Raw genomic sequence first — 57,671 nt, 5'->3', positions numbered from 1 at the left:
TACTTTACGAATCGCATACATTGGTAATAGACATAAGATCGCAGCAACTAACGGACCGCTAAGGGCATCAATGATTCCAAGAATACTTGGATTTGCATAAGCAACATACCAACATGTTAATACGACAAAAGCAAGGATCATTGTCTTAACTGTTTTTTCTTCGATAGCTTTTCCGCGTGTTTTACCAAACTTCATAATCATGTCACGCATTACCTCATATGCTCCTATATAATGGCCAAGGAAAGACTTTGTTATAGCCACAAAAGCAATGATAGGAGCTACAATAGTGATTACAGGTGAATTAAGCTCATTAGCAAGATATGATAGGATTGATAAGTTTTGTTCTTTAGCCATCATAAGATCTTTTGGAGTTAAACTCAGTGCACTGCTCCAAACAAAGAACATAACAACGACGAATGTCATAATATAACAAACTTTTTGTATTTGAGCACATTTGGCATCAGTAGCTTCTATTCCATAGGTAGCTCTCTGTTTTATAACAAATGACGAAATCAGAGGAGAATGATTAAATGAGAATACTATGATTGGTAGTATCATCAATATCACTCCAAAATACCCTGTTCCTGTTGAAGCAGTAGAAACACTTGAAAAACTAAGCATTGACGTATTCCATTGTGGAATTAAAGATATTGAGATAAAAAGTAAAGAAGCTATGAAAGGATATACTAGCATGCTCATTACCTTTACAATGATATCTTGACCAAAGTTTAGTATAGCGATAAGACCGAGCACTAATACAAGAGATAAAATGGCCCTTGGAGGCTCCGGCATGTGCAATTGATGCACGATAAAACTACTTGCAGTATTTGTAAGTGCAACCGAATACATCAGTACAATCGTATAAATTGAGACGAAATATACTATGTTAAAAATTATACTTGCCTTATTGCCGAAATACTCTCTTATTGTGCCTGTAATCCCCTCATCAGCAGAATTAGAAGCGTATATCATTTTAGCAAGCGCCCTATGTGAGTAATACATAACAGGAAATGCAAGTATCGTAATTAACAGTAATGATAATAAACCACCTGAACCTGCATTAATAGGTAAAAAGAGTACTCCTGCTCCAATTGCTGTTCCAAAAAGGCTCAATGCCCAGGTAGTATCTTGTTTATGCCACTTTTTAGGATCTAGATATTTCTCATTTTTCACTGCAGTATTTTCAGCTTGAAATTCTATTTTTTTTGCAGTATTCCCATTCATATAATAAATCCCCCTTGTATCCTATTCTTACGTCTCTTTTTAGGCTTAAGAATGTAGACCATTCTTAAAAATGAATCGCTTACTTGATGCACCATATTGTAAACGATTCCACCTAAAGCTGTCTCTCTTAATGTGCGAGGCATTTATCCTCCAACCCTATACTTCGTCAGCATTGATGATATTGTTTACACCAGCTAATCCGATGTCCGCTGCTACTAAACTATTTTGAAGAAATTCCCCTTCTGGTCACACACCTTTCTGCAATTAATCGTTTTAGTCTGTCCAACTTTAAAATGTTTGATATTTTCTTCGTAGGTAATCGGTTACCTCTCGACGCCCTCATTATAACGTTTATATTTGCGAGTCTAATTTTTTTTTATTTTTAGAAAGACAGAATAAACAGAATTATGAATAGATAATAAATTACAATTGGTATGTAGCGATTGTGTCTATTTTTTGAAGCTGTATTAGTTAGCAAAAAGGAGAAAATAATACAGATATCCTTTTTATTAACACGTTGACTATATTGGGAACTCATTATAAAGATAGTTATATTCCCCTTTGCTGAAATATCTTATTTTAGACGTGAAAACTGTTACAATAAATAATCATTGTAGATATAAAGGAATAAATTAAGAAAACATAAAATCATCTAAATGAATAATTATAAACAATATAGAATCAACATTCATTTTTCAGAAAAAAGGAACTTCTCTCACTTAGTGCCATCACACCTTCTATTATGTTTGACACGTTACGCCTGTTAAAAGAATAACACCACAAGTTTCCATTTACTATATGTAATATTTATTAAGTGTAGTTTTTTCTAAAAATGCATAATTGCATATTTAGAAAAAGAGAGTATATTTTCGTACTGTGTAATAAAGATATAGCCCACCTACGGAAATAGGTGGGCTTTTCATGTATAAAAATTGCATTTATTATATGGCAATTATAATTGAGTTCAAAATATTATCTCTTCCCCTTTAACTCTCTCAGTCTGCTTTTTCTCAACGTCTGAACCCACTTACGTACCAACCGCATAACCAGTAAGAATACTAACAATTATAGAAATAACTAAGATCAATATGATTTAAATCCACTTTCCCATATATATATTATTCCAGAAGATTTAGTTGCCATAGTACACCGAACTGGTGGTGTTACCCTAACTGACTTTTAAATGCTTTACCGGCGAAGAAGTAAGCGATAACCATGATGCCAACGCACCAAGCAAGTGCGATCCAAATATCGTTGCCAACAGTCCCTTCATATAAGAGGGCACGAATCGCATTCACGATTGAAGTCACAGGCTGGTTCTCAGCGAAAGCACGAACAATTTTTGGCATCGTTTCGGTAGGAACAAAGGCCGAACTAATAAAGGGCAGAAAAATTAGTGGGTATGAGTAGGCTGTCGCCCCTTCCATAGACTTCGCTGTCAACCCAGGAATGATAGCCAGCCATGTCAGCGCCAGCGTAAACATCCCAAGTATTCCAGCTACCGCGAGCCAATCCAGAATATTAGCACTGGAACGGAAGCCCATTAAGAGCGCAACAAGGATAACCACCACGATAGTAAGCACATTAGCAACAAGTGAGGTTAATACGTGAGCCCATAATACCGATGAACGCTTAATAGGCATAGTAATGAAACGTGCCATCAGCCCACTCTTCACATCCGTAAACAACCGCACGGATGTGTACGCGACACCAGATGCGATAGCCATCAGCAAAATTCCCGGCAATAAATAATTGACGTAGTTATCCGTTCCTGTCTTTATGGCACCGCCAAATACGTAGACAAACAACAGCATCATCATAATCGGTGTAATCGCTACCGTAATAATTGTATCCGGACTGCGCATAATGTTGCGCATTAAACGCCCTAACAATACCCCTGTTTTGCTCTTCATTTACATCTCCTCCTTTTTGCCGATGATCGCAAGGAAAATTTCTTCCAATGTCGGCTGCTTCTCGATATACTCCACTTTTGCTGGTGGGAACATCTCTTTAAGTTCAGTAAGAGTACCAGTCTTAATAATTTTTCCGCCATGCAAGATAGCGATACGGTCCGCCAGTTGTTCCGCTTCCTCCAAGTACTGGGTTGTCAGCAAGATCGTTGTGCCGCCGCCGGCAAGTTCCTTGACGGTATCCCACACTTCAATCCTCGCTTCGGGATCAAGCCCTGTCGTCGGTTCGTCGAGAAAAATGACTGCTGGCGTTCCGATCAAACTCATCGCGATGTCCAGCCGGCGCTTCATCCCACCTGAATACTGATCTGCCCTCTGGTTGGCTGCATCGGTCAGGCTAAATCTTGCAAGCAAATTGTCAGCGACTTGAGCGGGACTAGAAACTCCACGCAACTTGGCGATCATTATTAAGTTTTCTCTCCCCGTGAGCATACCGTCTAATGCTGCGAACTGCCCTGTCAGACTGATGCTTTGACGAACATGATCCGATTGACGCTGGACGTCAAAACCGCAAACACCTACTTCGCCGCCATCTTGCTTCATCAGCGTCGAAAGGATATTGACTATCGTCGTCTTACCCGCTCCATTTGAGCCCAGCAGTGCGAAAATTTCGCCACGCTGCACTTCAAAATCCACCCCTTTTAACACTTCCTTATCTTTAAAGGATTTTTTTAACCCTTTTACAGAAATCGCTGTATTGCTCATGATTTTTTCCTCCTTAAAAAATGTTTTGTAAAGCTAGACTGCCTACACCCCTCTATTTAGTATTACTGATAATCTGTATTACTTAGTACTGATTTAAAAATATAACTGAATAGCGATGGTGGCAATTCACATTTGTAACCAGCTAATCAGTCGGTATTACCTATTGCATTTATTTTTTTCTCAATTGCTTCATGATACTTTCATTCAAATCTTCACGATACTTGGAGACATAAGTTTTAGCGTTCGCCACTAGTTCGTCAGCAAAAGACGCCACGTCCTCCCCAGTGATTTCCAGCACTTGTCTGCCTTCCGCCGCACCGGCTTCAAACAAATCGATTAATTCATACTGTATGTGTAGCATATCCATCCCGTTGCCCGCTGAAAAATTCCACATGTAGTTTTGAATTTTCTTAAATACAAACTGGTAGTCCTCTGGCAGAGCCCCAACCCGTGCCATCATCATTTTGTACTCTTTTTTATCACCAATTAATTTTTTGAACATTTCCAACATATTATTTTTCCTCCTTTTTTATAAAGCAGAACAAGAAACTCCCAAAATATCGGCCGAATGTTTTATCTTATGAGGCTAGTTTGACTTCAAGACGTTAATTTTTGATGATACAAAATCCCATTTTCTCCAAAACAATTCAAGCTCCTGACGGCCATCCTCATTTAGTGAATAAAACTTTCGAGGTGGCCCCATATCTGACGGTTTCTTTTCAATATTCACAAGTTTTTTCTTCTCTAATCGCACAAGGATGGTATAGACCGTTCCTTCCACGACTTCAGTAAACCCAAGATCATTCAGGTGGCGGGTAATCTCATAGCCATACGTTTCACGGCGGCTGATTATCTCTAGCACACAACCTTCCAGCGAACCCTTCAGCATTTCAGTTAAATTTTCCATATTCTGATCCTCCTCTCCCCCCTATTCTGTCTGACTTATATTCAGTATCACAGAGTACTAAGGCTAATTTTTACTGAATAGCTTTTGAGAAGCCTCACTATTCAGTACTACTTATTACTTCTACATTGTATGACTAAGTAGATGTAATGTCAACTCGATTTTTAAATTTTTTCTTAAATCCGCTTTTGCCTATTGGCTACTGAATATATTTTTAAAAACTACGCTATTCAGTATTACTCATTACCACTACATTGTATGACTGTGTAGATGGAATGTCAACTCGATTTTTAAATTTTTTCTTAAATCCGCTATTATCTATTGGATACTGCCTATTTTCTTCTTAAGAAATCTCACCACATACCTATCCAGCTAAGAAAAGGAAATACCCCAAAACAAAAATTCCGCATTTTCGTTTTGGGCGTTATAATATTCCGAAGTTAATGAATGTGGCTAGCTCTCCTTATTAAGAAGACAGATTATTTTTTTGTTCTTCTACTAATGCACCTGTGCATCTAATACATGAGCTTGCGAATACATACAAATTCTGTATAAAGCCAACTCTACATATAGGACATCCTTTTTGTTACGATAACATCATTTTCATATCTTCTGCGGCAGTTGTAATCAGTTTTAAAGCAAATGTTTCTTGTAATACATCAAGCACGCCAGGTGAAATAAATTCAGGTGCCTTTGGACCAATACGAATATCTTGAATACCAAGACTAAATAGCCCAAGTAAAATGGCAACCGCTTTTTGTTCAAACCATGATAGGACAATACTCACTGGCAATTCATTTACTTCACATTGAAAAGCATCTGCTAAAGCGGCCGCTATTTTCACTGTAGAAATTGAGTTATTACATTGCCCTAAGTCAATGTAACGCGGAATCTCCGTACCAGGCACAACACCATAACTTACATCATTAAAGCGGAATTTCCCACAAGAAGTTGTTAAAATAACCGTTTCTGGCGGAAGTGACGTTGCTAATTCACGATAGTATTCCCCGCCTTTTCCTGGTGCATCACAACCTGCGATAACAAAGAAACGCTTTATTTTCCCTTCCTTTACTGCCTCAATAATTTCTGGAGCTAATGATAATACCGTATTATGGTGAAACCCTGTTACTAACTGTTCATCCGACTCCATATGTACTTCTGGAAGTTCTAGCGCTTTTTGAATCAATGGTGCAAAATCATCATTTTCAATTTTCCGTACACCTTCTAGACCTGCAATATCATACGAAAAGAAGCGATCAGAGTATGATCCTTTAATTGGCATAACACAGTTCGTTGTAGCTAATATAGCACCAGTAAATTTTTCGAAAAGGCGTCGTTGATCGTACCATGCCTTACCAATGTTTCCTTTTAAATGTTTATATTTTTTCAACTTTGGATATCCGTGTGCTGGTAACATTTCAGAATGCGTATAAATATTAATTTCTTTTCCTTCTGTTTGCTTTAATAATTCCTCTAATGCAAATAAATTATGACCAGTAACTACAATTGCCTTACCTTCTACATGATTTTGTGTAATTTGGACAGGCTCGGGAACACCAAAATGATTCGTATGTGCCTCATCTAATAACTCCATCACTCGTAAAGCTGATTTCCCGACTTTCATAGCCATATCAATATGTTCTTGTTCATTAAAATTAGAATTTGTTAATGTCATATATAACGCTTCTTGAGTTGTAGCATCTACAAATGCATCTGTATACCCTAGCTGAGCAGCATGAGTACGATAAGCAGCAATTCCTTTTAATCCAAACACAATCGTATCTTGTAAACTTGCAATGGTTTCATTCTTACCGCAAACACCCATCACTTTACATCCACCTGTTGGCGTTTGTTCACATTGATAACAAAACATATCATCCCACCCTCTCCCAATCATTCCTTACAAACTAAGCATAATACCCATTGAGAAAAAGGGATGTGATGTGAATCACAATAATATATGAAAATTTGTGACAGTTCATATTGTTGACATAATATTTTTATTGACACCAAAAAAACATTACATAATCATGTTGTTAATGTTTTCAAATAGCTAGACTATTGCTGAATTAAATATTTTACTTACTAGTTCATAGTACGAAATGAAGATTTCGTACTATATTTTAAATCTCTTAAGCAAACATAAATAGGCATACAAAAACGCTATTCTTTCTATCATTCAACAGAAAGAATAGCGTTTTTTCATTTTGAAAAACTATCAATTTTTTGATTAAAGATTATATGAGAAATCACTTTTTTAACAATACATTTACATTATCTTAACATTGTTTACATTATTTATATGATATATTTATATAGAAACTACTTAAGAAATTTCATGTAAATTGTTATCTTTATAATCTCTTAACTGTTTGATAAGAGATTATGTTATATTTTCATACCAGGGGTGAATTAGGATGACTGAAACTTTAAAGACACTTATAATGCTTGATGTTACTTACGTTGTTATAGCAATTATGACGGTACTGGTATTTGTATACTTGGAATTAAAATCTCAGTAACATATGCAGGCGTAATTGATAGCTCCGCATTTAAATATAGCTAGAAGAAAGCGAGGAGGAAATTGTTTCTCCTCGCTTTTATATTCCCTCAGTTTCTTATTTCAACAAATCAAGTGTATGTAAAAGCAATCCTTTGCCACCTACATCACCATGACCAGGTACTACTGAATTTATATTTCCATATCGGTTCAACACATTTCCAATCGATATGGGCCATTCATTTACATACGCATCAGCAACGTTTCCTAAATCTTTTGCTTCCGCAGATTTCACTAAACAGCCTCCAGCTAAAATTTTGTATTGCGGTAACCATACGACAATATTATCTTCTGTATGTCCTTTCCCTGGATAGAACGTTTCTACTTTTATATTTCCAAATTTCATATTCGTAAGTTTTTGTAAGTCTCCAAGCGGCTCCTCATATCCATTTTTCTTTGCTAGTTCCGCAGTTAATGCTGTACTATGCGCTTTAATGCCTCTTTCTTTCAACGTTTTAATTCCGCCAATTCGATCAGCGTGCGCATGTGTAATAATGACATCAGTTACGCACTTCTGAAATTTCTTTTCTACCATCTCTATTAGTTCCTTCGTTAACTTATCATCCCAAGAAGAATCGATAAGTACTAACCCTTTAGAAGTATTTAGAACTAGACCGTTCGAAGGAACTGCTTCCCCGTTAAAATAACCTAACTCCGTATGAACCCATACATTTTTATTTAACTGAGAAATTGAAATGGTTCCTGTCTCATTCTTAATTACTTTTTGCTCTACCTTTTGTTCTGCTTGTACAGAAGAAATTGTACTAACAAATTGAATTGCTCCTAGTAAACTTACACATAACCCTAATTTTAATAGCGTATTCTTTTTCATTTTTATCAATCCTTTCTTTCAAACTAAATAGTTATTACCTATAATAGACAATTCATCTCAAAAGTTTGTTCCATCTTTTTTTACATATTTTTCATGCAATTAATAAAAAAGCATACAAAATTCTGTACGCCTTAAAACTTAAAATTACAATTGCATTTTGTTAAATTATTACATTCATATTATAATTTATTTATAGTTTATTAATGGAGGTGTTTTCAATGACTCTCTTCGCTTCTCCATCATTATTTATACTAGCCATCATTTCATTTGCACTGGCTTATTTTATTGGGGTAAGACAGTACACTTGGCTCTTATCAGGATTCAATGAACGACGTGTGTCTGATAAAATAAAGTTATCAAAAATTGTTGGCCTTTATAATTTAAGTGCTGGTGTTATCGCCACAATTGGTAGTGTCTTCACTACTCCTAATGTCAAAATCGTTATTCCTATCATTGTAATTGGACACGTCATAATAGCCGCATATGTAAATACACGTATGGTTCAGTAAAAAAGATCATCCAAATGGATGATCTTTTTCATAATTTATCGACATATTGCTTTGCTTCTAACAATGAAAATCCAAAAGCCTCTCTTACTCTCTTAACTGCTGTAATCGTTTTTCCATCTTCCACAAGCTGACGCAATTCTTTATTAATCTCAGGTTCTCTATCTACAATTCCCATTTCATTCGTAATTGATTGTAATCTATCTTCAATCCGCTTTAAACGCGCATCCGTTTTCTTTTCGATTTTATTTATTTTTTCAGCAATATAAATAAACCCGAAGACCGCTATCGGTATGATCATCCAAAATTCCATGACTATTCCTCCTCATTAGCTTTCATTTGTTTTATTTCACAAACTTATGTAAATTTTACCACCAAACACATTTAATGTATAATAGTAATATACAACACTGTTGATAAAACCTTTTATTTTAGGGGGACACTTTATGAAAAGATTTTTTAAGACGTTACTACAATTTGTAGTTCTTTCATTTGCACTACATTTATTATTTGATATCGTTGGCTGGCTTGCTTTCAATGCGCCAATTAAAAACAAACAAAGTATTATTTCCTTACTAACAGCCTCATGGCTTATGTACATGTACCGAGATAAATTTTTTAAAGCATTCACTTCGAATTAACTTAAAATACGAAACACTTCATCGGCAAAAGATGAAGTGTTTTCTTTTACTCTCCTTCTATCTATTTACTAATGTATAATAAAATTAATATTCTGTTTTTAAAGAAAGGAGGCACTATGAACTTAAAAAGTGAAAATATATACGAGAAAATGAACCAATATTCCGTTGCAGGGTTAAGCCTTGCCGTTATACGTGATGGCAAACTAGACGAAGTGACTGCCTTCGGAACACTTGAATTTGGAACAACTAAAACTGTCACTACGAATTCCATATTCAATTCTTGTTCAATTAGTAAATTCATCACTACAATGCTCGTACTAACGTTATCAGATCAAGAAATCGTACATTTAGATGAAGACGTAAATGATAAACTCACATCTTGGAACATACCTACCAATCTATTTACCTCACATAAAAAAGTCACATTGCGAAATTTATTAAGTCACCAATCTGGAATCATTGATCCTCCTAATAGTTTTGAACATTATAAGCTAGCGCAAGGAATGCCTAAAATCCCTGAACTCCTTGCTGGTAAAACATCATATTGCCCAGTACCTATAGAAGTGAATTATGAACCAGAAAGTGAATTTCACTACTCTGACGCAAACTTTTGTATAATCGAACAACTACTAGAAGATATTACAGGGAAATCATTTAGTCGGTTACTAGAAGAACTTATCTTCCAGCCACTACAAATGAAAAATAGTATACTCTTCTCTCCCGAAGACATAGATAAAACCGGCACTTTTGCTTGCGGGCATAATAAAGATGGAACTTTAACAAATGAGAAGTATCCATTTTATCCATTCGCAGCTGCTTCAGGCATTTGGACAACACCAACTGACTTATCTACTTTAATTATTGAAATCATTCATTCCTTACAGGGAAATGGCACACTAGAACTTTCTCAAAAAACAGTACAAGATATGATTTCTCCTCAAGGATGCTCAAAATGGACTGGGTTAGGTGTTTTTCTAGAGTATTCTAATGAAGAATTACAAATTTACTCACTTGGATGGGGTGTTGGATTTCAATGTATGATGGTATGTAATCCATACCGAGGTAATGGCGCTGTTATTATGACGAACTCGGATTTAGGTGTTCATCAAAAGGAAGGGATTATTGGTGAGATTTTAAAAATGTTATCCTTATAATTAACGCAGTAAAACAAAGAAAGAAGCTGATTCTCCCAGCTTCTTTCTTTATATAACATTTTTCACCACAATTTTAATATGTTCCGGTGCGATAATTTCCGTTATACTTTCTTGGAAATCTTCATGCAGCAGTTCTTCAATATGCTCTAACTGCACTTCGACATGTGTGCATTCTAAATTATGTATGTTTAATAGTGCATAATGATCTTTCTTCTTAATTACTAAATATTGATTTTCTTCTGTTATGAGTACAGAACCTAATCGTATTCCTAGTAGACGTTGATCATCAAACTTCACAATCTGTTCCCCTTCCCAACTGTGAATGTAATTACTATACAAAAAACCTAATTTAAGGAAATGAATCTTATATAGACTATATCATACTTTACTAAAATATAAAGTGAAACTTTAATCAGAGGGGCTTTTACGGGCAGCCCGACTCCCACCTAACTTCCTCCCATGTGCCGAATTTTGAGATGGGGGGTCTTACTGCCCGTTAATGCGGGATAAATATCATATTTTCTTTCAATGAAAGTCCCCATTTTTTTATATATTTCGATACAAAAAACTTTCTCAACAAAAAAATGAGAATTTTCAGTTTTTTATTTCGTGAAAATCTATTATAATAAAGCTAATAAACGTTTGAAATGTTTGACCTCTCCTAATTCATGTACATATGGATGATCAGTAGCTGTTGCTGTTGCTACTGATCTATTTTTTGCTACACAATATATCTCCAAAATATAAAAGAGTAGTTCTTTATTTTATTCGCCACGTCCTTAACTCAACTTTCCAATCTAATAAAGGATTTTTTAGTACTTCTAATCCTAAACCCGTTCCTCATAAAATATTATTCTATTTAAAAATGGATCAATCACAGTTAATTCAATTGTATCCCAAGGTGTTCTCTCTATATCAGGTTTTGAATAAGCATATTCTTTACTTGATAAAATAGCATAATAACTTTTTAAATCCTCTATTTTCACACGAATTGCACCGCCTGGTGAAGCATCCCCATGATGTTCAGATAAATGTATCACAGCACCCTTTAACGAAATTTGCATATATAATGGCATATTTTCCTCATACCTATGCTCCCAATCCAGTTTAAATCCTAAAAAATTAAAGTAAAACAACTGAGCCTTTTCAATATCAAAAATTCTAAATATAGGTGTAATCATTTATAATACCCTCCTATTTATAAACATCCGCCGCCAATTCCCGCAAAACATCTACATTCATCACTTCAAAGCAACCATTATTTTTCTTTATAATCTCTTTATCACAAAAAACATTTAATGTGCGTAATAGATGCCGATAACTCGTCCCTAACAATTCAGCTATTTCCGTTAAATTCCCACTAAACACAATTCTATTTCCGTGCTGAACCGCCCGTTCCCCTGCTGCTAACATGTAACTCGCAAGTCGATTTTCAAGCGGATACAGTAAATTAATTGTACTATTTTTTGAAAGTCGATTTAATTTATGGGCTAAAGAACCGCAAATGCATCTTAAAAATTTCGCATCATGAAATAATTGGTTTCTCACTTTCCCTAAAGGTAGGCCAACACAATATGAGTCTGCCATAACTTGTACGTTTGAAGTGATTCTTTGAGAGTGAATTAACTCTACATCTCCTAGCAACTGCAAACTGTCATAAAAACATAATAATACAGATTTCCCGTTACTTAATGTGTTAAACGCTTTCGCTTTTCCTTCAACAAAGAAATATAAATAATCTATCTCTTCGTTTTCTCTGCAAATGAACTCATTCTTTTTAAAAAATATAAGTTCCATATATGGTTTCATATCACTACTAAAAAATGAATCAATATTATTTTGTTTCATATACTCTGCTAATTTATTAGAATTACATACTTTCTTCATAGTCCCCCACCTTTACAACTCATCCCAATTGTAAACAAAATTTTCTTCTTTCACTATGACATATGTCATAGTAATACACAATTTCAGCATGATACAGTCATTACAAATATGAAATATAAAAAGGGGATATTACATTGTATAACTTTCTTTCTGTCTTTATTGGTGTGCTTATTGCCATTATGCTCCCATTGAATGGGATTTTATCTGAAATAATCGGTAATTATACAGCGAGTGTTGTCATTCATCTTGTCGGTTTAATAGCAGTTATTTTCGTTTTAATCCTTAACAAAAATAAAATCCATTTTGATAAAGGTATTCCACTTTTTTTATATAGCGCTGGAGCGATTGGGGTATTCACTGTTCTTTTTAATAATATAAGCTTCTCCGCCCTTGGTGCCTCTATTACGATTGCATTAAGCTTACTTGGTCAATCCATCGCTTCCATAGTTATTGATCATTTCGGTTTATTAGGAATGAAAGTTTCAAAGTTTGATAAGAAAAAATTAATTGGATTATTATTCATCTCTTCTGGAATTATAGTCATGACAATTTATTAATGGAGGTAAGAAAATGTTATATATTTGTATCGCTATTTTAGCTGGTGTTTCTATCGTTGTTGCTAGAATTATTAACGCGAATTTAGCAAAGGAAATTGGAAATTGGGAAGGCACATTTTTCAATTATATTACTGGATTATTTTTCTCCATGTTATTTTTAATTTTCAGTTCAGATTCGTTGTATATTTCTAGTCATACGTTACAATCCATACCTATCGCTGTATACTTAGGCGGATTAGTAGGCGTTATCGTCATCTCATTATCAAACTATATTACTCCTAAAATATCAGCATTTTATTTAACGTTACTCATCTTTATCGGACAATTGTTTACGGGGACTATCATCGATTTCTTCCTGTCACACGAACTATCAACCGGAAAAATTATCGGTGGAATTCTCGTATTAATAGGGCTTACTTACAATTTACTCGTTGATCGCCCTATAAAAACCGTGAAGCATAACCACGTTCAACTATAATACTTTACGCTTACCTATCATATATTAATAGAAAAGCTCTTCACATGAAGCCATAGAGAGGAGAATATTCTATTAAGAAAATCATTTTACTGCTAGGTAGCGCATTGATTGTTTTTGGAACCGTATGGTTTTTAAACTCTGGAAAATCTATTCAAGATCTCTATACAGCAAGTAAACCAAAGAAGAAAGCTACTATTATTTCAACTCAAAGAGACCCAGATGCACCTCCTGTTTTTTTAGGAAAACAGGAAATAAAAGATATACATGTAGAGTCGCTTAAGACAAAAAAATCTATCTTCCTTACAAAAACAGATGAATTAAAAACATTCATTAACAGTATGGATACAGCAAAAAAAGGCGATTTAACGCTAGATGAAGAAGGTTCTGATTTAGTAGATTGTAACATGTGGATTACTTTCCAAGATGGAACTTATAAACAATATTTAATTTGGATAGTAGATAACAACAGTAGTGAAGTTATGATTGCCCATCAAAACACTCCTGATGACGTAGACCTTACTTATTATCAATTAAATGAAGGTAATTCGAAAAAAGTATATAACTTATTTAAAAAGGTTATTTAATAGAAAAAGTCATGAGCTACTAGGCCCATGACTTTTTCTATTTATATATATTCAGGGAACACTTTACAGCTCTTTTCCTGCTCTATATCATGTCCAAAGAAAACAATTGGGTTCTCTTTCCTAACAACTTCTTTTAAACGTTTAATTGAAGATAAAGCTAATTCCGAATCAAATCCAGCGAACGGCACTTCATCTTCAAAATTTTCTTTCGTATACGATGCATCGATCGTTAATAACACTGGGCCAGAGTTCTCTGTCTCAATGAATAGTGACTGATGCCCCGGAGTATGTCCTGGTGTATACAATAATTGAACTCCTGGTACGACTTCATAATCCCCTTCAATGATCTTGTATTTCAAATTTGGCAAGATACATTCTTTCATATATTCTTCACTATGTTGTGCCGCCTCGTATTCAGCACGCTGCACAATAATCGGTGTATTTCTAAAAGCACCATTTCCTCCTGCATGATCAAAATGTAAGTGAGAACTAATAATATAAAGAAGGTCTTCCGGCTCATAACCAACACGTTTTAAAATATTCACGATTCTATCTTCTTCAGTCATTTTCGGTAAAATCTGTCCTTCAACAAATGTACCGTTAAAAAGGCCTTCATTATTAATCGCACTTTCTGGCATACCTGTATCTACTAAAATAGGTCCTTCTTCAGTCTCCAAAAGATAACACCAAACCGGTAAGTCTAATAATTTTCCTGGTGTTAATGTACTGTTAACAGACGAATGATCCAACATACAACGACCTGCTGGGACGAAATAAAGCTTCTTTACTGTCATTATGTATCCACCTTTACAAATAATTTAGGATAAAACAATACTATATTTCGCTTATGAGAAATAAACTCCTTCTCACCTTTCATTATTTCAACTATTATCTTTTCAATTGTTCACAACTTTTCATTCCAAATCCAGTGATACTGGAAAGCCTATGCAGAAATCCAATCCTCCTTTAAGTATATAAGATAAAAGTATCACTTTTTCTTATAATAACACTACCGTTCTCTGAAAACAGAATACATTTGATATTTTCAGAGAAATGATTGAGTCGTCGAAACCAAGACGTTAAAACGAATTTTGGACATAAAATAACCGACTACCTACATGTTTTAAAAAAGGAGTCGGCTATTTTGCTTATTTATTATTGATTTGCATGCTCTTTATATGTGATGAGCGAAAATTTTCAAGAGTAATATGCTACTTTAGTTTCCATGCTTTTTCACTGAAATACTTCCGTTATGTGTGTTTAATTTAATTTGATTTTCTCCCTTCCCAATAACGGTATTTCCATTATATTTATTCAGGATATTCGCTTTTCCATTGTCGACAGAGACATTAAATTGAACATTAGTTGGTTCTTTTTCAGTTTCAATATTAATCTTGCCATTGTGAGTCGTAAAATTGAGATTTCGATCAAGTTCATTTGTTTTAAGAGAAAGACTTCCGTTTTTAGATTGCCCTTCTAGTTCACCTTCAACATGATCTAGCATTATTCGTCCATTATTCGATTTCACATGAATATTTTGCGCCGTTATATCTTTAAAGTCCATACTTCCATTATTTGTTTCCGCATTAATTTTTTGCGAATTGATCTCTCTTAATTCAACACGCCCATTGCTTGTATTGATATCAAAATGCGTTGTATTTTGTTGTTTTGCAGAAACGTAACCATTGTTATTGGAAATTTTTAATGAATCATATTGTTTTTCAGGCAGATAGACATTTAATGTTAATGGGACCAATACTTCAGAAATGTTGAAGTTGAACCAACTCTGTTGTTTTTCTTTGTAAGAAATGAGAAGCGTTGAATCTTTTTCATCCGTAGCTAATGTTCTTTTTATGTTAGGATTTACTTCCCCATCTAATGTTACTTTCATGTTACTTTCTTTTGTAGGATTGATGTTAACACGCACGTTATTCGTATCGATAATGACGCTTGACACATTATTATTGTTAATGACCTTTTCTTCTGAAATTGGTACTGTGGCAATTGAACGATAAGTGAATAGACTTCCTACAATCCCAATAATGAAAATAATACCTGCAATGATTGAAAGTTTCTTTTTATTTATCATGCTTAAAACCACCTTTTACTAGTGCTATATTGAACTTTAAATAACGAACAAATCCATTCTTTGCTAGCTTCGTTAAAGATAACATAGCGATTACAATGAAATATCCAAGTCCACAAAGTGCTAAAGAAACGAAAAGGTTAAAAAGTAAGAATGTATTTGGATGCACAATGGTATCAACAATAACAAGCAGTGGTAAACACAAAAATGAGATTCCTAGAGCCCACCCCGAAAAAATCAATGCGGCTACTGCAATTGCAGGTCCAAGCACGATTACTAAATTGAAAAATCCTAATCCAATTACTGCCCAAATTGCCCGAAAAACATTTCCTGTTGTTGCACTCGCTGTTACTTTCTCAATATGATAACCTGCTAATAACTCTTTGGCGATTTGAGCGGGAGAACCTAATGAAGCTGTAATTTCTTCTTCGGTTTTTCCTTCCTCTAACCCGAAAGTAAAATGTTCTTCATAATCTTTTAAAATATCTGCACGTTCTTTTTCAGATAATCTTTTTAGAGATACGTTTAATTGTTGTAAAAATTTATCTTTCGTCATTACGTACACCTTCTTTAATTAATTGATTGACACCCTGTGAGAACTCATTCCATTCATCCAAAAGTTGGTACAAATACGTTCTACCTTTATCTGTCAGTTTATAATACTTCCTTGAAGGCCCTTCTGAAGACTCCTGTAAATACGTTGTAAAATATTCTTCTTTGGTTAATCTACGAAGTAGAGGATAAACAGACCCTTCTGATATTTCAATTTGATTGGAAATACTTCGAACTAATTCATAACCATAACGGTCTTGCTTATCAAGTAAGACAAGAACACAAAGTTCTAAAACTCCTTTTTTAAATTGTACATTCAATGTTCATTCACCCTATTCTAATTGGCATCTACTACTATTTATTGTTTAGTACTGTTTTATACTAAGTAACTACAAGTATAATATAACACTTGGTATTGTTCATTGCAAGGTACACTAGAAAAATAAGGATAATTTTCATCCGATGCTTATAAAATCAAAACGATGGCTCCTCTCCAGTTACAAAGTTCTAAATGAGGCTGAAACAAGCCTTTAACAAAATGGAAAGGACTCAACTTTTTTACATAATGACACTTTACCTACTATAATAAAAGAGAAAAAGACTCTTACTTTAATGGAGGGAATAAAAATGAAAGCAATTGGTTTACATGAATACTTACCTATTGAAGAAGAAAACAGTTTAATTGATATTGAAGTTGAAAGACCTGTTGCCACAGGAAGAGATATACTTGTTAAAATTAACGCTATTTCCGTTAATCCAGTTGATACAAAAGTTCGCTCTCCGAAAGATAAAAAAGAAGATGTAGCGAAAATACTTGGCTGGGATGCTTGTGGTGTTGTCATACAAACTGGCGAAGGTTGTACGTTATTTAAAGAAGGCGATGAAGTGTTTTACGCTGGAAGCATTACGAGACAAGGTACATATAGTGAATACCATCTAGTTGATGAAAGGATTGTCGGTAAAAAACCAAAAACGTTGAGTGATGCTGAATCTGCAGCACTTCCTTTAACAGCCATTACAGCGTGGGAAGGTTTGTTTGAACGTTTAGGGATTGATTATAATAAGAAAGATGAAAATTCATTTAAAAACATTTTAATTATCGGCGGAGCTGGTGGTGTTGGCTCGATTGCTATTCAGTTAGCTAAATGGGCTGGACTAAACGTAATCGCAACCGCATCCCGCAACGAAACCATACACTGGGTTGAAAAATTCGGTGCCGATTATATAGTTAATCATCACCAACCTTTAAAAGATCAAATGTTAGAATTTGGGCTAAAAAATGTAGATTATATCTTCTGCTTAAACAATACTGATCAGCATTGGCACGCGATGAGTGACATCATTAAACCACAAGGGAAAATTTGCTCTATCGTAGAAAATGAACACCCTCTTGAGATGGGGATTTTAAAAAGTAAAAGTGCTACATTCGTTTGGGAGTTTATGTTCACAAAAGCGATGTATGAAACTGGTGATATGAGTACACAGCACGAACTATTAAATAAAGTAAGCGAGCTATTAGATGAAGGTATTCTTCAAACTACTTTAAATGATACGTTAACACCAATTAATGCAGAAAATCTTAAAAAGGCACATGCATTGCTTGAGAGTGGACGTACAATTGGAAAGATTGTAGTAGAAAAGTTTTAATAACAAAAGTCCGATTTCTAAATAAGAAATCGGACTTTTTTATTACCTTTATTTACTTGAAATCCCTTGATCATTTTGAACGTCTAACGGAGCTCGCTTCCCTATTCCGAAAGCATAGAAACTAATTGTTACGATAGCTAAGAAAACAATACCTACAATTAGTGAAATACGAGTATCATCGTTAAACCACATACCGATTAATACCATAATTAAAAAGGCAATCGTTAAATAGTTTGTAACAGGAGCAAATGGCATTTTGAATGGATGATCTTTCATCTCTGCTCCCTTTTCTTTTCTAAAACGAATTTGACTAATTAAAATGACAAACCATGGCACCATACCAGGAAGTACACTCGCACTATATACATATACGAATAAGTTTTTCGGTGCAATATAACTTAAAACAACACCAACCGCTAAACCGATAATTACACCAACTGTACCGAATAAAGGTACACCGTTACTAGAAATCTTCGCAAAGTATTTCGGTGCTTGCCCATTTACACCTAATGTATAAAGCATACGTCCAGCACTATAAATACCACTGTTACAACCAGACATTGCTGCTGTAATAACAACGAAGTTAATAAGTCCCGCAGCTGCCGTAATACCAACTTTCGCAAAAGTTGCTACGAACGGACTACCAATTGAACTTAATTGATCCCAAGGATAAACAGTTACAATAACGAAAATAGCACCAATATAGAAAATTAGAATACGCCAAATTGTACTTTGAATTGCTCTCGTAAGTGTCTTCTTCGGATTTTTCGCTTCACCAGCAGTAATCCCGATTAATTCCACACCTTGATATGCCCCAACTACAAGTGATAGCGCAAAGAAGAATCCTGAAAAACCACCTGTGAAGAAACCGCCGTTTGCCCAAAGATTAGATATGCCGATTGCTTCTCCTCCGTTCCCAATTCCGAAGAAAATGAGACCGAATCCGGCAATAATCATTAATAAAATCGTAACGATTTTAATCATTGCAAACCAAAATTCAAATTCACCAAATGACTTAACCGAAATTAAGTTAGCAGCACCAAGAATGACCATTGCGATAACACCTGGTATCCAAGCTGGTAAATCCGGGAACCAATATTTCATATACGCTCCAACTGCGATAATCTCTGACATCCCAACGATAACCCACTGGAACCAGTTACTCCACGCTGTCATATAACCAGCTAGCGGATGAATATACTTGTGGCCAAATGTCGCAAATGAACCTGTGCTTGGCTCCATATACAACATTTCTCCCATGGCACGCATAATGAAGAAGATGAAAATACCTGCGATTGCATATGCAAGCATTACTGACGGACCTGTCCATTTAATCGTGCTGGCTGACCCCATAAACAAACCAACACCAATTGTTCCGCCTAAAGCAATCATTTGAATATGACGTGCTTCTAAACCTCGTTTCAATTCTTTGTTTGCCACTTCACTTCCCCCTCTTAGATGATTCATTGCCGTGATTTCAAGCTATACCCTAATTCTTTTCAGGTATGAAAATGATGAAGCAAGTATTATGTTGAAACAAACTTAAAAATTGTTTTGCATCTCTTATTAAGTCGTTTAACCCTCTTCATCTTCCTCACCTTGTGCAATTGTAAAATTGCTTATTTTATAATAATTCATTTATCTGAAAAATACAATTACTTTTTCTGGTAGATCGTTATATGCTAATCGAATACAACCCATTACTATACTAATAACTTTATTCCTGTACGTTGTTTTTCTTTAATCATTTCTCAAAGGACCTACTCATTCATCATTAAAAATGCATAAAGTAATGTAAACCCGTTAAAACAAAAGAGTGACACAATGTTTTCCCCTCTTACGTAAAGGAGGAAGTATTATGGGATATGGTGGTAGTTACGGTGGAGGCTGTGGTTTTGGTGGCGGATTCGCCTTACTAGTTGTGCTCTTTATCTTATTAATCATAGTTGGAGCTAGCTGTAGCGGATTTGGCTGCTAAAAAAGACACTCTTAAGAGTGTCTTTTTTTATGAATTCATTTTAAATTGTAATAACACTCCTATTTTTTTAGGTATTACTGTCCTGGGTTTCGCTACATATCCATCAGGCTAACAAATAACCCAATACGAAATGAACTGTACCCCATAAAATGGATAGTTTAATAAAAAGGCCTTTGTATAACAAGAACGATATAAACTATTCCTTTTAGTTATTATTGATTTATTAAAATAAAAATTGAGACCCAAAAGACAAGAAAGGTTGGCATTTTGCCAGCCTTTCTTGTTTACTACTTAATTCATTTTACAAATGAAAATTTTATTTTGGGATACTTAAAAATCCTCGCTTAATGAGCATGGAGTCAGGTTGAAAAAATATAGAATACCGTATAAAATTCAGAATTTTATACGGTATTCATGCAAGACTTTTGTAACATTTATGAAAGAAATTTGAAAGGTGTTTATACTAAGATAAACTTCGGAACGTTAAATGCAGTTTAACAAATAGAAAAAATAAGGTAGCACAAAGTGAGGAGCACAATTATGAATGGAAATGCAAAAAAAAGTATGCGAAAAGTCCTTCCTGTAGGGATTGCAATGGGGATTTTATTCAGCGCCAGCCCCGTAACAGAATATAAAGTGAAAGCAGATGTTGATACATTCGCAACGATTGTTACAACATTTGGAAATGTATATGACACGTTTCTTAAAGAGCCATTTGGGAAATGGTTAGAAGAACAAGATGCAAAAAACAGTTATGCATCTCGTTTAGAAAATGTTGCTTATAAAGCTCCTACTTTTAACAAAGGGGAATTTGGTATTAGTGTGTTTGATTATTATAAAGATCAGAATTTTAGCAAGAAAATTAAAATTGCTTATACCAATGGGAAAGTTGAATATAAAACAATCAAGCATGGAGAACAAATTCGTATTAAGGGCGCTGGTACAATAGTAGACTTAACTCCTGATGAACCAGAACTATCTAAACATGATATTTTGTATATTACACAAAAACAATTAGATGAAGGAAATACGGGTGTTTCACTTACGAATTTCAAAACCTATTATCTAAAAAGTGAAAATAGCGGTGGTAAAAATGTTTTAGCAGCTGAATTTGAACGTCAAGAATTCCCAGGATATTTTCTTACTAATGGCTCTGGTTTACGTGATATTCGTTATGTTAATGAAGATCTTTTTAGTAAACTACCAGAAGGAAAACGAATATTAGCAACAATTACTTCACAGCCAGTAGGCAAAGATGTTCTTTCTAATTATGTTACGAATAACTCCGAAGCTCTTGCAGATTTTAATAATCGGTTACCTGATATATTGGCAGATCGTACTAGCATCCTAGAGACACCTATCGCACTACCATTTACTACACTAAATGATGGTAAACCTTATCAAATTATCCCCTATAAAAAAGGGACGAATAAAGTATTGGTAAAAACAGGTTCAAAATATCTTTCAGGGAAAGAAGGAAATGCACTTCAATATTCCGATTCAATTGGTGATGATGAAGTGTTTGAACTTGTCCAGATTGATCAAAAATCTTTTTACAATAATGTTCAGTTCCATTTGAAAAACAAGAATGGAGTAAGTTTGGCTGGTAATCAAAACATTCATGGATTCGCTACTGATTGGAGTTTCAAATCCGAAATTCGTTTCACTGCAAAAAGCAACAATGAAATTCATAACTGGCTAAGAGAGTGGTATCCAGGTAAAGAAAATGAGAAACAGAAGTATGACGGAATACAGATAATAGCTGATGAAAAGGATCCTACTAAACAGATTGCAAAAGATTCTTCTGGAACCGTAATAAAGAACAGTTGGGTAAACCGAGATGGCAATCAGTATTATGCAGGCTCTGATGGAATTCTCTTGATAGGTTGGCATGAAGTTGAGGGAAAGACATATTATTTTGGCTTGTATGAAGGATTAATCAATACAAATGGATTCGAGAATGATGGGAAGTACTACAACTTCAATGACGATGGTTCTGTGCTACGATCAGCATGGAAGGAAGATCAAAATGGTCTACACTATTCTGATGCTTCTGGAGCAATTATTAAAGAAGGTTTGCGGGAAATTGATGGTAAAATTTATTATTTCCAAAATTACAAGGCAACTACAAATGAAATACGTGTAGAAGATGAAAATAGAATTCTTCACTTTTCTGACAAAGGCGTACTTGAGAGAGCTTCTAAGTTCAATGGAGAAGCGCTAGATAATAATTGGGAGACTGTTATTTTTAATGACAAAGTGTTAGTATTCGGAAAAGATGGTTCTATTAGAAAAAATGAGGTTTCTAAAATTTCTTTACCTGGATGGGATGGAAAAGAGAAGCCTACACTGGTATATTACAGCTTAGAAGAAGGGCCTAACTATACTGGTTGGAAGGAAGTTAATGGTAAAAAATATCATTTCGAAGATGGTAAAAACAGTAATTTAGATAGTTATAAAACCATTGAGGAAAAAAGATATTATTTTAATCATGACGGAGAAGCTAAACTAACAGGATTTGATAAAGTTGATGGTAAGATATACTATTATAACGATAAAGGCGAAATGCAAAAGGGTTGGCAACAAATCGATGGTAAATGGTATTATTTCGATGATTCTGGAGCAGCTAAGATAGGATGGTTCCAAGGTCCTTACGAAACCACTACCCATGGTTATGGATACTTTTCATATTATGCTAAAGCGGACGGTTCAATTTATCAAGACGTCACTGTTGAAATTAATGGCAGGAGTTATAAATTTGACAGTCATGGACACAAACGATAAATGATACAAAAAGTCTATTTTTTATAAATTATAGACGAGTGTCGTTCACGACTATAACAACAACTAAAAAATGATTGAGAAAAATTCAACATATACATAATAAGCGGAGGCAAATATAGTGGCTTTAAAAGTAGTACTTATCGTTATTGGTGTAGCATTAATTTTATCGGGTGTATATAAAATGAAGAAGTATGATGCATTCGTAGGAAAAACTCAAACCAGAAAAAATCTTTTCAACTTGTTAATTAATGGACAGAGTTCTGGAATAGGACAATTATTAAGTGGGATTGTGTGTATCGTTTTAGCGATCGTAGCCTTTATAATTAAATAATTTGCCAATAAGGGAGCTAAGATATAGAACTTAGCTCCTTTTATGATGATAAAGTCTTTAGGCAAAACAAAGATTTTTTCTAAAAATGTACATAGTCTATAGAAGTATAGATGGCACTCGTTATGAATAATTTTCTTAATAACCATTTCGCTTTAATATGCGATAGATAGTGGTTCTATCAGCATTTAAAAGATACATGGTTGGATTTTCTTCAGATAAATCCAACCATGTATCTTTTAATGAGTTTAAGTTAGCTTTTTTATTTTTTGTAATCAACTAATTCAAATAAATCCCTCGTGCTACGAGTAATCCGAGTTAAATCTGTTACATAAATTGTATCGCCTTCCCTAAAATCATTTAACCTGTTTTGAAGTTCAGCTCTGTCTTGGATAGCACCTGACACCTTTCTTCCTATTAAATATAGCCAGGGGGAATATTTAATAGGAATAGAAATACTTATTTTATCACTTGAAGTAAACAAATAATTGTAACAAGGGAAACCCCCCTCATTTTTTGAGGGGGGTTCCATCACTTCGCTTTTCTTGTCCACTTACTGTTGACATATATCGCAATATGTCTCCTAATTAATTTTGTGATCTTGGTAATGTTTGCGTAGGGTCTTTTACAATCCAAGGAGCTGAAACAGCTGAACCGTCTGTTCTCTTCAACGTATATTTTGTTACCAGTTGATATTCTGTAAACCCTGTGTCTTTACCATCTTTACTTATAGCATTCTTTTCAATTATTTTTTCCTCTGATTTCGTATCAGTTGTACTAATTTCTGTTTGTAATGTTTTTGAAATACTCGATTTAAGTGCTAGAGATTAGTCTCCAAATTTTAATCCTAAGTCTACTCCAAAGCTCATACCAACCGTTTCAGTCATCTTTTGTTGATCTGTACTACTTACATCTGTTTTAAGTGTATACTTACGACTGCCACCAGCATGAATAATGTCTGAATATGCTTTCTCCCAATATTCTTCTTTTACTAAAGTATAATATGGTGAATTGTGTATTTTTGTTTTATCACTCGCACTATTATCCTTTACCATAATAGATGGTATTAAAGATGCCCCAACAACAACAGACTCTGAAGTTTGAGGTAATTGTTTATCAATAGGATCACTTTCCTTATAATTTGGAGCATTTGGTCTAGTTCCTACAGCTGGTAAGTTTGGTAATGAAAAAGTACTGAGAGCAGCTGGAATGTGAAATAGCCTATCATTATCAGAAGGATTCGAATCATCCAAATCTACATAATCCCGAGAATGTGCCCCACTTATCCCATTCCACGCCCAAGATGCGACTTTCCCATTTCCTTGGTTCACAATTTCATAATTATTATTTCCCTTGTCTCGTAAATACCATTGTTCAGAAGCGGCACCAGTCCAAGTAGTTTGTCGCAATCCCTGATCATTGCCAGAAAAAGCATCACGAACACCATCAATCCAAATGTAAGCATTACCAAGTCCTACAGGTTTTCCAGTATTGTTGTTTACAATTGCATATGCTCCTCCATCAAGTGGGAAAAATACAAATTGTTCATTTTCACCACGGTCTCCATTATATAGAATAACCACTTGGGGTCCTGTCGCATGCCCAGCAACCTAATAAATAAAATTTCTTATACTCCAAATAAATTAATGACAAACGAAAAATTATGGTTCTGCTGTAAAAACTTTGAAGTATATGAAAATGGTCTATCAAACTTGGACATATTGATAGTACTACTCTATAAAAGGTGTGTGATCAGTATGGAAAAGGAGAATATATTTAAGTGGAAACATTATCAACCAATTGTTTGGATTAACTGCTTAACAGGTGATTCTGTTAGGAATCCTTGATTCTTTTTTATTTATCATCTTTTTGCACCAGAACTGATATTTTTATAGCAAAAAAAGAACCAAGAAAAATTTAAACAAGAGGTTGTAGATGCTATTGGAAACCTCAGCTTAGGTTTTTTAAAATTTCAACACATTCATTTTATGTATACACTTCTTTAGGTCGTTAGCCGAAAGAAGCGAAAATAAAAACACAGGATATTATCTCTGTGTTTCTTCAAATTTTCTTTTTTGAATATATGCTTGAGCATGAATAATTTCTTCTTGAAGCTCTTTTAATTCTTTCATAGATTCTGATTCAATCGCCATGTAAGTAGTAACTAAACTGATCATCATATCCATCTTCTCTACTATATTTTGAATGACCTGTTTAGATTGCTCTTTTTTAGGGTGCTGTATTGCTGTTAATACATCGTCCATATAATTGTTCTTTCTTTGCCGGATATCATAAATAAACTGCTTTGTGTTTGAGTCCATTTGTCTTTCCTCCGTTTTAGATATATTACTATTCTATCATACCCAAATAGGAAATATTGGATTCCACTGAATTTACACATGTCTCGCGCATCTCCTCAAATGAGAAAATTGTTACTACAGAAAAAGTAAAAAAAAATTAAGCGAATATAGAGCTGTTTACATGATTCAAGATCATCTGTATTTGGCGTACGAAGCTCTACAAAAAGGAAAAAGAAATTTTCTATGCTTGCTCCCTGTTTTACTTTGCTACCTGATAAATTGTAAATCTGACAGGTGACAAAAATAAAAGGAACACTACTTTTATTTTAAAGTTGTGTTCCTTTTATTTATAAACTATTTAATTATAAAAGATAAAATCCCTATAATTATACATGCAATTCCGCTTAAGAATTGTCCTAGTCCCGCTGCTTCTCCTAAAATAAAGAAATTAAAAATATTTTTTCTTGTTTGTGTTTTCCCTATAAATGCTTTATCCGTTTTCATTCTATATATACCCCATAATACTAAGACTACGCCAAAAAATATAAATAATAATTTTAAAACCATCGTATAGTTACCTCTGTTCAATATATTTTTTATGTATGTGATTCCATTTTTTTATTCTATAAAGACAGTTAAAAAAATAAGGTTCCTTTTTCCACACCTCTTTATTTTTCTAGTACACCTGAACGAACTAGTTTTTAATCATCTGTTTTAATTACACCTGTTGAAATTGAACCTTTCTTCTGGCACCTGTCCATTTTTAATATTTAATGACGAGTTTTCTTTTTCAACAGAAGTGATTGAACTAGAAGATTAAGATATTGGATTTACTAGAACCAGCAAATGCTATAGCTGCGGGATTTACTCTCCTCATTTGATCCATTTTATTTCTTCCTCTCTTTCATCATATCTACAAGATTACAAAAGATGAAATTATACTTATACTATTCACTTCAGGTTAAAATATAATCACCTTCGACACAGTAATCTTATTATATATATCTTTCATTTTACTTTCGTAAATGTTACAAAAGTCTTTCAACCGACTCATTTTTTTCTGATGTAACAGGAAGAGTAAACCAAAATTCACATCCCTGTTTCCCATCTTGGCGGTCCCGAACACCAATTTGTCCTTTATGCAGTTCAACTAGCGATTTTGCAATAGCTAAACCAAGCCCAGAACCTCCAGATTGTGAACTTCTTGATGGATCCGTTCTAAAAAAACGGTCAAATATACGCAATTGATCATCTGGAGAAATCCCTTCTCCTTCATCACACAAAGTGAATTGAACTTGCTGCTTCTGTTTATTTTCCTCTACAATTAATTCGATTGTTCCACATGTAGGAGAATGCCGAATCGCGTTATGCAACAAATTATTGATAACTCGTGCTATTTTACATGGCATAATCCAAATTCGTGGTAATGTCTCAGAAACATGCAATTGCAAATCAATCTCTTTATCTTGCAATAAGATATCATGTGAATCTATTACTTTTAATAGAATGCTATCTACATGTATTAAACTTGGATGAAAAACTTCTTGTCCAAGTTCTAACTTAGAAAGGTCAAATAAATCATTAATTAATCCACTTAATCGTTGTATATCATTTAGGATTGTCTTTAAATATTGTTGTTTCATATCAGAGTCTTCAATTAATCCATCTTGTAACGCTTCTACCATCAATTGTATGCTAGCCATGGGTGTTCGTAAGTCGTGGGAAATATTCGCAATCAGCTCTGTACGTGCTTTTTCTCCTTTTTCTAACTTAGCAAAGCTTTCGTTTAGTTTTTTGGCCATTTCTTGAAAAGCTTCCGCTAATTCTTTAAACTCTTCTGGTTCTTTCCCTATTATGTACATCGTTCCAAATTGTCTATCACTAAATTGTTTGGTTAAGGCAATTAAATTTTGAATAGACCTCATTATAGGACGTGTCATTAACCAATAAATGATCGTAGAAATAATCATAGCTACAATTACTATTACTATTAATAATCGTGTCTGTTCTGGTCTAAGTAACATTTGCCTTTCACTGTACCATATAGAAATTACCATGATACCCGTGCTTAATAGATTCATCAATAACAGTTGATTTCGTAACTTCATTTATCGTTTCCTCCATCTGGTTCAAAACAATAACCGATGCCCCAAACCGTATGAACCCAACGATTCTTTGTTGTATGTTTCTCCAATTTCTCACGTAAACGACTCATTAATACAGTTACTGCATTTGTGCAGCCTTCATACTCAAATCCCCAAATTTGTTCAAGAAGTTGAGACCGTGAAAACACCTGTTTAGGATGTTTTGCCATGAGATAAAGCACTTCAAACTCTTTCACTGTTAGCTCTATTTCATATTGACAAACAAATACACTTCTTTTCGTTGGATCAATTTTCAAATCTAGAAACTCTATCATTCCTGATTCAGGCTCTATTCCTTGAAGTGTTACTTGATTTCCTCTTCTTAGTATAATTTGTACCCTTAATACTAATTCACGAGGCGAAAAGGGTTTTGTTACATAATCATCCGCCCCCATTGTTAGTCCTAAAATCCGCTCTCTTTCTTCTCCCCTCGCGGTTAACATGATGATCGGTACATTGGAATGTTGGCGAATTTCCTCACATAGTTCCCAACCATCTTTTTCTGGCATCATCAAATCTAAAATAATTAGATCCGGTTGAAATTGTTGAAATACATTCCATCCTTCTGCTCCGTTCACTGCAGTGTATACCTCATATCCTTCCCTTTCTAAGTACCGTTTACATATCTCCCGTATACTATCTTCATCTTCTATAATTGCAATTCTTGTTTTCATACATTAAATCTCCTCTGTTCCTCCATCAATGGCGAATGATATAAAATCAATATTCGTAAGTTCATATTAATTTATATACATTACATTTTCCTTTCAAAAATATAACAAAACCCTTTCACAAATATCATAAAAAATTATCACTCAAGTAAAAAAAAATCTTTTTCTATAGTTGAGAAAAAGAAACTTTTCACTTTAAAGATATACATGCGACTTAGCCTAAATGGTATTTAGAGCACCCTTCTTTTCCCTATTTTTTTATCTCCCGTTACATTATGAATCTAACTTTTTAATTGAATTTTGAAAGGAGCCTCTTACTTCTATGCATAAAATATAACGTCTACTGAAACTAGGAGTTGTACTTCAAATTCAAGTTACATTATCTCTATTAAATCCATTTTTCTTTTCCTAATCAACTCACTTCAGACCACCTATATTTCTACAAGATAATAGTTTGATTTTCATTTCCAGAGATTTATTTGCTAGTTATGATTACATGCTATTTGGACTAACATCACCAACTAAGTCACCGTTATAAATTGGGAAAAACAGAGTAACAGTAGTTCCTTTCCCGACCTGGCTTTTTATACTTATTTTCCCACCATGACTTTCAATAATTCGATAACTCATCATGAGCCCAACACCCGTCCCTTTTTCTTTTGTACTATAAAAAGGTTCACCTAGTCTTTTAATTCTTTCAGAAGGAATACCTACTCCTTTATCTAAAATACAAATCTTAACCTCGGTACTATTATGTTTTTTCACATTAATGATGATTTCTTGACCATTTTGTATAGCCTCAATAGAATTTTGTAAAATACTATAGAAAACTTGTTTTAATTGAATTTCGCAACACTCAATCAATAAGTTTTCAACATCCATATTCAATGCAATACGAATATTCTTCATAATTGCTTGAGTACTTATTAAATCGACTACATTATCTAATATAGTACAAAGGTTTTTCGGTTCAAATACTGCAGCATTCGGTTTTGCAATAGATAAAAATTCTTGAAGAACTGTTTCAATACTGCTGATTTCAGAAAGTATTAGGCTTAAATATTCTTTATCCTCCCCTACTTCCTGCTGCAATAATTGCATGAACCCTTTAATTACTGTTAATGGGTTACGAACTTTATGAGCGACCCCAGCTGCCAATTGCCCTACTGCTTTAAGAGTGTCTGATTTTTTTAATAATTCCGTCGTTATTGTACGTTCTGTAATATCACGCACAATAATCATAATTTTATCGTCAAAAAGCGGTAAAAGTCTTGCTTCAAAATAATAAATTTCATCATCTAGTTGTAGAGAATAATCTATTAATACAGGAGCGGATGAAGTTTTTATTTGATTAATAGCCTTCTCAAATTGCTTTATGATAGGAACTGGTAATATCTCTTGGAATTTCTTCCCTATAAATTCTTCAATTGGAACATAAAATTTGGATACAGAATTAACTTTACAATCCTTAATGGTCCCATCAAGTTCTGACAAAAAATACAAATCAGGAATTGCTTTAAAAATTAATTCTAGTTCAGTCGAGGTTTGTTTAAGTTTCTCTTCCATCCTCTTACGCTTAGTTATATCAATTCCAATTGCTCCGACACTCCGTCCTAAAGTCGGAATAATATGTAAAATAGTGGACCGCATAATAGTTTTTATCTCACCATTTTTACATGTGATATCCATCTCCGAATCTCTAAAATCGTGACCATTTTGCAACAAATCGTTACGATTAGGTCTATGAGGATGTAGCAATTCCATCGCTTTTGGATTGTTAATTATTTCATCTGCATTATATCCAGTTACTAATTCACATTCCCGATTCCACATAATAATATTTCCTTTTTCATCAATTGCATTAATCATAATCGGCATATTTTGTAATATACTATCTAAACAATTTTCTTCATAATTTGTTATCGTATTGATTTGGGAATCTTTTTCATGAATTTTTTTAAGGTGTAATTGTTGTGTTGCCATCTCTTCAATTAGATTTGCAATGCACTTAAAATGTGTTATGTGAGAATCCGCAATAACCTCTTTATTACTACTTGTTCCTACAACAAAGGTTGCTATATGTTCCTGCTCAATAATGATGGGAATATGCATTTCTTGGGACAATTGGATTTTTTGATTACGAAAAAAAGGGTCACCTTTGGAAAATATAACATTTTGATTATTATCAAGGAGACAGAATGGAACTTTAGTTAAATTATAAAATTGCTCTGTTATATTCTTAAACTTGTTTACATTTATAAGATCTTTAAGTGTGTATTTCATTATTTAACCCATCTCCTTTATATTTACCGTATCTTTAAGACTCCCAATATAAATTTTCAAACTAGAAACAATTAACAATTACCTATTACAATGATAATCTTGTTCTGAATTACCATAGGATTAACCGCATACTTGTATAGAGTAATAAAACAAGGGTTTAAAACATAAAAGACCGCAAAGCTTTCTTAAAAAACGCTCTGCGGCCTTATACTTTCTTGTTTCACCTAAATAAAAATCAATTGTATTTCTTTCTGTATCAACGGTACGCTATAAGTAAATCTATTATCTTCTTACTTTTATATAAACTATTTAATTCTAAATCATACTGATAAACCTAGTTTATAATCATTGTACAAACAAAAAATAATCTATATTTCCCTATTATCTTTACTAATTTTAATATTTACAAACTAAGCAATTACAACGTTTCATCATCCCTATCAAATCTCGAAATCTTATGTTGTATCATATCTGCCATCTTAAAATGAGCATAATTTTTTGATTAATAATGTTTTCATTTAAATGCTATTGGTTTATTCATACTATTTCCCTTTATGTTTAGATTCATAACATGAGTATGTCCAAGTTTGATAATACATTTTTATTCACCAAAATTTTTTGTCCCCTCCTAAAGACATTTTTTCATGCTCTCCTCCGTAATATAAGTCTATTTTGATAACAAAAATAGCTTTTGTAACTTTTGTAACTGATTTTGTAATTAATGAAACCAAACATAAACCAAACGAAAACGAAACATAAACCAAATATAAACCAAATATAAACCAAACGTAGAACAAACACAGGCCAATACCAGGTTTTAGATAAAATCTTATATCCCCCCACATGGCAACTATATTCACAATTTATTGTAGATGATAAAAAACAGTTGCTAAAAAATCTCTTGTTTAATAAATAAAATTTGTAAAATTGTAGTACTAAAAATTATCAGCACGAATGATAATTTTTATAAAAAAGAGAGTCTCATTTTTCAATGAGACTCTCTTTTTTATATATTTAAACAGAATTTTCAGCTCTATCATTCAAAATAAATACTCGAGTGAAAACCACCATAATTACTACAATAACTAAAAAATATAGGGGCATGACTATTAAGGAACCTGTATGAAGCTGGCTCATTCCCCAAATCGTTATCGTCACTATTATATAATAGCCTAGGCTAAATAAGGCACCCGCAGTACCAATGACATTTTGAAAATCTACTAATGCTAGACTGAGACAGTTAGGTAACGCCACCCCAATTCCTAATAGCAATATAAACATCGCTACTAAAAATCCAATCATATATATTATGTTTGGATTTGATCCAAATGAAGTAATAACAGTTAAGAGGATAGCTCCCCCTGTCATTACAAGACAACCGATATATATAATTTTCTCTGGTTTATAAATAGCAAGTAACCGCTTTGAAACTTTCGCTCCAATAATAGAAGCGGAAGCAACAACAATTCCTAGAAACCCGTACATACTAGGTGATAACTGAAAGTATTCGATAAAGATAAACGGCGCTTCTGCATAATAGCTGAATAAAACACCATTTGCTCCTCCAATTAATAACCCATATGTTACTACTTTCGGATTTGTAATTAACCTTTTCAATACTGAAAACACACTTATTTTATCCGTTACTGCGTCCGTTTTTGTTTCCGGAAGAGAAACAAACGTATACAGCAAAATCCCGACACTCATAACAACTAAACTTAAAAACACTATTTTAAATCCAAACATTTGATCAAGAAATCCCCCGATTAACGGGCCTATCGCTGGCGTAAAGGCAATGACTGCCGAAATTTGAGCAAACATAACGTGACGTTTATGCCCATCTACACTTTCACGAAGAATCGTTTGTGTAACAACTGATCCTGCACTCGCTCCAAACGCTTGAATAAAACGACTTACCAATAAAATTTCAATGGAATTTGCAATATAACATAAGAAACTTCCTACACCATATACTACAATTCCAAATAACATTGCTGGGCGACGACCAATTATATCTGATAACCATCCAATAAAAAATACACCTAAAGCAAATCCAGCAAAATACACACTTAGCGTTAACTGTACTTCATTATTACTTACATGTAACACCTTTGAAATGTCTGGTAAAGACGGTGTGTAAATCGTTTCACTAATTTGCGGAAATGCCACAAGAATGATCATTAACCAAAGTGATGGTACTGAGACTTTTTTCACTTTTAATACCCTCCTATAACTTTGAAAATCTCAGAAGTAAAAAGACTTTCTTAACTATGGAACAGGAGGGGACATTATAGAAATCCGATCATAAAACAACAAAGAAAACACCTCAATTACGCATGTTAATATTTATAGGAGGGTAATATCAACATTGATTTTAAAATATAGTCTTTCAATTATATGATAGGTTGTGTTCGTTTTCTAGTGTTCATAATCTGAATATTTGTTAGTACACGAATGTCCTTTCAATTCTCTCGGAAAATTAATACGATTTAAAAAGCACAACTAAACAACTGAAACGCCCCTTCAATTGTTAAAATCAGTCTCACAATTGGAGGGGGAGTTTTTTATGGCTAAATTTTCACTGATTGTTCTTTTTGATAGACAATTTCACCATCAATAATAGTTGTTTCTACTTTTAAATCTTTAATTTGGTTTGGATTGACACTTAAAATGCTGTCATTTAATATAACTAAATCCGCCAACTTTCCGGCCTCTATGCTTCCTTTTATCTCTTCTTCAAAACTCGCATAAGCGCCATTCCATGTGTATAGTTTAATAGCTTCCATTACGCTTATAGATTGATTAGCACCAACCTCCATCCCAGACTTAGTTTTTCTATTGACAGCAACATGAATTCCTAATAAAGGATTATAGTCAGTAACTGGTGCATCCGAACCACCTGCTGCAATGATGCCACGATCAATAAAATCACGAGCAGCGTACATGTGATTGACACGATCACCATAGTGCTCTACATATATCTCTCCGAATTCATATGGAAATGGAGGGTTAGGAATTGGAATCATCTCGAGTTTTTTCATTCTCTCTTGTAAATCTGGTGAAGAAATTCCCGCGTGCTCGATTCGATGACGGTGATTTTTTCTTGGTGATTCCTCTAGCGCCCTTTCTACACAATTTAAATACATTTCAATAGCTTTATCGCCTTGTGCATGTACAGTGATTTGATAACCTTTTTTATGCGCTTCACCTAAAACCCGGTAAATTTCTTCCTCACTATAATAAAGAATGCCATGATTGTTAGGGTCACTGGAGTACGACTCACGGGTTGCAATTGTAGGCCCAGTGCTACTTCCATCTGTAAACAATTTAGCTGGTCCAACTTTGAATCTCTCATCTCCAGTACCAGTTACCACACCGGCTTCGACCATTTTATTAACAAATTCATGAGAGTTATTTATTTGACATATCATTGCATATATTCGGACACGAATATCCCTACTCTTCACAGCTTGTTGTAGTAAACGATAACTCTCAGGTCCATCTCCACCTGCGTCATGTATACTTGTTATGCCCGCTGCAACGAAATGATCCGATGCAATCTTCACAGCCTTCATCATTTCACTTTCTGTATAACTTGCAACTTCGCTCATCCTCATATTTGCTGCTTCAATTAACTTTCCTGTAAGCCTTCCTGCCTGATTCTTTTCAATAATCCCCCCACTCGTGTTCGGTGTGTTCTCGTTAATTTGCGCAATTTCTAATGCTTTGCTGTTCACCACGCTTATGTGGTGGCAAGTACGGGTTACAATAATAGGGTGTTCAACTGAAATTTCATCCAGCTCAGTAATTGTTGGATAACGCTTTTCCTTCACAGCGGTTTCATTAAAGCCCCAAGCACGTATCCATTCACCTTTTGACGTTTCTAATGCCTTCTTTTTCAGATCATCTAACAAAGCATCGATAGAATCAATATGTTCAGCTTTACAACTGACAGCCAACTGATTTAGTCCATGAGAAATGATGTGAAGATGGGAATCAATGAATCCAGGAAGAAGCGTTTTTCCTTGCAGGTCAATTACATCCGTTTTTTCTCCTATAAAACTCTTAACCTCCTGATTTGAGCCAACAACTACGATGCAATTATCTTTTATTGCTACAGCTTCGACTACTGTATTCTTTTGGTCTACTGTAATAACTTCTCCATTTATCAATACAACATCAGCTTTCATAAACTCAACCCTTTCGGAATTACTCTTTTCGAGTAACTCATTCAGTATTTAAAGTTATATCTCCTAATAGGCTCATCCGCTTTTCAACAAGATTTATCAATAATTAATTAAAGTTGAGCTAAGCATTCTTTCATTGTTTTAACGATAAAAGTAAAGTCTTCCTCTGTGATGCTTAATGGAGGCGCAAGCTGCAAAATATTATTGTAACCTGCAACAGTGTCACCATTTTTACCAATAATTAGACCTTTTTCTTTACAAGAATTGATGACTTTGTTCATCTTTTCAATGGAAGCCGGTTCTTTTGTTTGCTTATCTTCCACTAGTTCAATACCTAAAAGAAGACCTTTTCCGCGGACATCTCCTACGTTTGGATGCTCTTTTACATCCTCTAGTTCATATAACAGTCGTTCACCCAATTCTTTGGAACGTTCAATGAGTTTCTCATTCTCCATAATTTCTAAATTCTTCAAAGCTAAGGCGCAAGCTGCAGGATTTCCTCCGAACGTATTTACATGGCGGAAGCGATCATAATCATCACTGCCTACGAATGCCTCATAAACCTCTCGTCTAACTGCTGTTGCTGACAAAGGAAGATACGCACTTGTAATGCCTTTTGCCATTGTAATGATATCTGGTTTGACGCCATAGTTCATAAATCCAAACGGCTTCCCTGTCCGGCCAAATCCACATATAACTTCATCACAAATGAGCAACGCACCGTGCTTCTCGCAAATTTCTTTTACTTTTTCCATATATCCATCAGGAGGCATCAAAATGCCGCCCCCGGTAATAATTGGCTCCATAATCACACCGGCTACTGTTTGGCTTAACTCCCATGTCATGACACGATCGATTTCATTAGCACTTGCCAGTGTATGAACATCATCTGGGTTTCGATACGTATCCGGCGGTGCTACATGCAAGAATCCTTGCCCCAATGGTTCATATTTATACTTTCGCTGTGCTTGACCTGTTGCTGCAAGAGCCCCCATTGTGTTACCGTGGTAAGCACGATAGCGTGAAATAAACTTATAGCGTCCATGATCACCTTTTTGTTGATGATATTGACGAGCAATTTTAAACGCTGTTTCATTCGCTTCCGATCCACTGTTAGAAAAGAAAATGACGTATTCATCACCAAGCCATTCATTCAATTTTTCTGCTAATTTAATAGCAGGAACATGACTTTGTGTCAGAGGGAAATATGGCATTTCTTCAAGCTGTTCAAACGCCGCTCTTGCAAGCTCTTTTCGCCCATACCCAACATTCACGCACCAAAGACCGGACATACCGTCTAAATAACGGTTTCCATCAATATCCGTCACCCATGCCCCTTCTGCTTTTGTGATAATTAAATTTGTTGGACTAGGGGCTGCTCCTCTCATTGCATGCCAAAGGTACTTTTCATCTGCTGTTTTCAAACTTTGTGTTTTCTCTGTCGCTTGCACAATCACCAACTCCATTCTATCTTTTTATGATTTCATATCATTCTTTCAATAACGAGCCGTAAGCATTTTCTTGCGAGTATAGAATTCTACGCCATCTTTTCCATTTGCATGGAGATCACCATAGAAGGATCTCTTATAACCTGAGAATGGGAAGAATGCCATTGGAGCTGGAACTCCAAGATTAACCCCAAGCATACCTGCATCAATTTCTTCACGGAATTCACGAATAGCTTTAGCGCTATTGGTGTACAGGCATGCACCATTTGCGAATGGTGATGCATTAGCAACATGAATCGCTTCCATCAAGTCTTTTACGCGTACAATAGAAAGAACTGGTGCGAAGATTTCATCTTGCCAAATTTTCATTTCCTGTGTCACATTATCAAAAATCGTTGGGCCAACAAAATAACCTTGGCTGTTTGCTGCATCGTCTTCACGTCCGTCACGAATAAGTGTCGCTCCCTGCTCTACACCGGATTGAATGTATCCGAGTGTACGCTCTTTATGTCCGTCACGAATAACAGGACCAAGGAAAACACCTTCTTCTAGGCCATTACCAATCATAATTGCATTAGCCTCTTGAAGCAGTCTATTAACGAGCTCATCTGCAACGTCTTCTTCCACGACAACAACAGCCGCAGCCATGCATCGTTCACCAGCTGAACCGAAAGCAGCACTTATAATTTCTTTCACTGTAGAACTAATGTCGGCATCTTTTAATACGATCGAATGATTTTTTGCCCCTGCAAGAGCTTGTACACGTTTGCCGTTAGCTGCTGCTGTTTTATATATATACTCAGCCACAGGTTGAGAACCAACGAAAGATACAGCCTTCACATCCTCATTGTCAAGAATGCCGTTAACGACGTCATGTGCACCATGCACAATATTTAGTACTCCATCTGGAAGACCTGCTTCTTTAAACAGTTCAGCTATGCGATTAGCCAATAGCGGTGTTCTTTCAGATGGTTTTAATACAAACGTATTTCCGCATGCAATCGCGAGTGGAAACATCCAGCATGGAACCATCATCGGAAAGTTAAATGGCGTTATTCCTGCGATTACTCCGATCGGGTAACGATACATCCCTGATTCAACACCAGTAGCAATATCAGGAAGTTGCTCTCCCATCATTAAAGTTGGTGCACCTGCGGCAAATTCAACACATTCAATCCCCCGCTGTACTTCACCGTATGCTTCTTTATAACTTTTTCCGTTTTCCAAGGTTACGAGTCTAGCTAACTCTTCCCAGTTTTTAATTAATAGCTGTTGATAGCGAAATAGAATCCGAGCACGCCGAGGTACTGCAACCTTTCTCCATGTTTTGAATGCTTCTTTAGCAGTTGCTACAGCTCTATCTACATCTTCTTTAGTCGAAAGAGGCACACGAGCAATAATCTCTCCTGTTGCTGGATTTGGTACATCTTCAACTTGTTTACTTGTGGATTCTATCCATTGTCCACCAATATAATTTTTCAACGTTTGTACATTTTTCATTACTACCATGGTGAAGCCTCCTATTTTAAAATAACCATCCTATGTTATTGCACTCCCAAAAGAAAGCGCATTCATTTGACGGTATGTAAACTTATTTGCATACATTTCTTCAACATTACTAATCTTAATCTTATCCATTGAATACACAGGAGCAGTCATCTGCTTAGCATTTGTCCACTCCCCAGCTCACATTATTTTAGATTAATCTCATGGTTCATCTTATAATTCTTTTTCAGAAATACTGGGCAATCCCATTCACAAACAAGGTCCTTAGCCAAGGAAACAATCCAGTCTTTTGTAATATGATACTTTTCCCCATCAACAGTAATAAACACTTCACCATCTGTCACATAGAAAACTTCCTGCTCTTCTACATGCCACGTTCCTTTATTCGGTTCGCCTACCCATGGTTCCCATGCGTTGGCACCTAGTTTTTCTGCTTCTTCTGCTGTAAGTTTTTTCGCAAAAAACATGACAATCCTCTCTCTTTCTTATTGGTAATTTTGAAGGAATAAGTCTATAAATCTACTGTCTTAACATTTGTATTTTTTAAACGTTTAAACTCTTTTTTCATAAAGTATATGGCAATGAGAACACCTGGAATTTCTGCAGCAGGAGCAGCGTACCATACACCTTCTACACCCCAGAATTTCGGGAAAATAAATAGAAACGGTAACATGAACAACAATATTTTGCTTACGCTAATAAACGTTGCGGACCAGTTTCTCTCTTGTGATTCAAAATAACCAGAGATAAGCAAACTAGCTGCACTAAGCGTAAACAAACAATTGAATATAACTGTCGTCCAAATGCCAAGTTTCTGCAATTCAGGATTACCACCGGAAAAAAATGACACAATTGGATCTGCAAAAATGATTAGTATGGCTGTCACGATCACAAAGAAGGAAACTGTAAAAATGAGTCCCATCTTAATTGCTTGTTTCACACGATCAAGGTTGCCCGCACCGTAATTATAACTAATAATCGGTTGAAGTCCTGTCATCCCGCCAAGCGCTGCTAAGGCGAGGAGGTTTGTAATGTAACCGTTTTGAATCGTGAAAGCTGCAACGTGTAGACCACCACCGTAGCTTTGCAGTAAGTTGTTGGTGAAAATAATTGCAATAAACATCATGAACTGACTCGAGAAAGATGCAAATCCCGTCCAAACCACTTCACCAATCTTCTTGAGATTAATCATCATATCTTTCATTTTCGGCTTAAGTTTTGTTTTACCAAACCAGAAATAAAAGATTAGGAGAACAGGAATCGATTGCGAAATCGTATTAGCCCATGAAGAACCCATCATCCCCATGTCATACTTCACTACCATAATCCATTCTGCAGTCCCAGCAACAGCTGCTGCGACTAACCAACTGTTCATTGATAATATAGGTTTTTCATCGATATTAGCTAAAATACTTAATACAACGGCCAATATCGTTAATGGCAACGAAATCCATAGCAGTCGGCTATATTGCACCGCATATGGAAGCGCTTCATCACTTGCTCCGAATAAAATCATAATATCATTTTCAAAGACCAATCCAAGTATAGCTAACAAAGAAGAAAGGAAAAGCGTAAACCATAAAGTTTGTCCCATAATACCTCTAGCTTCTTCTATCTTCCCTTTCCCCAGTCGAAGTGAAATGACCGCTCCGGCTCCCACACCTAACAGAACACCAATCATACGGGTAATAACCATGACCGTAAATCCAATTCCGATCCCTTCGACTTCCAGCTCCTGAAAGCCACTGACGAAATAGCCATCGACAACCGATACAACTCCTAGAATTACGTTAGCCATAATTCCCGCCAAAGCAAACCGTAAATATAGTAACGGAATACTTTTGGTTCCTAGCACTGAATCATCCACCGGCTTATTCATTACTTCTGGTTGCTCTATTTTTGATGACGGACCGTTGTCCACTATTTTCATGAGCATATCCCCTTATAAATAATTTATATAGCAAGTTCAGCTCAATTAATTCGCATACCAACCTACAGGATTGGCATGCTGGTGGATATTGATTTGCTTCGTTTCCATAAAATGCTCCAGCCCAACAGTACCTAACGCCCTGCCGATTCCACTTTGCTTATATCCGCCCCAAGGGCCTTCAACATAAGCGAGATGATAACTATTAATCCAAGTAATTCCCGCACGCAATTTACTAATAACACGTTTTGCTCGGTCCATATCTTCCGTAAATACAGCACCGGCTAATCCATAAATGGAATCATTCGCTTTTCGGATGGCATCTTCCTCATCTTTAAATTTCTGTACAACAAGGACTGGACCAAAAATCTCTTCCTTCACAATACACATATTCTCATTTACATCAGCAAAGATTGTTGGTGCAATGAAAAACCCTCGATCAAGCCCATTTTCTGTTAAGCGCTTACCACCACAAACTAATTTTGCACCTTCTTCGATCCCTCTCTGAATATAATGTAAAACTTCATTCATATGAGACTCGTTTGTGAGAGCTCCCATTTCAATGTTCTCACTTTCTCCGTTTCCAACTACAATTTTGCTCGCACGCTCGGCCAATCTTTCAACAAACTTATCGTAAATGGTCTCTTGTACAAGCAAACGGGATGCAGCTGAACAAACTTGCCCAGCATTGTGGAAAATACCAAACATCGCATTATCGACTGCGGTTTCAAAATCCACATCGTCAAACACAATAAGTGGAGATTTACCACCTAGTTCAAGTGTGATTTTTTTCATATTGCCCGCAGCTGCGCGCATAATACTTTGACCTGTTTTTGTTCCACCGGTAAAGGCAACTTTGTCAACATCATGGCTCTCTGCAAGCTCATTCCCAACCTTTGAGCCAGGTCCCAATACCAAGTTTGCCACTCCGCCTGGAAGTCCAACCTCTTCGATAATTTCAAACAATTTGTATACGCTTACAGGAGTGACGTCAGCAGGCTTAATTACAATTGTATTCCCTGCGGCAAGTGCAGGAGCGATCTGCCAAACAGCTAACATAAGCGGAAAGTTCCAAGGTACAATAATTCCACAAACACCAATCGGTTCATGGATAATAATTGTTTCCGAAGCATCCTCGCGAGTGTAAGATTCCTTTTTCATACCTTTGATCAAGTCAGCATAATAGCGGAAACATTGAATCGATACAGGAATATCTACATGGGTTGTTGCACGAATAACCTTACCGTTATTTGCAGTTTCCAAACGGGCAATTTCAGCTGTCTTCTCTTCAAGACGATCTGCAATCTTATATAGATAGTCAGCTCTTTCATCAGCCGATAAATCCGACCAGATTCCGCTGTCAAACGCTTTACGAGCCGCTTTGATTGCTATCTTCGCATCATCTGCTGATCCATGAGCAGACGTTGCGATAACCTCTCCGGTTGCAGGATTGATAATGTTTCGTCTAGTACCCGATAATGCTTCTACCCATTTCCCGTCAATGAACATGTTAATTTCCATAAACACCTCTCCTTTACGCGATAATATCTACCAGTTTGAAACCAATATGTGCTATATTGACCAGCATCGTTTTCTGATTATAGAATGGGAATGATTTGAGGCGTTCCTTTTCAAATCGGTATCCACCTGCACTCCCCGTAACGATCCATTGTGCTAATAACTTACCAAACAATGTCGAGAGAGACGCGCCGTGGCCCGTATAACCCGTTGCGAAATATGCGCCTTCTTTGGATCTACCGATAACCGGGAACGTATCAATTGTAACCCCGATAAATCCACCCCACCTGTAATCAATCTTGCTTCCTTCTAGTTTTGGCATCATTTTAACCATGGCATCGTAAACATTTTGATAAACAGCATCACCTAAGTTTGGACGAATATCGCCACCGCCAAATATGATCCGATTATCTGGTGTGCGCCTGAAATAGTAAAGGAAACTGCTTGTATCAAAAACCATGCGATCTTTAGGAATGACGGCATTCACCAGTGATTCTGGAAGCTGTTCAGTAGCAATAATACGTGCCGAAATTGGCAGTACGCCTTTATTCAGTTCAGTCATGATTTTTCCAGAGTAACCATCTGTAGCCACAATAATGTCTTTCGCAGTAACAGCACCTTTTTCTGTTACAACTTTCACACTATTTCGGCCGTACTCAATAGATAGTGCTTTCGAATGCTCAAAGATTTTTGCACCGATCGATTTAGCTGCTTCTCCCAAACCAATTGCATAGTTCAGTGGTTGGAATGAGTAACTCGAGTTGTCGACTAAACAGCCATAATAATGCGGGGAATCAATTTCTTGATGCAACTGACTTCGATTAAGCACGCTACACTCATACCCAAAATTTTTGTTTAAGTATTCACTTTCATGTTTCAATCCTTCAAAATGCTTGGCTTTGTAAGCCGCCACAATGTGACCTGTCTTTCTAAAATTACAGTTAATTTGATGCTCGTCGATGATGTTTTTAACTAATTCAACACTAAGTAGCGAAAGATCGTTTAGCTGTCTCGCCTCTTCGTCACCATACTTCTTGGCAAGCTCCTGCATCGTTGACTTATAACCCGGCAATACCATCCCGCCGTTGCGACCGCTTGCGCCATATCCGATTGTTTCCTGCTCAAGGACAATGACACTCTTCCCTAACTTTTGCAAATGATATGCAGAAGAAAGACCTGTGAAACCTGCGCCAATAATGACAACATCCGCCTCTTCATTTCCTTCAAGAGGTTTTCCTTTGTCATAGCTGTTTGCAGTCGCTGTCCATAGTGAGAGAGTATCCATATGATCCATCTTATCCATAGCTAATCCTTCTCCTTTCGTGACATGTATGTTACAATACAGTCAAAAATATTCAAAATATTCACTTTTATTAAATTAATAATATGACTTGGAGTTTCCTCCAAGTCAATAGCCATTTGAGAGTTTTTTGAAGTCATTTTGCGAAAAAAATGGAGTAACTCCACTTTTTTCATTGGGGGGACATCTATGAAAATTGGTACATTTGCGAAGCTTTTTCATGTTACGACTGATACCGTTCGTTATTACATTGAACTAGGATTATTAATACCAGACAAAAAAAACACCCAGTATCAAATGAACCAATTGTGTTTCGACGACATGGCTTTTATTACTGAGCTGAAAAAATTTCATTTTTCATTGATAGAAATCCAACGAATTTTATCATATCGACGTGTCACAAACTTCTCAGACCATGAGGATATCGACTACTACAACAACTTGCTCATTGATAAAAAGGACGAGCTAACCAAGAAAAAAGAAGACATATCAAAAGCTATCCAATTGATTGAAAAAGCGGTTCAAACTAGCTCGCTTTCATCCAAAGAAGAGAGTATTACAGGAATCCCCCTTGATTTTGTAAATTTGCTCTATTGTCCGAAATGCCACATTCCACTTGAAATGAAAGATGTAACGATTAAAAAAGTCTACATTCACACGGGGAGTTTAACTTGTAGCTGTGGATACGAAGCAGCTATCGAGGAAGGTATTATCATTACCGCGAACTTGTACGAGACGTCTCCTTATCCATCTTATTTTTACGATAAAGAAACGATTAAAGAGATCAATCCCAAAATGATTAACTTATTTGAAAAAATTAATTTTCAGTTTCAAAAAGTTCTACAAAATATAGATTTGAAAAACAAATTAATTGTGGAAACAAACGTCGACGCTTTTGTGTCACTACCCAAATATATCGATGTTCTTGAAACGAGCGCGTCCTATGTATTCAGTGGCTATTCGCTTGCAATGCTCAAGAAGGTTAGAAACAGAATTGAGCGTATGAATCCGAAGCCACGCGTCCTTTATATTTTGAATTCCGATTTAAATCTACCATTGAAACCGCTTAGCATCGATGTTTTTGTGGATAGTTTTTCAGTAACTGATTTTTCACTGCTTAATCCGCAGTTCCCAATTCACGTTCTAAAAAACTATTTACATAACAGTTCAACAATTGTCGGCGGATACTCATATTATGATAGTTCGGCCAAATCCTTGAAAAACATTTCAGCCTTATATCCAAATTCTCACGAACATATTTTACATCCAAAATACTTAGAAGAAAATTTATCAGGCCACGAATTTCAAATCACGCAAAGTGAAAATATCGGTTACTGTACAGATCCAGGACCTTATTTTGATTATCATGTAAGAGATGAAAAATTCCACATGCTCATGTATTTAGCTAGTACGAAACAATAGCACAAAAAAGCGCCATCACACAAGTGACGGCGCTTTTTATATGTAAGAGCTACTAGAAGATATCCTTCTAGCCTACTCCCATTTATAAGTCCAAAATTGTTCAAGTTGCAGCCATTTCAATGTTGCTGCATCTTTGTTTTTTATTTTTGCATGCGTTTCTTCAAGCATTGCTTCTGTTTGTGAACGATGCGCGCCTAGTGCAGCTAATTTATGTTCAAATACTTCACTAATATTATTTACAACATCCGGCTCACCGAGTACTGCTTCGCGATTTCTCGTAATCGCAACCGCATGAATAACTGGACGCTCTTCTTTTAGCATACGTGATACAGCGCGAACTACAGCACGGCCAAATGCATCATGATCTGGATGTACGCCGTGTTCTGGATAAAATGTAATAATTCGAGATGGATTTACTTCTTGAATAATCGCTTCGATTTTATCTGCAACAAAATCAACATCTTCAAACTCTAACGTTTTATCATGGAAACCGAGCATTCTTAAATCTTGAATCCCCATCGCTTCACACGCATCTTTTAATTCTTTTTCACGGATATTTGGAATCGTTTCACGGTTAGCGAATACATTTTTCCCCATGTTACGTCCCATTTGTCCAAGAGTACCACATGCATACGTTACAGGTACTCCTTGATCTGTTAATAAGCGAATTGTTCCTCCCGCAGCAAATGCTTCATCATCTGGATGCGGAAATACAACAAGTACATGTCTCTCCATAAGTTTCCCTCCTTCTTACTTAAATGGCGTTAAGCTTAACTCAAGCGCAACTGCTAAGCGGCCTTGATTATCATGACCTGCTAGTAATAAACGCTCTTTATCGTCTACTTCCCAGTGCGTAATGCCTTCTGCATATACCCAGCCATGATCCATTTTCAAACCAACTCGGTATGGGTTGGTTCCAGTTATTTTCCCGCATTCAAAACGGATAATTGCATTTCGGATGAATGCTCCAACTGTCATCAACTTTTCATTAAAGTGTGACGCATACGCTCCGTTTGTTGTTTCTAAATGAATATATACATCTTTATTTACAAAACGTTCAATTTCATTTTGAATAAGAGAACTATCTTTTACTATTTCCATCGGAATTCACCTCTTTAAACCATTTTACGCAAAAATAATGTAAATTGCTATCTCTATATTAGAGGACAACGCTCACTTTTCCTAATAATTTGCACTGTGTTTCTTCATTTTTTTATATCATATGTAAAATCATCATTTTTTCCTTCACTTTGTTAAATAGTTTTCTTTCTTTTTTGAATTTGCTACAATATAAATTACGCAGAGGGATGCATTTTTACAATTGAATACATACTTTAAAGAAGGTGACACGCTTGGAACAATCAGCACATGAAGTAGCAAATTGGCAATATTATTTTGCAATTGCCGTATTTTTAGTCACGTACGGTTTTATTATTTCTGAAAAATTGAATCGTGCTGTAATCGCACTATTCGGTGCTGCTATTATGATTATTTTTGGAATTGTAGATTTACATACTGCTTTCACATCACATATTCAATGGGAAACGATCACCCTTTTAATTGGGATGATGATTCTCGTACATATTACGAGTCAATCAGGCGTATTTGAATTTGTAGCCATTAAAGCAGCAAAAGCAGCTGGCGGAAAACCAATCCGCATTTTATTATTACTATCCCTATTAACCGCTGTCGGTTCTGCATTTTTGGACAACGTAACAACCGTATTATTAATCGTACCTGTTACACTATCCATTACACGTATTTTAAAAGTAAATCCTGTTCCTTATTTAATTTCAGAAGTACTATTTTCAAATATAGGCGGAACAGCAACACTAATCGGTGACCCGCCGAACATTATGATTGGATCGGCTAATAAGCATTTAGACTTTAATGCCTTTTTACTTAACTTAGCTCCAATTGTACTTATCATCGCTATCGTTACACTTGGCATTATTTACTTCATGTATCGTAACAAACTAAAAACAACAACTGAGCAAATTAAAATACTAATGGCATTAAATGAAAAAGATTATATTAAAGATCAAAGCCTCCTTTTAAAATCCATTACGATTTTAGGACTAACTATTTTAGGCTTTGTACTGCATTCTATTATTCATGTAGATGCTGCCGTTATTGCGATGACAGGTGCTACACTTCTCATGTTAATTGGCGTGAAAGAACATGAGATTGAAGATGTATTTGCCCACGTTGAATGGGTAACCATTTTCTTCTTCGCTGGACTATTCGTTCTCGTTGGCGGGTTAATTGATATCGGACTTATCTCTTCACTCGCAAAAGAAGTACTCGACGTAACAAATGGCGATATCGGTTTCGCTGCTATACTTATCTTATGGGTATCTGGCATCGCATCTGCAACAATTGACAACATCCCATTTGTTGCAACGATGATTCCACTTATTCAAGATTTAGCTACAGGTCTCGGACTATCTGTCGATTCCCCGCAAATTGAAGTACTATGGTGGGCATTATCACTTGGAGCTTGCTTAGGAGGAAACGGAACGTTAATCGGAGCATCAGCAAACGTAGTCGTTGCTGGCATTGCAAAACGTGAAGGACATGGATTCTCTTATATGGACTTCTTAAAAATCGGTTTCCCATTAACGATCATTGCGCTATTGTTATCACATGCTTACATTTATTTACGTTATTTAATGTAAAAGTTTTAGTGCGTGAAATTATATCGACGATTTTTAAAATATATCGATCGTTTCTTCGAATATATCAACGATTTTCTAAATATATCGACGATTCGACAACGAATATCGACTTACCGACAAATAACGACAGTAAAAAAAGTATGCAGCACTACGCCGCATACTTTTTTCATCACCAAAATATACCTATAATTGCTAATCCACCTAAAATCATACCACCAATTTGTCCGATGATTGTTGGTGATAATTGAACACCTTTTCTCACTTCAACAACTGGTCTTTCGTGCCTTAGTTGCTGCACTTCACTTTGAAGTTGATGTACACTTCCGTGTAGTTCTTTAATTAGTTCTTTTAATTCAGCGACCTCTTCGTTTACTGGCTTACTTTTTTCTAAGTTCATCTCGCATAACCCCTTATAAATTCAATCAGCGCACTGTAAAATTTCGTCAATTACCGCTATATCTCCTGCATACTACATATATAATATGGAATGTACTTTTAATCTTGCAGCTCTATCCATTCATCCCGCAATATCCCCATAATCATACGATCAAAAATCTTTCCATCTCTTTGAACTGCTTCTCTCATACATCCTTCCATCTGAAAACCCATCTTTTTATACAACGAAATGGCAGCTTTATTATAGGAAATAACATCGAGGCCAACGCGGTGTAAATTCATTTCATAGAAAGCATACTTTAGAATAAGATGTATTGCTTCTCTTCCATATCCTTTTCCTCTATCATTTGCATCGCCTATACCAATTGCTAATAAACCTGTTCTGTTATTCCACTCTATACCGTGAATTGCAACAAAACCAATTAAGCGATCATCTTGAACTGTTCTTAACATGAAAGAAACACTATTGGATCTCCGTCCCTTTAATAGCCCATCACTCGCTATCTCATGTAATGATTGCGGGAATGCCAAATCTGTATCTACATTTCTTAAATATTCACTATCCTCTTGCCACATAGCCATTACTTCAGCATCTGCTTCTCTAATAGCTGATAATTTAATAGTTTTATTTTGAAAAAGATTCATCGTCATTTCAAACTCCCCTTTTTTTAAAATAGCGGGGACAATTATTCTAGCCTAGTTATCCCCTTGTCCTTTGAACTGTTGTATAAACGGGATACTTACAATAAGCGCTGACATTGGCACATCTCCCTTGCATTAAATTAACTTCATTTTACATTTTTTTGTTTTTTTAAACAAATCAATTCTAGTTTTCTATTATTTAGAACTATAGTATACTTAATTATTCTTCAGATTATTCAATTAAAATAAGAACTTACAGAAGGTGAAACGATGTTTTATATAAAACAACTACTCTATTTCACTTACGAACAAGCATTATCTTGTTTGTTCCCAGTCATTATTTTTTTAACACTAGCCCTTTCAAAAATCATTTCTATCCCAGGGTTATATCGCTATGATTTCATACTCATTGTATGTCTTCTTATGCAATATATAATGTATAAAACGGGACTTGAAACGAAAGACGAACTAAAAGTAATTACTGTCTTCCACCTCATCGGCCTTTTACTAGAAATATATAAAGTACATTTCGGTTCATGGAGTTATCCTGAAGAGGCGTATTCAAAAGTTTTCGGAGTTCCGCTTTACAGCGGTTTTATGTATGCGAGTGTCGCAAGTTACATATGCCAAGCGTGGAGAAGATTGCATTTACAAATGCATCATTGGCCGAAAGCTATTTTTGCAATACCTCTAGGAGCAATGATTTACTTTAATTTTTTTACACATCATTTTCTATATGACTTTAGATGGGTATTAACTTTAATTTTATTCATTGTTTTCTTTCGCACATTTGTGGAATTTTCATTACGAGGCGTTACATATAAAATGCCGCTCGTACTCTCATTTTTCCTTATCGGATTCTTTATTTGGATTGCAGAAAACATCGCTACCTTCTTCGGAGCATGGCAATATCCAAATCAACGGGAAACATGGAGCCTCGTTCACTTAAGCAAAATTAGCTCATGGTTTTTACTCGTTGTTATTAGCATTATGATTGTTACACAACTCAAACATTTGAAGCAGTCGAAAAGATAATGCTGATTATGTAAAAACAGTTTAAAAACAGTTAGCCCATCACTCATTAGAGAGTGATGGGCCTTTTTTAATAATATTTTTTAAACCATCCTCATCAAAGGAGTTATAGATTACAAGAGCATAAGCAGTTGCACATTATGAACTAGTACTAGCAGAAGAGGTTGCTGCAGATGAAGCGGCAATCGTTGCTATCATAGCTGCCTGTTGTGCTTGTATGAGGACTTCTATCATTGTTTGTAAACCTGTGTTGGTAGCTTTACTTTCCTCACCTTTCTGACTTACGAACAGTTGAATAGCAATAAGAATATTCGTATCTGTATGCCAACGGAATAATTTCTCCCCCTGCAATTTTTCAATCAATGCTCGAATAGAATGAATATCTTTTTCTCCATCCTCAAGTAACGCTAGTAGCCCAATAGCTGGGTAATGCATCTGTTTCACTTTTACCTTTTCTTGCTTTAACAAATTCCATATGTTTGTGCATTTTGCAACTAATATTTCTTCACGGACATCCTTCTTTAGTGAAAGAATATGACTTAAAAATTGAAGATCATTCCCTTTACGCAAACCAGCTTTCGCTAGTTTCTGATAAAGACGTTCTACTCGGTCCATAAGTGTTTCTACATTCTCTGATTGTCCTGCTAGTAAAACCGCGAGCGGATAATCATTTGTACCTGTAAGAAAGAGATGATCCTTTTTCATGCGTTTATATACTTGTATCGAACGCTGAATGTGCGTACCTTGCTGTCCACGTTCTTCTGTTAAAAGCACAGCTGCTGCGAGATAAGTAAATATACTCCGGCTAAAGCCACCAGCGACCAATTGTTCATATAAATCTAAAAACCTCCGAAAAGCTTCCTTGTAATCTGTAAAGTGAATATCTAATGTTGCGGCCACCACAAAGCGATGATAAGACTTTAAGTATGAAAACATCCCTACCTGATTCTTAATATAACTACTAATTTCTAAAAAACGTCCGAGATCAAACAGTTTATCACTACCTGCATACATAGCAGCAATCATCATACCTGTTCGAGAATCACTTGTTTTCCATTTTAGTTCTCCCTTTAACTGTGCATATGTATGTGTGTATTGCTCCAACTTTTGTTCCAATGTAATCATAGTATTCCCCCATTTTCTAGTTCCTCTCTTTTATTATACGTATATTCCATATTTAGGAATACCCTATTTCATACAGATTTTGCAACCTTATACTTTCTTCTGTATTATTTTCAATATTTTTCTATTAAGTAATACAAAAAAAATAATAACTACCATAAAATTTAGGATGTTTCTTTATCCTAATTGGTTGGTTTTCTTTCCTTTTTCATCAACATCACGATGATTAGCGTTCATAATCCTTAATCCTTCAAGAAGTTCAACAACAAAAAAGGATAGATAATAAATTATCTATCCTTTTTTGTCTATATATTATTTAACATTACCAAAAACTACAGAGCCTTAATAATACGTTCCATCGCCTTCATTTGCCCAATATGGTCTGCTTCATGATAAAGCATCATACCGTAAAGCTCTCCAACTGTTTCCAACCCTAAAAATGGCTCTGGAAGTTTATTTTCAAATGCTTCTGCTGGAATTTCTTGAATGCGCTTCGCTTGTTCTTTTAATTGAACCGTTAACACTTCTAATGATGGCCCTTCTGTTTTCCATTTAGATGGTCTTGAACCATATCCAAACATACCTGGATATTCAGTTGGTAATTGTTTAAATTCTCTTCCAAACATGAAAGTTTCTGCCGCCGTTAACACGTGACCGATATGCCAGCGAATTGTATTGTTAAAGCCCTCCGGCTGCGTATCCGCAGTTTTGTCATCTAACGTTTCCATAAATTTAAGTAATGCCCCACGCGTTATTTCAAATTGTTTTAAACCAATTATTCTATTCATTTTATCGTCCCCTTTTTTATGTATAATTTATTATGAACTAAGGATGTTAAACTTATTAAAGTTTCACCTTGTTTAATCTATCAGAAACAATTAAGAAAAACATCTAATATGCTTAGTAAAAATAATAAAAAGGTTCACCCCTCGTAAATATAGAATTACTTACTACACAAATAGTTTAGTAAATAAAAGAGGAGTGTAATGGCATGTTACATGTTTTAAAACAACAATATGATCTTATTCGTTCTACAAGAGAAAATCTATTTACATTTTTAGAAGAAATTCCACGAGAAAAATTGCACAGCACAGTTCCTAATTTCGGAAGTGGCAGCATTTTAAAAAACCATATTCATGTAGCTGATTGCTACCGATACTGGCTTGGATCATTCGCATTCAAGCAAAAACGAGCAGATTTTTCATTCGCTAGTGATTATGAAATTGAGCATGCAGATGTCGAGAAAGTTCGTGCTAGATTTAAGTTAGTCGATGAGGTTGTAATGCGTTTTTTAGATGAATACAATGACCGTTGGCTCGAAAATATAGCAAATGAAGTGAAATGGCAAAAAGAACCTTGGAGCACAACTCCGCTATGGCTTTTAACTCATGCGGAAACACATGAATTCCATCATAAAGGTCAAATTGTATCAATGGCTCGTCACCTCGGATACACTCCTCCTGACACAGACCTTAGTTAGTTAATTACTGCAACTGAACTTAATAAAGTGAAACTGAACTTAATAAAGTGAAACTTTAATCAGTGGGGGCTTTGTTCGTCCTCCACTGATTATTAGCCTTCACCAATCGGGCGTTTACGGGCAGCCCGACTCCCATCTAACTTCTTTGCTCCAGCCAAATTTTAAGGTGGGAGTCTTACTGCCCACAAATAGCGGGATAAGCACAAAAAAGAAAGAGTACGTTTTGATTAATCTATTTCAAAACATGCTCTTTCTTTCCTTAAATAAGTTAATCGTTTATTATATTACTTCCTCACTTATAACACACGTTAATTAAAAGACTCCCTCGTTACATCAATGAATTGCTGCAGTGGCGCTGTCATCCATTTATCTTTATGCCAAGCAATTTGTGTATAGATCGGAGTGATTGTATTCTTTAAAACTAATTCCTTTATCGTTCCCTCTCGTATATCCTTTTCTACTACTATCGCAGGTAAAACCGCTATACCTAAATCTGCAATAACACATTGTTTAATTGCCTCTACACTAACAAACTCAATCTTATTTGCCGGATACACATCTTCTGTGCGAAATAGCTCTTCAAATAAAGTCCGATACGAGCAACCGAGTTCTGTTAGTAAAAGTGTTTCACTTTCTAAATCTTTTGTGGAAACGGAAGGTTGTTCAAGTAAACGATGTCCCGGAGCAGCTACTACTTTTAATTCTTCTTTCATAAGTGGCTCCACATGTAAAATATCTTCTTTTTTACATTCGTCTAAAATAAATACAAGGTCTACTTTCCCCTCCATCAATTGTTCCTTTGCATCTTTATTTGAATGTGCAGGTTTAAATATAAGCTTTATTTGAGGAAATTGTGCTTTAAACCTCTTTAATATGGAAGGGAGCCTGTATGTACATTGACTTTCTTGCGCACCAATTATTAACGTACCTGCTATTTCCTCATCATCTTTCACAGCCATTTTCGCTTCATTACTAAGCGCAATCATCTTATCGGCATATAGTTGAAACTTCTTTCCTGCTTCAGTTAAGAAAAGGCGTTTCCCTAATCTTTCAAATAACGGCGTACCGAGCTCAGCCTCTAACGTTTTAATTTGCGCTGTCACACTCGACTGAGCAAAATTTAATTTCTTCGCAGTTTGTGTAAAATTTAAGCTTTCTGCTGCTACTTTAAATGTAATTAATTGTTTTATCTCCATTTAACATCCCTCTTTTCAATCGGTATTTACGATTGATTTCATCGAAATAATCTTCTTTTTCTATTGATAGTTGTATTGTATGATAAAGAATATCTACAAACAATATAAATGGAGGTATTCCATATGAAAGCACTTTATTTCGAAACATTCGGAGACGCTGATGTACTACAATATAAAGAAATAGCTGATCCCATCATAAATCCAAATGAAATTCTCGTTCGTACGAAAGCAATTGGTTTAAATTTCGCTGATATTTATAGACGCCGCGGCGATTATCATCTCGCTGGCAATCCACCTTATATATTAGGTTATGAAGGGGCTGGTATTGTTGAAAAAGTAGGAACTGACGTTACTACTATCAATCCCGGAGACCGCATTGCATTTGCTGACGTTCCATTCTCAAATGCAGAATTAGTTGCTGTTCCATCAGAAAAAGCAATTCCACTTCCAGATTCTATTTCTTTTGAGATAGCCTCTTCAGTATTATTACAAGGACTAACAGCACATTATTTAACGAAAGATAGCTACCAAATAAAACAAGGTGATATAGCTTTAGTACATGCCGCAGCTGGTGGTGTTGGGCAACTTCTCGTTCAAATAATTAAACTACAGGGCGGAACAGTAATCGGTCTTACGTCATCAAAAGAAAAAGAAAAGGTAGCTACGTTAGCTGGTGCCGATCACGTATTTTTATATACTGACGCATGGCAGACGAAAGTACTTGAAATAACTAACGGTACTGGAGTAAATGTTGTATATGAATCAGTAGGTTCTACACTCGCGGAAAGTTTTAAAGCGACTAAAGTTGGTGGTACTGTCGTGTTTTACGGAATGGCCGGTGGTAATCCTGCGCCAGTTGATCCACGTATGCTTATGGATACTTCAAAAACTTTAACTGGCGGAGACCTTTGGAACGTTCTTACTACGTATGAAGAACGCAAACAACGCTCTACTCAATTATTTGATTGGATCACTACTGGAAAATTAAACATTGCGAGTCCTACTACATTCTCTTTACAAGATGGTGCCCGTGCCCATGAATTATTAGAGAGCAGAAAAAGTACAGGGAAGATTTTATTAATTCCATAATTAATCTAACTAAAAAAGGAAGCTAGATTTTCTAGCCTCCTTTTCTTATCTCTATTTGAGATTTAATTATATTTCCACACTTTCTTTCCCTTTTGCAACATAGCTCATATCCCCAACCGATTCGACTGTATATGTTCCATCTTGATATACAATCTTCGTCACACTTGCATTTTCCACTCCAAGTTTTGTTTTGGTACTGTCTAACATTTCTATTAAGGCAGTAATCAAAAGCCCATGAACGACAACTAAAACGTTGCCACCTCCATTTTTAGCAGCTTCTTCACTAATTTTATCAATCTCTGTTGTTATACGCGTAGAAAATAATTCCCAATCTTCCGCTTGTTTCGTAGGGTCTGCTGCTCTAATAAGATTAATCACTTCTTGAATAGAAAACTTCATGAGTTCTTCTGGTGATGCAACGCCCGCAGCTTTTCCAACTACATCCCACATATTTTCAAGTTTTTCACCTTCAAAAATACCAAAATTTAATTCTCGTAAATTTTTTCTTTTCTCAAGTTTCAATTTTGATTGCTCACTATGTTTTAATACTAAATTAGCAGTTTCAATCGCTCGACCACTATCACTACTATACACTTTAGTAAAATGAATATCTTTTAATCCCGTTCCTAAATTAGAGGCAACTTCCACGCCTTTTTCCACTAACGGCGAATCTGCCCAACCTTGCGCGCGATGATTCGCATTTAATATTGTTTTACCGTGTCTTGTAACATATAACGTAACTACATCCTCATTGCTATCTGTTTCTCGCGTCTTCATCATATTCTCTCCCTTTACATTTCTATATCAATCTTATCATCTCAATTATCCATCGCGCAAAATATACGTAAGTAGATCTGCTTACTAAAAAAACGCTATCTTTCTGTACATCCCTACAAAAAGATAGCATTTTTTATGATTACATTTCTTAATCGGTACTTTTATCCAGAAAAAGCACTCGAATACTGAACAACCCCTTCAACACCTTGAAGAGCATTCTCTCTAAGTTCCATCACCATAAACACTTCATCTGGTACTTCAAATGGTGCTTTTATATTCCACTCACTTGCTTTCTTAAATCCAAACTTTGGATAATACTCTTGATGCCCTAACACAACAACTGATCCGTATCCAAGTTCTTCCGCCTTTTCTAAAGCAGAAGCGATTAGTTTTCCGCCGATTCCTTTTTTCTGATGGCTTGGAGAAACTGATACTGGCGCAAGCGCTAATGAATCTACAGAAGCCCCATCTTGTTCTATTGTAATTTTCGATAACATAATGTGACCAACGATTTCCTCATCTACCGCAACAATTGATAACTCTGGAATAAATGCGTCACATTCTCTAATACGTTTTACAAGTTCATGTTCCTTTTTATCGCTAAATTCTTCATTTAAAAATGCTTGTTGTACAACTTCTTCTGTTTTTCTATAATCGTTTTTTTGTTCTTGTCTAATTGTTACCATTTTAACTTATCCTCTATTCTTTCTTATTTCTTTTTCAATTTTACGAAGCGCTTTTTTCGATCCGCGCTCTATATCGTGCTGCATTTTTCTTTCTTTATAATCGACAAATAGTGTATTTAAATCGTATCCATCTGGATATAATTCCTTTGCTGCCACGTCTAAAGTAATACGTTTTACATTCACTTCAGTGAATTCACCGTTATAATATACAACGACATTATAGAAATTATCTTTTTCCTTATATACGATTCCGAAATCGTTATGATCTAATAATTTCACACGGTCGCCAATCTTATATTCATAGTGATTTTCTCTTTTTTCTTGTACGAATTTCGGTTTTCTAATTTTACTTTCATTCACTTTTTCTAGGGCGTATTCTTTATTTCCCATATACGCTTTCGCTCTTTGCAGTACATGTTCTTTTACATTCATTTTATTTGCAATCCAAAGTGCATTGCTTTCACCTGATTTACCAATCACTAATTTATAAAGTGGCTCTAGTGTTTCACTATTAAATTGCATTGCTGCGTTCATAAAATCATCGTGCATTTCTGAAAAGCGTTTAATTTCACCGTAATGCGTACTCGCAATTGTAATACATCCCGCAAGGTAAAATTCTTCTAAAATAGATATCGCAAGCGCCGCACCTTCATTCGGTTCTGTACCGCTTCCTATTTCGTCAAATAACAGTAACGTATTATTATTTGACATCCTCATGATTTCAGAAAGATTTTTCATATGAGATGAAAATGTACTTAGTGCATTTTCGATACTTTGGTTATCACCAATGTCTACAAATATATTTTCGAAAATAGCAATTTCCGTTTCTTTATCTCCAGCGATGTGCAGGCCTGACATTGTCGCTAATGTTAACAATCCGATTGTTTTTAACACAATCGTTTTTCCGCCCGCATTCGGTCCTGTAATAATTAAACTACGGTATTCTTGACCGATTTCAAAGTTTAATGGCACTACTTTTCCAATTAAAAGCGGATGCTTACAATTTACTAAATGAATGTAGCCATGATCGTTTAATTTCGGCTCTATTCCATCGATTGATTTACTAAACTTCGCTTTCGCAAATACCATATCATATTGGCTAATTAGTTCCATATTAATTTTTATATGATAAATATTTTCTAATACCATTCCTGATAAAGTCGCTAAAATTTGATACTCTTCCATCGCTTCTTCTGCTTTCCAACTTGCGAGTTCCGTATTTAACTTTGTAACCGTATGCGGTTCTATAAATACAGTTGAACCTTTAGCGGAAGCTTCAACTATACTTCCCGCAACTTGATTTTTATAAGAAGATTTAATTGGAATCGTATACCTATCGTCCTTCTTACTAATAAAGAATTCCTGAATATATTTCTTATTTGCACTACTATTTAAAAACTTCGTTAAACGTTCTTTTATTTTTCCGTCTACAGAATCAATGTTATTTCGAATTCGTTTTAACTCTTTACTCGCAGCTGCATCAATACTATTACCTTTAATGGAAAAGTTGATTTCCTCTTCAATACTTTTATATTCAGTCATTGAATTTGCATAAGAAGCTAATACTGGCGCAAAAAATTCTTTATCCAGCATAAACTTTTTAATCTTTCTACATCCACGTAAAAAGTCTGAAACGCTCACTAACTCTGCTGGATCTAAAATCATCCCTTTTTCTAATTTTTGAATTGTACTAGCGATATTGGATATTCCGAAAAAAGGCACATGCCCTTCTGCATCTACTATAGCTCGTGCTTCTGTCGTTTCATTTAAGCGATTTCTCACTACTTTTATACTCGTATTCGGCTCTAATTTATTTAATAATTCCTTACCTAATCCACTTACACAATAAGATTTCACTATTTCCATTAATTCGTTATATTGTAACTTTTCAAAAGTCATCGTATTCATTTTGTTTCTCCTCACTATGATTGGTTTTTATCATCAATGAAGATACCTACTCATTAGATTCCAATGAGTTCTACATTATTCATTTTCCATTTTTATACATTAAAAATATATACAAAAAAGCTGCGGGGATACCGCAGCTTTTACATTTACAAGGCATGTGTAATAACATATGAGGAAATAAGCCATAAAAACAGATGGCAATCCCCTTATTACACGCTTTATAAAGTATTGTAGGTATCTTCATAGGTTTCGAAATAAATCCATGACAAAATTAGGGGTATGATGTACATAAAAATCCCCTGGTCTTATCCGATTTATTTCATTAAATTTTTCCTATTTAGTACCTACCGCACTCACAAAAAGCACCTCTCATTAATTTATATTTTAGTCATTGAAATCTAATTTATTGAAATCATCATACTATATGTGTTGCAAGAAGTAAAGGTGTCAGACTATTTCTTTTCACACCTTAGGAAGATCAATTTTTTCTGATAATGCTTTTTCACCTTGTAGACTGTAAAACTTTCATATAATCAGCCTTTTTCTCAAGGGTCTTTTTCGCATCTTCAGCCGTTAATATAT

General features: G+C 35.2%; 54 protein-coding genes and 5 pseudogenes (2 of these 59 only partly in view). 15 read left to right on the top strand and 44 right to left on the bottom strand.

Translation table 11 applies throughout. The features are described from left to right. The 8 genes and pseudogenes from ACE38F_RS11995 to bla2 all read right to left on the bottom strand — a co-directional run. On the bottom strand, positions 1-1,224 hold the 5' portion of the coding sequence (locus ACE38F_RS11995) for an aromatic amino acid transport family protein (RefSeq protein ID WP_215553687.1). It extends 96 nt beyond the left edge of the window; the window shows 1,224 of its 1,320 coding nt (coding positions 1-1,224); its start codon is at positions 1,222-1,224; its stop codon lies beyond the left edge, outside the window. Positions 1,225-1,370: 146 nt separating this feature from the next. After that, a pseudogene (locus ACE38F_RS11990) lies at positions 1,371-1,528 on the bottom strand (L-serine ammonia-lyase, iron-sulfur-dependent, subunit alpha); the annotation flags it as partial. 859 nt (positions 1,529-2,387) lie between these two features. After that, positions 2,388-3,137: an ABC transporter permease gene (locus tag ACE38F_RS11985; protein WP_215553688.1), complete on the bottom strand. Its 750-nt coding sequence runs from the start codon at positions 3,135-3,137 to the stop codon at positions 2,388-2,390. Beyond that, entirely contained in the window at positions 3,138-3,899 is a 762-nt protein-coding gene (locus ACE38F_RS11980) for an ABC transporter ATP-binding protein (protein ID WP_341306223.1), read from the bottom strand. Positions 3,900-4,068: 169 nt separating this feature from the next. After that, positions 4,069-4,410, bottom strand: a complete 342-nt coding sequence (locus ACE38F_RS11975; RefSeq protein WP_002014108.1) for a DUF1048 domain-containing protein — start codon at positions 4,408-4,410, stop codon at positions 4,069-4,071. A gap of 75 nt (positions 4,411-4,485) precedes the next feature. Continuing rightward, positions 4,486-4,806, bottom strand: coding sequence for a PadR family transcriptional regulator (locus ACE38F_RS11970; RefSeq protein WP_002087595.1), 321 nt, complete (start codon positions 4,804-4,806; stop codon positions 4,486-4,488). A 583-nt stretch (positions 4,807-5,389) separates the two neighbouring features. Next, complete coding sequence (gene hcp / locus ACE38F_RS11965; RefSeq protein ID WP_375370494.1) at positions 5,390-6,676, bottom strand: hydroxylamine reductase; 1,287 nt, start codon at positions 6,674-6,676, stop codon at positions 5,390-5,392. A 745-nt stretch (positions 6,677-7,421) separates the two neighbouring features. Further along, positions 7,422-8,195, bottom strand: a complete 774-nt coding sequence (bla2, locus tag ACE38F_RS11960) for a BcII family subclass B1 metallo-beta-lactamase (RefSeq protein ID WP_375370495.1) — start codon at positions 8,193-8,195, stop codon at positions 7,422-7,424. A gap of 218 nt (positions 8,196-8,413) precedes the next feature. Between bla2 and ACE38F_RS11955 the strand changes: the two genes are divergently transcribed. Continuing rightward, positions 8,414-8,704, top strand: a complete 291-nt coding sequence (locus tag ACE38F_RS11955) for a DUF3784 domain-containing protein (RefSeq protein ID WP_341306220.1) — start codon at positions 8,414-8,416, stop codon at positions 8,702-8,704. A 28-nt stretch (positions 8,705-8,732) separates the two neighbouring features. Here the strand turns inward: ACE38F_RS11955 and ACE38F_RS11950 are convergent, their stop codons facing one another. Next, positions 8,733-9,014 (bottom strand): hypothetical protein, encoded by a 282-nt coding sequence (locus ACE38F_RS11950; RefSeq protein ID WP_375370496.1) that lies wholly within the window; start codon positions 9,012-9,014, stop codon positions 8,733-8,735. Between the two features lie 133 nt (positions 9,015-9,147). On the opposite strand from ACE38F_RS11950, the gene ACE38F_RS11945 reads away from it, so the two are divergent. Beyond that, complete coding sequence (locus tag ACE38F_RS11945; RefSeq protein ID WP_215553694.1) at positions 9,148-9,342, top strand: hypothetical protein; 195 nt, start codon at positions 9,148-9,150, stop codon at positions 9,340-9,342. A gap of 116 nt (positions 9,343-9,458) precedes the next feature. Further along, complete coding sequence (locus ACE38F_RS11940; protein ID WP_375370497.1) at positions 9,459-10,496, top strand: serine hydrolase domain-containing protein; 1,038 nt, start codon at positions 9,459-9,461, stop codon at positions 10,494-10,496. A gap of 48 nt (positions 10,497-10,544) precedes the next feature. On the opposite strand, the gene ACE38F_RS11935 is transcribed toward ACE38F_RS11940, so the two are convergent. The 3 genes from ACE38F_RS11935 to yeiL form a co-directional block, all read right to left on the bottom strand. Continuing rightward, positions 10,545-10,793 (bottom strand): hypothetical protein, encoded by a 249-nt coding sequence (locus ACE38F_RS11935; RefSeq protein WP_002087603.1) that lies wholly within the window; start codon positions 10,791-10,793, stop codon positions 10,545-10,547. Between the two features lie 530 nt (positions 10,794-11,323). Then, positions 11,324-11,677 (bottom strand): glyoxalase superfamily protein, encoded by a 354-nt coding sequence (locus ACE38F_RS11930; protein ID WP_341306216.1) that lies wholly within the window; start codon positions 11,675-11,677, stop codon positions 11,324-11,326. A gap of 13 nt (positions 11,678-11,690) precedes the next feature. Further along, positions 11,691-12,383 (bottom strand): transcriptional regulator YeiL, encoded by a 693-nt coding sequence (gene yeiL / locus ACE38F_RS11925; protein WP_113709583.1) that lies wholly within the window; start codon positions 12,381-12,383, stop codon positions 11,691-11,693. A gap of 134 nt (positions 12,384-12,517) precedes the next feature. On the opposite strand from yeiL, the gene ACE38F_RS11920 reads away from it, so the two are divergent. From ACE38F_RS11920 to ACE38F_RS11910, 3 genes are all read left to right on the top strand, one after another. Continuing rightward, the gene (locus ACE38F_RS11920; RefSeq protein WP_002128381.1) at positions 12,518-12,940 is read left to right on the top strand and encodes a DMT family transporter; all 423 of its coding nucleotides are present in this window, start codon (positions 12,518-12,520) and stop codon (positions 12,938-12,940) included. 13 nt (positions 12,941-12,953) lie between these two features. Next, complete coding sequence (locus ACE38F_RS11915; RefSeq protein ID WP_002014128.1) at positions 12,954-13,418, top strand: DMT family transporter; 465 nt, start codon at positions 12,954-12,956, stop codon at positions 13,416-13,418. A 104-nt stretch (positions 13,419-13,522) separates the two neighbouring features. Continuing rightward, positions 13,523-14,002 carry a hypothetical protein gene (locus tag ACE38F_RS11910; RefSeq protein WP_002014130.1) on the top strand — a complete coding sequence of 160 codons (480 nt, stop codon included), beginning with the start codon at positions 13,523-13,525 and terminating at the stop codon, positions 14,000-14,002. A 41-nt stretch (positions 14,003-14,043) separates the two neighbouring features. Here the strand turns inward: ACE38F_RS11910 and aiiA are convergent, their stop codons facing one another. From aiiA to ACE38F_RS11890, 4 genes are all read right to left on the bottom strand, one after another. Next, on the bottom strand, positions 14,044-14,796 hold the full coding sequence (gene aiiA / locus ACE38F_RS11905) for a quorum-quenching N-acyl homoserine lactonase AiiA (RefSeq protein WP_375370498.1): 753 nt from the start codon (positions 14,794-14,796) through the stop codon (positions 14,044-14,046). A 422-nt stretch (positions 14,797-15,218) separates the two neighbouring features. After that, complete coding sequence (locus ACE38F_RS11900) at positions 15,219-16,091, bottom strand: DUF4097 family beta strand repeat-containing protein (RefSeq protein ID WP_375370499.1); 873 nt, start codon at positions 16,089-16,091, stop codon at positions 15,219-15,221. After that, a complete protein-coding gene (locus tag ACE38F_RS11895; protein WP_002066387.1) occupies positions 16,081-16,644 on the bottom strand; it encodes an HAAS signaling domain-containing protein in 564 nt (187 codons plus the stop codon). Before ACE38F_RS11895 ends, ACE38F_RS11900 begins: the two co-directional genes overlap by 11 nt. Continuing rightward, positions 16,631-16,960: a PadR family transcriptional regulator gene (locus ACE38F_RS11890; protein WP_215553702.1), complete on the bottom strand. Its 330-nt coding sequence runs from the start codon at positions 16,958-16,960 to the stop codon at positions 16,631-16,633. The genes ACE38F_RS11895 and ACE38F_RS11890 overlap by 14 nt, the downstream gene beginning before the upstream one ends. A 307-nt stretch (positions 16,961-17,267) precedes the next feature. On the opposite strand from ACE38F_RS11890, the gene ACE38F_RS11885 reads away from it, so the two are divergent. After that, entirely contained in the window at positions 17,268-18,287 is a 1,020-nt protein-coding gene (locus ACE38F_RS11885; protein ID WP_375370500.1) for a zinc-binding alcohol dehydrogenase family protein, read from the top strand. A 48-nt stretch (positions 18,288-18,335) separates the two neighbouring features. Here ACE38F_RS11885 and ACE38F_RS11880 read toward each other — a convergent pair whose 3' ends face one another. After that, positions 18,336-19,727 carry an amino acid permease gene (locus ACE38F_RS11880; protein WP_375370501.1) on the bottom strand — a complete coding sequence of 464 codons (1,392 nt, stop codon included), beginning with the start codon at positions 19,725-19,727 and terminating at the stop codon, positions 18,336-18,338. A gap of 418 nt (positions 19,728-20,145) precedes the next feature. Between ACE38F_RS11880 and ACE38F_RS11875 the strand changes: the two genes are divergently transcribed. From ACE38F_RS11875 to ACE38F_RS11865, 3 genes are all read left to right on the top strand, one after another. Further along, positions 20,146-20,265 carry a YjcZ family sporulation protein gene (locus ACE38F_RS11875; protein WP_078174101.1) on the top strand — a complete coding sequence of 40 codons (120 nt, stop codon included), beginning with the start codon at positions 20,146-20,148 and terminating at the stop codon, positions 20,263-20,265. Positions 20,266-20,805: 540 nt separating this feature from the next. Further along, positions 20,806-23,049: an N-acetylmuramoyl-L-alanine amidase family protein gene (locus tag ACE38F_RS11870; RefSeq protein ID WP_375370502.1), complete on the top strand. Its 2,244-nt coding sequence runs from the start codon at positions 20,806-20,808 to the stop codon at positions 23,047-23,049. A gap of 118 nt (positions 23,050-23,167) precedes the next feature. Then, positions 23,168-23,380, top strand: coding sequence for a hypothetical protein (locus tag ACE38F_RS11865; protein WP_063225933.1), 213 nt, complete (start codon positions 23,168-23,170; stop codon positions 23,378-23,380). Between the two features lie 201 nt (positions 23,381-23,581). Here ACE38F_RS11865 and ACE38F_RS11860 read toward each other — a convergent pair. The 16 genes and pseudogenes from ACE38F_RS11860 to ACE38F_RS11785 form a co-directional block, all read right to left on the bottom strand. Continuing rightward, positions 23,582-23,786 (bottom strand): annotated as a pseudogene (locus tag ACE38F_RS11860) (recombinase family protein); the annotation flags it as partial. A gap of 178 nt (positions 23,787-23,964) precedes the next feature. Next, positions 23,965-24,957, bottom strand: a pseudogene (locus ACE38F_RS11855) (RICIN domain-containing protein); the annotation flags it as partial. A gap of 465 nt (positions 24,958-25,422) precedes the next feature. Continuing rightward, a complete protein-coding gene (locus ACE38F_RS11850) occupies positions 25,423-25,698 on the bottom strand; it encodes a hypothetical protein (RefSeq protein ID WP_078174104.1) in 276 nt (91 codons plus the stop codon). A 333-nt stretch (positions 25,699-26,031) separates the two neighbouring features. Then, complete coding sequence (locus ACE38F_RS11845) at positions 26,032-26,244, bottom strand: hypothetical protein (RefSeq protein WP_375370503.1); 213 nt, start codon at positions 26,242-26,244, stop codon at positions 26,032-26,034. A 461-nt stretch (positions 26,245-26,705) separates the two neighbouring features. After that, positions 26,706-27,785 carry a sensor histidine kinase gene (locus tag ACE38F_RS11840; protein ID WP_375370504.1) on the bottom strand — a complete coding sequence of 360 codons (1,080 nt, stop codon included), beginning with the start codon at positions 27,783-27,785 and terminating at the stop codon, positions 26,706-26,708. Beyond that, positions 27,782-28,495, bottom strand: coding sequence for a response regulator transcription factor (locus ACE38F_RS11835; protein ID WP_088059487.1), 714 nt, complete (start codon positions 28,493-28,495; stop codon positions 27,782-27,784). Before ACE38F_RS11835 ends, ACE38F_RS11840 begins: the two co-directional genes overlap by 4 nt. A 489-nt stretch (positions 28,496-28,984) precedes the next feature. Continuing rightward, positions 28,985-30,775: an ATP-binding protein gene (locus tag ACE38F_RS11830; protein WP_375370505.1), complete on the bottom strand. Its 1,791-nt coding sequence runs from the start codon at positions 30,773-30,775 to the stop codon at positions 28,985-28,987. Between the two features lie 166 nt (positions 30,776-30,941). Then, positions 30,942-31,042: pseudogene (locus ACE38F_RS11825) on the bottom strand (IS6 family transposase); the annotation flags it as partial. 747 nt (positions 31,043-31,789) lie between these two features. Beyond that, positions 31,790-32,989 (bottom strand): multidrug effflux MFS transporter, encoded by a 1,200-nt coding sequence (locus ACE38F_RS11820; RefSeq protein WP_375370506.1) that lies wholly within the window; start codon positions 32,987-32,989, stop codon positions 31,790-31,792. 356 nt (positions 32,990-33,345) lie between these two features. Next, positions 33,346-34,965 (bottom strand): amidohydrolase, encoded by a 1,620-nt coding sequence (locus ACE38F_RS11815; protein ID WP_375370507.1) that lies wholly within the window; start codon positions 34,963-34,965, stop codon positions 33,346-33,348. A gap of 107 nt (positions 34,966-35,072) precedes the next feature. Next, a complete protein-coding gene (locus tag ACE38F_RS11810; RefSeq protein WP_375370508.1) occupies positions 35,073-36,428 on the bottom strand; it encodes an aspartate aminotransferase family protein in 1,356 nt (451 codons plus the stop codon). A 30-nt stretch (positions 36,429-36,458) separates the two neighbouring features. Further along, positions 36,459-37,919, bottom strand: coding sequence for a CoA-acylating methylmalonate-semialdehyde dehydrogenase (locus ACE38F_RS11805; RefSeq protein WP_375370509.1), 1,461 nt, complete (start codon positions 37,917-37,919; stop codon positions 36,459-36,461). A 182-nt stretch (positions 37,920-38,101) separates the two neighbouring features. Then, the gene (locus ACE38F_RS11800; protein WP_375370510.1) at positions 38,102-38,383 is read right to left on the bottom strand and encodes a cupin domain-containing protein; all 282 of its coding nucleotides are present in this window, start codon (positions 38,381-38,383) and stop codon (positions 38,102-38,104) included. Positions 38,384-38,427: 44 nt separating this feature from the next. Beyond that, positions 38,428-39,846, bottom strand: coding sequence for an MATE family efflux transporter (locus ACE38F_RS11795; protein ID WP_375370511.1), 1,419 nt, complete (start codon positions 39,844-39,846; stop codon positions 38,428-38,430). A 45-nt stretch (positions 39,847-39,891) separates the two neighbouring features. Further along, on the bottom strand, positions 39,892-41,364 hold the full coding sequence (locus ACE38F_RS11790; protein WP_375370512.1) for an aldehyde dehydrogenase family protein: 1,473 nt from the start codon (positions 41,362-41,364) through the stop codon (positions 39,892-39,894). Positions 41,365-41,377: 13 nt separating this feature from the next. After that, positions 41,378-42,664 (bottom strand): NAD(P)/FAD-dependent oxidoreductase, encoded by a 1,287-nt coding sequence (locus ACE38F_RS11785; RefSeq protein WP_375370513.1) that lies wholly within the window; start codon positions 42,662-42,664, stop codon positions 41,378-41,380. A gap of 186 nt (positions 42,665-42,850) precedes the next feature. On the opposite strand from ACE38F_RS11785, the gene ACE38F_RS11780 reads away from it, so the two are divergent. Then, on the top strand, positions 42,851-44,083 hold the full coding sequence (locus ACE38F_RS11780) for a MerR family transcriptional regulator (RefSeq protein ID WP_375370514.1): 1,233 nt from the start codon (positions 42,851-42,853) through the stop codon (positions 44,081-44,083). A gap of 72 nt (positions 44,084-44,155) precedes the next feature. Here the strand turns inward: ACE38F_RS11780 and bshB2 are convergent, their stop codons facing one another. Further along, positions 44,156-44,818: a bacillithiol biosynthesis deacetylase BshB2 gene (gene bshB2, locus ACE38F_RS11775; protein WP_375370515.1), complete on the bottom strand. Its 663-nt coding sequence runs from the start codon at positions 44,816-44,818 to the stop codon at positions 44,156-44,158. A 15-nt stretch (positions 44,819-44,833) separates the two neighbouring features. Next, the gene (locus ACE38F_RS11770) at positions 44,834-45,184 is read right to left on the bottom strand and encodes a YojF family protein (RefSeq protein ID WP_375370516.1); all 351 of its coding nucleotides are present in this window, start codon (positions 45,182-45,184) and stop codon (positions 44,834-44,836) included. A gap of 251 nt (positions 45,185-45,435) precedes the next feature. Here ACE38F_RS11770 and ACE38F_RS11765 point away from each other — a divergent pair, with 251 nt between their 5' ends. Then, entirely contained in the window at positions 45,436-46,761 is a 1,326-nt protein-coding gene (locus ACE38F_RS11765; protein WP_375370517.1) for an ArsB/NhaD family transporter, read from the top strand. 169 nt (positions 46,762-46,930) lie between these two features. Here ACE38F_RS11765 and ACE38F_RS11760 read toward each other — a convergent pair whose 3' ends face one another. Then, positions 46,931-47,158 (bottom strand): coiled-coil domain-containing protein, encoded by a 228-nt coding sequence (locus tag ACE38F_RS11760; protein WP_002033458.1) that lies wholly within the window; start codon positions 47,156-47,158, stop codon positions 46,931-46,933. Between the two features lie 98 nt (positions 47,159-47,256). Then, on the bottom strand, positions 47,257-47,808 hold the full coding sequence (locus tag ACE38F_RS11755) for a GNAT family N-acetyltransferase (protein ID WP_375370518.1): 552 nt from the start codon (positions 47,806-47,808) through the stop codon (positions 47,257-47,259). A 261-nt stretch (positions 47,809-48,069) separates the two neighbouring features. On the opposite strand from ACE38F_RS11755, the gene ACE38F_RS11750 reads away from it, so the two are divergent. Next, positions 48,070-48,834: a DUF817 domain-containing protein gene (locus tag ACE38F_RS11750; protein WP_375370519.1), complete on the top strand. Its 765-nt coding sequence runs from the start codon at positions 48,070-48,072 to the stop codon at positions 48,832-48,834. A 135-nt stretch (positions 48,835-48,969) separates the two neighbouring features. Here ACE38F_RS11750 and ACE38F_RS11745 read toward each other — a convergent pair. Together ACE38F_RS11745 and ACE38F_RS11740 are read right to left on the bottom strand one after the other, a co-directional pair. Further along, positions 48,970-50,006, bottom strand: a pseudogene (locus ACE38F_RS11745) (DUF4003 domain-containing protein). Positions 50,007-50,285: 279 nt separating this feature from the next. Beyond that, the gene (locus ACE38F_RS11740; protein ID WP_328009760.1) at positions 50,286-50,741 is read right to left on the bottom strand and encodes a DinB family protein; all 456 of its coding nucleotides are present in this window, start codon (positions 50,739-50,741) and stop codon (positions 50,286-50,288) included. Between the two features lie 203 nt (positions 50,742-50,944). On the opposite strand from ACE38F_RS11740, the gene ACE38F_RS11735 reads away from it, so the two are divergent. Further along, a complete protein-coding gene (locus tag ACE38F_RS11735) occupies positions 50,945-51,433 on the top strand; it encodes a DinB family protein (RefSeq protein ID WP_375370520.1) in 489 nt (162 codons plus the stop codon). Between the two features lie 308 nt (positions 51,434-51,741). Here ACE38F_RS11735 and ACE38F_RS11730 read toward each other — a convergent pair whose 3' ends face one another. Next, entirely contained in the window at positions 51,742-52,629 is an 888-nt protein-coding gene (locus ACE38F_RS11730; RefSeq protein WP_375370521.1) for a LysR family transcriptional regulator, read from the bottom strand. A 123-nt stretch (positions 52,630-52,752) separates the two neighbouring features. Here ACE38F_RS11730 and ACE38F_RS11725 point away from each other — a divergent pair, with 123 nt between their 5' ends. Then, positions 52,753-53,718: a quinone oxidoreductase family protein gene (locus ACE38F_RS11725; RefSeq protein WP_375370522.1), complete on the top strand. Its 966-nt coding sequence runs from the start codon at positions 52,753-52,755 to the stop codon at positions 53,716-53,718. Between the two features lie 66 nt (positions 53,719-53,784). On the opposite strand, the gene ACE38F_RS11720 is transcribed toward ACE38F_RS11725, so the two are convergent. The 4 genes from ACE38F_RS11720 to ACE38F_RS11705 all read right to left on the bottom strand — a co-directional run. Further along, positions 53,785-54,495 carry a histidine phosphatase family protein gene (locus tag ACE38F_RS11720; protein WP_375370523.1) on the bottom strand — a complete coding sequence of 237 codons (711 nt, stop codon included), beginning with the start codon at positions 54,493-54,495 and terminating at the stop codon, positions 53,785-53,787. A 161-nt stretch (positions 54,496-54,656) separates the two neighbouring features. Next, entirely contained in the window at positions 54,657-55,181 is a 525-nt protein-coding gene (locus ACE38F_RS11715) for a GNAT family N-acetyltransferase (RefSeq protein ID WP_375370524.1), read from the bottom strand. A 6-nt stretch (positions 55,182-55,187) separates the two neighbouring features. Further along, positions 55,188-57,089 carry an endonuclease MutS2 gene (locus ACE38F_RS11710; RefSeq protein ID WP_375370525.1) on the bottom strand — a complete coding sequence of 634 codons (1,902 nt, stop codon included), beginning with the start codon at positions 57,087-57,089 and terminating at the stop codon, positions 55,188-55,190. Between the two features lie 502 nt (positions 57,090-57,591). After that, positions 57,592-57,671, bottom strand: partial view of a hypothetical protein gene (locus tag ACE38F_RS11705; protein ID WP_375370526.1) — the 3' portion only. 637 nt of this gene lie beyond the right edge of the window; the window shows 80 of its 717 coding nt (coding positions 638-717); the start codon falls outside the window, past its right edge; its stop codon occupies positions 57,592-57,594.

This window comes from Bacillus altaicus (genome assembly GCF_042136375.2).
GTDB lineage: Bacteria > Bacillota > Bacilli > Bacillales > Bacillaceae_G > Bacillus_A > Bacillus_A cereus_U.
Note: the sequence above shows the minus strand (reverse complement) of the source record. Positions and strands in the feature narration are given on the sequence as shown.

Excerpts from the sequence above, each read along its gene's own strand:
- ACE38F_RS11835 (WP_088059487.1), bottom strand. The coding sequence starts at position 28,495 with ATGAAAACAAGAATTGCAATTATAGAAGATGAAGATAGTATACGGGAG.
- ACE38F_RS11730 (WP_375370521.1), bottom strand. The coding sequence starts at position 52,629 with ATGGAGATAAAACAATTAATTACATTTAAAGTAGCAGCAGAAAGCTTA.
- ACE38F_RS11755 (WP_375370518.1), bottom strand. The coding sequence starts at position 47,808 with ATGACGATGAATCTTTTTCAAAATAAAACTATTAAATTATCAGCTATT.
- ACE38F_RS11930 (WP_341306216.1), bottom strand. The coding sequence starts at position 11,677 with ATGATTACACCTATATTTAGAATTTTTGATATTGAAAAGGCTCAGTTG.
- ACE38F_RS11870 (WP_375370502.1), top strand. The coding sequence starts at position 20,806 with ATGAATGGAAATGCAAAAAAAAGTATGCGAAAAGTCCTTCCTGTAGGG.
- ACE38F_RS11780 (WP_375370514.1), top strand. The coding sequence starts at position 42,851 with ATGAAAATTGGTACATTTGCGAAGCTTTTTCATGTTACGACTGATACC.
- ACE38F_RS11810 (WP_375370508.1), bottom strand. The coding sequence starts at position 36,428 with ATGGAGTTGGTGATTGTGCAAGCGACAGAGAAAACACAAAGTTTGAAA.
- ACE38F_RS11915 (WP_002014128.1), top strand. The coding sequence starts at position 12,954 with ATGTTATATATTTGTATCGCTATTTTAGCTGGTGTTTCTATCGTTGTT.
- ACE38F_RS11875 (WP_078174101.1), top strand. The coding sequence starts at position 20,146 with ATGGGATATGGTGGTAGTTACGGTGGAGGCTGTGGTTTTGGTGGCGGA.
- ACE38F_RS11795 (WP_375370511.1), bottom strand. The coding sequence starts at position 39,846 with ATGAAAATAGTGGACAACGGTCCGTCATCAAAAATAGAGCAACCAGAA.
- ACE38F_RS11985 (WP_215553688.1), bottom strand. The coding sequence starts at position 3,137 with ATGAAGAGCAAAACAGGGGTATTGTTAGGGCGTTTAATGCGCAACATT.
- ACE38F_RS11805 (WP_375370509.1), bottom strand. The coding sequence starts at position 37,919 with ATGGTAGTAATGAAAAATGTACAAACGTTGAAAAATTATATTGGTGGA.
- ACE38F_RS11940 (WP_375370497.1), top strand. The coding sequence starts at position 9,459 with ATGAACTTAAAAAGTGAAAATATATACGAGAAAATGAACCAATATTCC.
- ACE38F_RS11725 (WP_375370522.1), top strand. The coding sequence starts at position 52,753 with ATGAAAGCACTTTATTTCGAAACATTCGGAGACGCTGATGTACTACAA.
- ACE38F_RS11945 (WP_215553694.1), top strand. The coding sequence starts at position 9,148 with ATGAAAAGATTTTTTAAGACGTTACTACAATTTGTAGTTCTTTCATTT.
- ACE38F_RS11885 (WP_375370500.1), top strand. The coding sequence starts at position 17,268 with ATGAAAGCAATTGGTTTACATGAATACTTACCTATTGAAGAAGAAAAC.
- aiiA (WP_375370498.1), bottom strand. The coding sequence starts at position 14,796 with ATGACAGTAAAGAAGCTTTATTTCGTCCCAGCAGGTCGTTGTATGTTG.
- ACE38F_RS11815 (WP_375370507.1), bottom strand. The coding sequence starts at position 34,965 with ATGAAAGCTGATGTTGTATTGATAAATGGAGAAGTTATTACAGTAGAC.
- ACE38F_RS11845 (WP_375370503.1), bottom strand. The coding sequence starts at position 26,244 with ATGGTTTTAAAATTATTATTTATATTTTTTGGCGTAGTCTTAGTATTA.
- ACE38F_RS11840 (WP_375370504.1), bottom strand. The coding sequence starts at position 27,785 with ATGAAGTTACGAAATCAACTGTTATTGATGAATCTATTAAGCACGGGT.
- bla2 (WP_375370495.1), bottom strand. The coding sequence starts at position 8,195 with ATGAAAAAGAATACGCTATTAAAATTAGGGTTATGTGTAAGTTTACTA.
- ACE38F_RS11970 (WP_002087595.1), bottom strand. The coding sequence starts at position 4,806 with ATGGAAAATTTAACTGAAATGCTGAAGGGTTCGCTGGAAGGTTGTGTG.
- bshB2 (WP_375370515.1), bottom strand. The coding sequence starts at position 44,818 with ATGGAGAGACATGTACTTGTTGTATTTCCGCATCCAGATGATGAAGCA.
- ACE38F_RS11900 (WP_375370499.1), bottom strand. The coding sequence starts at position 16,091 with ATGATAAATAAAAAGAAACTTTCAATCATTGCAGGTATTATTTTCATT.
- ACE38F_RS11740 (WP_328009760.1), bottom strand. The coding sequence starts at position 50,741 with ATGAATAGAATAATTGGTTTAAAACAATTTGAAATAACGCGTGGGGCA.
- ACE38F_RS11770 (WP_375370516.1), bottom strand. The coding sequence starts at position 45,184 with ATGGAAATAGTAAAAGATAGTTCTCTTATTCAAAATGAAATTGAACGT.
- ACE38F_RS11955 (WP_341306220.1), top strand. The coding sequence starts at position 8,414 with ATGACTCTCTTCGCTTCTCCATCATTATTTATACTAGCCATCATTTCA.
- ACE38F_RS11975 (WP_002014108.1), bottom strand. The coding sequence starts at position 4,410 with ATGTTGGAAATGTTCAAAAAATTAATTGGTGATAAAAAAGAGTACAAA.
- ACE38F_RS11720 (WP_375370523.1), bottom strand. The coding sequence starts at position 54,495 with ATGAAGACGCGAGAAACAGATAGCAATGAGGATGTAGTTACGTTATAT.
- yeiL (WP_113709583.1), bottom strand. The coding sequence starts at position 12,383 with ATGAAGAAAGTATGTAATTCTAATAAATTAGCAGAGTATATGAAACAA.
- ACE38F_RS11980 (WP_341306223.1), bottom strand. The coding sequence starts at position 3,899 with ATGAGCAATACAGCGATTTCTGTAAAAGGGTTAAAAAAATCCTTTAAA.
- hcp (WP_375370494.1), bottom strand. The coding sequence starts at position 6,676 with ATGTTTTGTTATCAATGTGAACAAACGCCAACAGGTGGATGTAAAGTG.
- ACE38F_RS11715 (WP_375370524.1), bottom strand. The coding sequence starts at position 55,181 with ATGGTAACAATTAGACAAGAACAAAAAAACGATTATAGAAAAACAGAA.
- ACE38F_RS11800 (WP_375370510.1), bottom strand. The coding sequence starts at position 38,383 with ATGTTTTTTGCGAAAAAACTTACAGCAGAAGAAGCAGAAAAACTAGGT.
- ACE38F_RS11785 (WP_375370513.1), bottom strand. The coding sequence starts at position 42,664 with ATGGATAAGATGGATCATATGGATACTCTCTCACTATGGACAGCGACT.
- ACE38F_RS11760 (WP_002033458.1), bottom strand. The coding sequence starts at position 47,158 with ATGAACTTAGAAAAAAGTAAGCCAGTAAACGAAGAGGTCGCTGAATTA.
- ACE38F_RS11750 (WP_375370519.1), top strand. The coding sequence starts at position 48,070 with ATGTTTTATATAAAACAACTACTCTATTTCACTTACGAACAAGCATTA.
- ACE38F_RS11830 (WP_375370505.1), bottom strand. The coding sequence starts at position 30,775 with ATGAAATACACACTTAAAGATCTTATAAATGTAAACAAGTTTAAGAAT.
- ACE38F_RS11895 (WP_002066387.1), bottom strand. The coding sequence starts at position 16,644 with ATGACGAAAGATAAATTTTTACAACAATTAAACGTATCTCTAAAAAGA.
- ACE38F_RS11950 (WP_375370496.1), bottom strand. The coding sequence starts at position 9,014 with ATGGAATTTTGGATGATCATACCGATAGCGGTCTTCGGGTTTATTTAT.
- ACE38F_RS11790 (WP_375370512.1), bottom strand. The coding sequence starts at position 41,364 with ATGGAAATTAACATGTTCATTGACGGGAAATGGGTAGAAGCATTATCG.
- ACE38F_RS11735 (WP_375370520.1), top strand. The coding sequence starts at position 50,945 with ATGTTACATGTTTTAAAACAACAATATGATCTTATTCGTTCTACAAGA.
- ACE38F_RS11710 (WP_375370525.1), bottom strand. The coding sequence starts at position 57,089 with ATGAATACGATGACTTTTGAAAAGTTACAATATAACGAATTAATGGAA.
- ACE38F_RS11850 (WP_078174104.1), bottom strand. The coding sequence starts at position 25,698 with ATGGACTCAAACACAAAGCAGTTTATTTATGATATCCGGCAAAGAAAG.